Here is a 50,751-nt window from a genome sequence, read left to right on the forward strand (position 1 = left end):
TAAAAAGCTAAAAAAACTGTCCATTTAAGGAATCCTTACGTTATGCAACGGTCTTAACTTACAAATCTAACATATATTACACCCTGCGGTTATTACTGCCTAATAAGAGCCTATCTGTAAACTAAGGAGTTTGATTCAGAAAGTTCGAATTCAAGTCTTGTGAAGAACTGAATAGCAATAAGCCCCGAAAGAAATCGTCGGGATGTTTGTTTTCAGTGCAAGTCTGCCTAGTCGTCAGACAGGCGCAACGAAGAAGTCGGACTTTATGGACAAACACTAATTACTCTCAATCGCTCGTATTTCTTCCTTGAACAAATCCACTGGACCATCAAGCAAAACTGCTATTACAGTTACATCTTTATCTTGAACCTCCTCTGGTACGTCAATATACAATAGGCCCGGAACAGAACTCCAATATTGTTTCCCCACCACTTTATGTGAAAGCTTGGTTCCATTGCCCACAACCCAAATCCTATTGATTTTATTCTTCAGTCCTTTTATAAGTAATGGTCCATTGGGTTTGTTGTCTACATATAAATAAAGGATGGTTTTATCTTTTGATAAAGCGGTGTATCCATTAAAATGTTCTTTGGGAATTCCTTTTCTGGTTCCATAAATGGCTTTCTCATGCTTGTTGGTCCAACGGCCTAAATCTTCTAAAATAGCCACTTGTTCTTTGGGAATGCTGCCATCTGCTTTTGGTCCAATATCTAATAATAAGTTTCCGCCCATGCTGATGCAATCTACCAATATTCTAATGATTTGGTTACTGGTTTTATATTCTTTGTCATTATGCTGAAATCCCCAAGAATTATTCATGGTCATGCACAATTCCCAATATTCGTCGTGAGGAGGGTAAACAGGAACACCTTGCTCTGGAGTAGCATAATCTCCATAACCTTGTAATCGAGAGTTGATAATGGTCGTTGGAGTGGCTTTGAGTAAGGAAGCTCTTATATCTTTGGCTTTCCACATTTCGGCACTTTGTTCCCAATCGCCATCGAACCACCATAAATCGGGATGGTACTGATTAAGCTCATCCAACTGAGCAAAATTGAAGTCCACAAACTGATTCCATCTTTTAGCATCCTCCTCATATCGCTTTTGCTCACGTGTGGCATTTGGATAATTGGGATGAGACCAATCGAGTAATGAATAATAAAATCCAAGTTTTAAACCTTGCTCTCTAATGGCAGATACAAAAGGCTTGAGCAAATCCTTTTTGGCTTTGCTTTTATCCACCACATTTAAATCTCCAGCCTTGCTATCCCAAAGCGCCACTCCATCGTGATGCTTGGTGGTGAGTACCGCATACTTTGCTCCACTTTTTTTGATTAACTCAGCCCACTCCTTAGGCTCGTATTTTTTGGCATTAAAACCATTGAGCTGTTTCATATAATCTTCATGGGAGATATATCCATTAAAAAAAGACCAGGACTCATCAATGCCATCCACTGAATAAATCCCCCAGTGGATAAAGATTCCGAGTTTCGCATCTTTAAACCATGCTAGTCTTTCTTCTTTTGGAATTTCTTGGGCTTGTAGGCTTGAAAAGCCAAGTGTTAAGAGTAATAATAGAATTAGGTTATTTTTCATGTTTTTTCTTATTTAAAAATAGATTCCTCCCTCGCTTATGCAAGGTCGGAATGACATTCCTTTTATTCTTTTGGGGAGAGATGTTTGTGGCGGCTTTGCCGCCACAAACATCTCTCCATATATCGCTGACCTCGGGTCATTTCGAAAGACCGCAGGGATTGAGAAATCTTTTCTTCACGGATTTGCCATTATTAACCAAGGACGCTATCCCCTACGGGGTTATCATCCTTTACTTTGTCTTTTCCCCAACCAAAACTCCAGAAACACACCAAGAGCTAAAGCTAGAGCCTTCATTTTCTCCTTGTTCTATCACCACTTCTACTTTGTGTTTCCCTGGTTTAAGCTCATAAAGATTAATGAAATATGGAGGAGTTAATGTTGCTGGGCACCAATTGGAGCGACTCAAATCGGAGGAGGATAAACCATTCTCAAAATTCCCGGAAGCAGGATTCGACATGCGATAAGTTCCACAATCGGTACGCCAAGGAATATGACTAAACACTAATTCTCCATCGATGAAGACCTGATTGAGTTTAGGGTTAAACTCGTCTCCTCCACCCCAACCACCATGACCAGTTGTAGTAAAAAGCATTTCTAAATTCTCAATATTTTCAGGCAAATCAAATTCCATTTCTAGAGTGTCATTTCCGAAGAGCTTTCCATAATTCTGCCCCGACATTTCCATAATATTTACCGTATTGAACAATGGCTGAATATATTTCTCTGCTACCTCTCCTTCGCTCCAAGGCGGATAAAACTGCAGATTGAGGCTTACATAATGCCCTCCTCCATCATAATTACCAATAAAAACGCCTATCCAAACTTCATCTTCATCATTGGGAAAAACAGAAGTAATTTCTTGCTTATAGACCACAGAATCTTGCCACAGATAATTCTCAATTTCTCTGATATGATTAAAATGCGAAACGCCAAAAGAAGTAAAAAACCGCATCAGTTCAACAGGCGTATCGTATTGTTCATTACTAATAATTCCTTGGTAATGATTATCCATATTATCCATAAATACTGGCAATACTTCAAGGCTATCCTCTAAAGCATTTAGCATTGACATTTCTTTGTCTTGAGTAATGAGGAATAAAGAACCTGTTCTATCGTAGGCATCACCATTAGACCAATTGGTGATTGTGGCAAAAACACTGGCTCCTTGCTTGGCAATCTCTGGAACTTTTATCTTTTTCAGAATCACCGTTCCATTTGATAAGCGATAAACCACATCGGATTGTCCATGAGGAGGGTTTTCAATATCACCTTCAAAATTGATTTGTTGATGGTCGAAAACCGGAAAATTGGTATAGCGAGCCCTAATTTGAAGTTCACGAGCTTTGGCTTCGGAGATTTCTTTGGCCTCTTTAAATGGATAAGGGAGTTCCAAGGACTCGTCCAACTCAATAATCTCTGTTGCTCTTATTTCTCTACTTCCATTAATGACAATCTTTAAAGCCAATGCATTTGCTGGTAAATAGCTTTTATAGGGACTCCCTTTGGCTTGAGCATCCTCCGTAAACCAAACTTCTATGGTATTGGAAAAAGCTTTAAAAATAGCCTTCTTACATTTATAACCCAGTATTTTTTCGGCCTTCTCCATTTTCTCAGGAGCAGCAATTTCCGCAAAAGGAATCACCGTTTTATATAAGACTTCATCATAAGTCATGATGTCCACATTCACCTTTCTATTGAAATCGATATAGGCTTTATTTTCAGACCCCTCCGAAGACAAATAAGCCACTCCATCCATATATTTAAAAGAATAGGAATAGGTGGAATCGAGTTTATTATTATTAAGCCTTTGATATTTCACTTCATAGTTTTGAGCCCATAAAAGATTCGAAAAACCAAATACTATAATCGCTATTAATATTGACCTCATTTTTATCTTTCTAATGATTATTTACTGATGGTTTTAAATACCCAAACATATTTACAAGGCGCTTGCTTCTGTAATGATTTAGGAATTTCTATATCAAAGCCCTCCTCTGTCTTTTTCCATTTTAGTTTTTTAGGAGAACCCAATAATTGGATGTTTTTAATTTTGGAATCCTGTGGAACTGGAATATGAATTTTTGTAGGCAAACTGCCTTCGTCTTCTTCTGCCATATAAAAATAATATACTTGCCCTTCTTCACCTTGAGTTAAGCAAATATTATCAACTTTATAGGGGAAGATAGCTTTGCTTCTATAAATAGCTTCACTATTGACAGCCATCCAATCGCCATATTCTTTCAATAAATCGTAAGCCCCTTGCTGCCATTTTCCTTCTGGAGTTGGCGCTACATTTAAGAGTAAATTCCCTCCTTTGGCTACGATGTCAACCAAAAGTTGCACCCCTTCTCTACCACTCATATATTTGGCATTCTTGGTATGTGCCCAACCTCCACCACTGATGATACAAGATTCCCAAGGATAGTCTAAGGTAGATTCTGGAACTCGATTTTCTGGCGTCAAATAATTCTGATTAATGCCATGAACGGCTCTATCCACGACTAATAAATCAGGACGGATTTGTCTGGCTTTCGCCACCAACTCGTCCATCTTAATGTCTTGATTCACCATGCGATGTTTAATATAGCCATTTTCTGTGGCTGCTAGTTGTTTGTCGTACCAAGAGGTGATGGTTTCTTTACTGTCTTTGGCCACCCATCCTCCGTCGAGCCAAAGAATATCAACTTTACCATAATCTGTCAGTAATTCTAGAATCTGATTATGGGTGAAATCCATATATTTCTGCCATTTTTCAGGATTGGCTTCTGGCTCATAATTCACATTTCTATCACGTGGCGGATAATAAGGGTCCCAATATTGAGGATGGTGCCAATCGGGTTTAGAGAAATAAGCTCCAGCCCACATTCCTTTTTCTCTAAAAGCATCAAATATTTCTAAAGTCACATTCGATCTGGGATTAGGGGAGAAAGCGCATCCCTCATCGGTAATTTTATAATCGGTATATTTAGAATCGAACATACAAAATCCATCGTGATGCTTGGTGGTGAAAATCATGTATCTAACCCCTGCATAATCAGCCGCTTCTGCCCATTTCTCTGGGGCAAATTTCACAGGATTAAAAGTCGTTTTTAAAGCCTCATATTCTTTCACATAAGCATTATAGTTCTCTGGATTTTCTCCCATTTTTCTTTCGCACCAGCCATATTCTTCTGGTGATAATGACCAAGATTCTACTATTCCCCATTGGCTATAAGCTCCCCAGTGCATCAATAAGCCGAACTTCAAATCCTGCCATTGGGCAAGTTTTGCTAGAACCTCTGGATTGGTTTCTGGCACATATCTCTCCTCCTCGTAAATGGCTTGAGAATAAGACATGGAAATAAAAAATATTGAAATAAAAAATAAAAGAATAGATTTTCTCATGATTGTTTGTGTTTGCACAAATCTAAAGAGAATTTTGGGGATATGGAATTGGTGGTTTTCTGATTTTTAAACTATAGCTTATTCCAAAATAATCAATTTATATAGCATGTTAATGCACTTTTAATTATCATTTTTCTCACTTTTTAGCATCACATAAACGGTACTCCCCTGACCCTTTGTACTTTCTATATTGAATTCGCCTCCTAAAAGCTCAATAAACTCTTTACAAATAATGAGACCTAAACCTGTCCCCTTCTCTCTTTCAGTACCATAATTTATTTTTATTTCATTGCCCCCTAAAATCTCGTGTATTTGATTTTCATCCATTCCTATGCCCTTATCTGTAATGCTAACTTTCAGATAGTTTATATCATTTACAGTAAGCTCTTGGCTACTTATTATTATCTCACCACCAGAATAAGAGAATTTTATGGAATTAACGACAAGGTTCCTGATAATGGTATGAAACAGCTTTTTATCAACCATAGCATAGCTATCTTCATTCATCCCATTAACAATCTTAATATTTTTAGCTATGGCTAGGTAATTCAATTGAGTAATAATAACATCTACTTGAGGTTTTATATCTTCTGACCTTAATATAATATGGTTTGAGTTTTTACGAGTAAGCTGCCAATTAAGAATATTTTCAAGTAAGTCATAGGTGTTTTTACTGGATTCATTAATACCTATTAGATGGCTTAATATTTCCTCTCTCTCAAAAGAACTAAAATCTTCGACTAAAAAATTGGTCATTTGCATAAAGTGACCCAATGGATTTCTAAGATCATGGGCCAAAACCGAAATCAAATTGTCCTTCATTTGATTCGATTGTAGAATTGATTCCTCATTCTCTTTATTTTTGGTGATATCAATGGCATTAAAATTACAGAATTAGCATTCTTATAGGATACCCTTCCTTGGAACCACCGTTTTTTACCCTCAATAATCAATGGGTATTCAAAAACCACTAATTCTTTGTTTTTCAGACACTTTAAAAAAGCGTTTCTATATAGAACAGCTGTATCAACATCCACAATTTCTGTAATATTCATACCTATTAATTCATTCGCAGGTTTTGCCAAAAGACCAGGTTGAGTGGCGGCAACACTTAAGTATTTACCATTTTTATCGAATTCAATAATAAGACTATCTAAAGAATTAAAAATCGCTTTCAACCTTCGCTCATTCAATTGTATTTTTAAAATAGCATGGACTAAAAGACCCAATAGAAGGCTGATAACAAAAGAGCTGAAAATAAGAGATAAATACAAAAAGCGATCTTGATCATAAAAGGCTTCCCAACCGTCTACAGGCTTTGATGCCATAACCCAAATCCCATAGGGGAGATTAATGATTACCGTTTCCGGATCACTATTAAAAACCTCCTCCTTACCATAAAATACTTTCCCTTTAATCCCCGTACCGTTATATCCTCTTAAAGCAAATTCAAAATCATTTTCAACCGTTTTTAATTCCGCCTCATTAAATAAAGCATTCATATTTATAACGATATCGGCAACTCCCCAAAAAACACCAGTTTCGGTAATGGTTTTATCAAAAACCGGAGTGTAACTAATGAAGGCAACGCCTCCTTCAACCAAATCTACTGGACCAGCTACAAATGTCTTTCGAGTTTCAATGGTTTTATTCACTATTTCGGCTCGTTCAGGATGATTTAGTAAATCGAGTCCTATAGCAGCTTCATGACCTTCGAGTGGATAAATAGCTCCAATAATACAGTCTTTAGACAAGGCCAAAGAACCAATAATAGTATCATCTTTTGCAAAGTCCTGTGCAAGGATATTGAATTCTTCAGTGGTAATATTGGGATTTAATGAAACAAAGGAAGCTAATCCTTTAGTATAATAGATACGCGAATATAATGCTTTTTCAAGTTTTGATTTTTTTCCAATTAATACATCAAGTGCAGCCGTTCTAACATCTCTTTCCCACTGCCCACGTTGAAAACTGGTATATCTGTAAGCCATAAAAAACAGAAATAAAAAACTTAAAATGGTTACGAATATGGCTCGAATATAATTATTTTTGAATATCATAGATCCTGTTTGTTGTTTCACGCTCTACTACACGAGCTAAATTAACTTTACATAAGGAAGCATGGTAAAAATAAGTCAAATAATTATACAATCAAAAGGATATGGAGATATTTTTGAGTTCCCCTATGGTCAGGTGATATATAATGATATGAACCACTATAGAATAAGATTATATTGCTTATGATGAAATATTTTTCTTAATCCTTAAATATTTCATTAAGCCTCTAGCTCAGATCTTCATGTTATATGTTTTTCGCCAAAATCTCACCATCTGGACTTATTAAGACAGAACTAGGATTTCAGAGTTTTCTATAAATATTCTCACCTAGCCTGAAACACCTTCTATTTTTTTATTATGTTGAGAATCTATTCAGATTACTTTGGAGTCCTTAAATTCAAACAACTTTATTTCACGATTATTTAATCCGGCTTCATGATTATATTATTTGATTCATTTAGTAGGAAAGAATATTATTCACATAATAGGCTTCAGGTGTATTGGTATCCAAAACTATTTCTGCAATTTCACCTTTTGGGACTAATATTTGACAGGATTTAATTCCAGATTTCCAGATATCCATCCTCTTGTTCACAGAAAAAGATTCCCCATTTTTATAATTTACCAACATGTGCACAGGTATTGGAAAAGAACCAAGGTTTTCTACATTGATTGTTATTTCATCTGTCCCATAATCAATCCTTCCTATTCCGATATCAGCATATCCTAGATCAAAAAACCAAGGCTCCCAAAACCAGCCCAAATCCTCATTAGCTACTTTATTGAAGGCATAAAACATATCATATGGAATTGGGTGTTTGTCTTTCCATTGTTCGGTGAACTCTCTAATGGCCTGATAAAATTTATCTTTTCCCATATAATCAAATAACAAACTGAAAGCTGTTATTGGACGAACATAGGTCATGAATCCAGAAGTAAAATCTCCAGCACTATGGGTTCCTGTCATAAGTGGAATATCTATGGCTAGTTTGGCCGATTCTGCATGATACTTTTTATTGACTAATGGGAATATTGATGCTTCATCAGATTCCATGAATTCTACTAATGCTGAAATTCCAATGATAGAAACCAAGCCTTCATCCATCCAGCCATATTCCTGCTCATTGGTGCCAACATAAAAAGGGAAATAGGTATGGGCAATTTCATGTGTGGTGGTAAACAAGGTACTAAACTCATCTTCTTCTCGATCGTTAATCATAGCGGGGAATTCCATTCCTTTTGCTTCTCCGTTAAAGGCAGTGAATAGTGGGTATGGATAAAGAATGGCAGGCACAATATTTGAATAATATTCAATGGATTTTTTACTGATTTCAGTCACCTTTCGAAAATTTTCAGAATTCTTATTATAAACCGAATTTACCAATACTCTACTATCTCCAACTTTTGCACTTGTCGCATCCCATAAATACTTATTACTCACGATAAATGCAAAATCAGGCAAATTACTGGCCTTAAATCTCCAAATATGTTTTTTACCCGCTAATGTAATTTTATTTTCATCTCTATCATTTTCATCGATAATATGAATGACTTCATCTGATTTGGAAGCCTCCTCTATTCTCTGAATATATTTATCACGAAATATTTCTTTGGTGTTTTGCAATACACCCGATGACCACACATTATATTCTGCCGGAACAGTTATCTCCACATCAAAACCACCATAATCACTGTAAAACTCAGCATTTCCAGTATGTCCAAAAGTATTCCAACCCACAATGTCGTCATATACACTCATTTTTGGATACCAATACCCCACGCAAAAGCTGCTTTCATCATAAGTTCCAATTCTACGCATGGCAGAAAGCGGCATCAATTGTTGCCATTCAACTTCAATTTTAGTTTCCGAAGCAGGATGAACTTTATCTGGAACTGGAAAAACCAATATGGTGGAATAATAGGTCATAGATTCCAGTTCTATTTCCATCCCATTAACTTTTATGCTTTTAATTTGAACTCCATCGTGAATACTATTGGCATCCAAATAAGAATCTCTAGCTTCTCCTTTCTTATATAAATTTTGGAACAAATTCATATAAATCCATGATAAGGTATCTGGGCTATTATTATAATATCTAATGATTTCGCTACCAACTAATAATTTGGTGTCGGGAAAAAATTCTGCCTTAATTACATAATCGGTTTTGTTTTGGAAATAGTTTTTCCCAGCCCTTCCTTCATGTGTCCTTGTTTCATTCTCATAAGCTTGTTTATACTCCCTAGGCATATATAACTCATTGGTTTTTTGCGCCAAAACAGGCCCTATGCATAATGCAAGAACGACCATCATTAAAAATCTCACTTTCATCTTTTATCATTTACATCCACTTACAGGACTATTCCATAAAAAATAGTTACAGTTTTTAGATTAATTGTGTCTGAAAATTGATATTTGTGTGCTTGGCTTGATCTGTACCAGATTTGTTATATGCTATATTATTTCCTAAAATCCCCTCCATAGAAATAAGAATATCCCAAAGTATAGATCACGAAAACGCCTTAGGCAAAAGATGCTCCCCAGCCTTTTCAGCAACTTCTCTTACTCGTTTTTCTCTGGTTTCAGCTCGTTTAGCCATCACTATCCATGCCAATAATCCTTTGCGCACGGATTTACTCAAGCTCAGAAAGAAATCTTTGGAGGATGGATATATTTTAAAAGACTCCTCTAAATCATTGGGGATGATAAGTTTTTCCACATCATCTAAAAGGACCCAATTTCCGTTTTGTTTTGCCTTTTCAATAATTTCTAATCCGGCAGGGAATATCAAATCTTGTTGCGATAAGTGGGCTACTTTATCCTTATTGATTTTTGACCAGATGCTATTGGCTTTTCTTTTGCCATAATACTGCATATACCTCTCCGAATCGATGGACTTTTTTACACTATCAATCCAGCCAAAACACAAGGCTTCGTCAACGGCATCACTCCAAGAAATGGTTGGCGTTTTTGAGCTTTTCTTGAATACGATCAGCCACACAGCATCCTCAATTAAATGATTTCGTTCTAGCCATTTTCTCCATTCTTGTTTATTGGTAGGGCAGATGCTTTTTAATTCGGATTTGCTCATCAGGTTTAATGGCTTTATAATTTAGTTTATCAAGCTTTATAATTGACCAGCGTTTTAAAATACTGAGGAATCTCTGTATCAAAAGTCATTTCTTCGTTGGTCAGAGGGTGAAACAAAGTCAATGAAGCAGCATGAAGCGTCAATCTTTTAATGCCTTTATCTATCCTTCCGTATACTTTATCACCTAGCACAGGATGTTCCTTTTCTGCTAAGTGAACACGAATTTGATTTTTCCTCCCTGTAAATAGCTGTATTTCGAGCAAACTATATTTACCCGATTCCTTAAGCACTTTATAGCCAGTTTTGGCTAGTTTACCTTTAGCAGGGTCTTTTACAGAATACACTATATACACCTTGTTTTCTGCAAGATAAGAGATCATCTCGCCTTCTCTATCATCTAGCTGACCATGTACCACCGCAAAATAGGTTTTGCTAAAAGTAGCCCATTCGTCTTGTAAATAGCGTTTCACTTTTTCGCTTTTGGCAAAAACCAAAATTCCAGAGGTGTCTCTGTCCAATCGATGCACTATAAATACTCTGTTCTTGGATCTTGCATTTCCCTTTTTCACGTAATCATTCAGAATAAAATGGGCTGTTTTATCTTTTTCCTTATCAGTACTCACCGCTAACAAGCCACTTTCTTTATTCACCACGATAATATCCTGATCTTCGTAAAGAATGACCATTCCCTTAGGTGCATGTTTTTTAGAGGGCTTACTAAATATGATTCTTTTTTTCTGCAATATTATGATTATTAAGAGGTTATTAAATGGTTCATACCGATAAGATATTTCTCGATCGTGAAGCCAAAAGTATGGAAAGAAATTATAAAGGGAGCAATTATCTTAATTTATTTAGTGAAGGATTTCGAGAGGAATGAAAAATGACTTTCTGTATATCTCAAATAGCTGAATCAGGTATTTCCATTTGTTTTATCATAAATGACCTGCTACTTATAATATATCTTTTTCAATATTTGCTTCACCATATTTTCTATTTCATTTGGCAACCTAGGATCATATTGAGAGGAATCATTATGGTATTACTCTTTAATTGGGCATTTCTAAAATAATGAGGAGGATAAGCGGCAAGATGATGACCTTCTAAAAATATCATTATAGCATATTTGCTTTCCCAAATTATTTCCTGTTTCATAAAAATATTTTGTGCCGAAATATTATTCAAATATTTTGGGGAGGCTTCTAATTTTTCAAATAAATCAGACAAACCTAAAGCATCTGGTTTTAGAGTAATATTCTTAAATACATACTTCCTATCCAATATATCTTTGCTAACACTATCTATTAAGTTTTCATTTAATATGGATAGCTCAATATCCATAAATACCTCTTCATTGTCATGAGCAAAAACCTGCACATAAGGCATGTTCATGATTAAGGTATCCACCTTCTGTTTATCCTTCTTGAAAATCTTATCGTATTTAATGGGTGTGAAACTCATTAAAAATAAGGTGAGTATTCCTAGTAGGAGTATTTTTGAAATTCGGGAAATGGCTTTTTTTATCTGCATTTGTTTTTCTAAATATGAATAAGGAAGATAGTGTTTTAATGTTTTTCATTTGCTATGTGGGGAAATTACTAACGTGTTGGCATATATTTACGTGGCGGATTTGTCTGCTGTAATTTTTCTGTCCACGAATATACTATATTATCTGCCATAATCATAAAAAGTTGCGACTGAAATCGCCATGAAATATGATGCCTTGTTGGCAAACTGGGCGTTATTGATTCACATTATGCTGATAGCTTTGGAACAACCAAGCTCTACCCGAATTTTACTCGGGATGTGCTTGGTTGTGAAGGGTGGATAATTCGTTTGTATTATCTCATAATCGTCATCTTTTTAGAATCTGTTATTTGTCCGTTAATACTTATTGAATAAAGATATATTCCATTTTTCAAACCATTTGCATCAAAATCAATATAATGAATGCCTTTAGTTTTTGTTCCCTCTATGTATGTCTTTATTAATTGTCCAGTATAATTGTAAATACTTATCTGCACATTTGATTCCTCCTCCATTTTATAGTAAATCTGAGTAGTACCATTAAAAGGATTCGGATTATTTTGCAATAGCCCTCCTGCTTCTAAGACATCAATATTTCCTTTTAAGGTAGTGCTCATTTTCTCTTCAGGAATTAATGATAAAAGAAAGTCTCTATGTTCAAAAAAATGATTTTTTGATTCTGGTTTAAACTCTACTAACTTACCGGAATAGTTAGATTTATCACCTTCATTTTCCATCAAAAAGTAAACATAACCCAAATCGATTATTGCAAATATACTGTCTTCTATTGTTTCTGGATTAATGATAGTTGCCTCAAAAAAGTTAATTGCTTCTTGATAATTACCTAATTTTATTTCGCAAACATTTACAAGACGAGTTGCCAAATTTGCAAGAGTTGTATCAAGTACAATACTATCGGTTGTTAGAAAATATTCTTTCAATAACGAGTAATCGTTAGTAGAAAACTTTTCTATATTAATTAATTCTTTCATAGCAGACTCGGCATATTTTGTTTTGGGGTACTGCTCAATTAGCAATTGAAATGTAGCTTTTGAATTTGAGTATTGCTGATCGTCAAATTGTTCTTTTCCATCAAAATACATTTGCTCGGCTAATCCTATTGGAATTGGAGAACCATTAGGGCACCAAGTTGGACTATATGTAAAATACTCATATGGATATAAATCTTCACTAGCTACAAAATTATTATTTGCTGTCCAGCAGTTATATCGTATATCTTTTTGATTTATTTTACCTCCTGTAGGATAGGCGAAATATAATAACGGATCGCTTGGATTACCAATATTATAGTCGTCAATAATAGCGTTATACCGAAAATACCATGGGAAACTGTATTTTGAGATATACAGCTCATAGCTGGTATTATTTGTTATATAATTCATTTCGTTATACGAAGTAGCATTATAAGCACCATACATTGCTACGTTACATTTATTATTTAAACGAATGCCATATGCATTATTGTGAATATGATTCATTGAAATGGACACCTTTGAATCGTAAGCAGTAATACCAGTTAAATTAGAATTGAATATTTCATTGTTATGAATATGATGGTAGTTCGCCATATTTCCATCGCCCGACTGCCATAGCTGAATACCATTATAAAAACCATTCATGGTATTGTTTTCTATACGATAATTATCGTAGTTGCAAAGATCTATGGCGGCCATAGTAATATCTGTTGTGAAATTACAATTAGCTACTATTGCAGTTTTGTCATTTTCATCGGTATTTTCAATATAAAGCCAAGTACGGCTAAAATCAGAATTTGTATAAGTTACTGTACCTCTATGAGAACGTATAATATAGCAGTCATCAAAATTACAATCATTAACAATAAGATTATCGCCATAATTATGCATGCGAGCTTTTGTAAAAATAGTTTGATTAAGTGTAGTGCTTGCATTTTGATTGTTGATATGTAAACCGCCAAAATATCCTGAATTACCCGATCGGTTAAAATTGACATTATTTCCTATTTGAATATTGCCTTCTACGATGATTTTGTTAGATGAATTTCCACTTATGCTTACGTTGTCTTCTATAATTAAAGTTGCTCCAGCATCAACAATCAAATTAGCATTATTTAGTAGATAAACATCAGCATTGGAAAATAGTTGAAGTTGTTTACCGGGAAAGACATGTATATCTTTCGAAATTCCTATCAAACCCCGGTATGATTCATTATCTGTAATATCCACGTGGAGTAAGGTTGGGTATTCTAGTGAAGTATATTCTCCAATGTCACCCTCATCGGATAGTAAGGATTCTGCATCTGGATTATCTTCCTGATCATCTGCCCATTCCCATATTTCATATAAACTAAGATAATTATCGTTATTTTCATCGGCATCAGTATAAGGAGTATCGTCATATTCAAGGTTGCCGGTTGGGGATGAACCATTAGCAACGGAAAAAACATGAAAAAAAAACTCGCCATGGTGATATGGAATATTATTTATAATTTCATTTTCAATTTCCGGGGTATCATTTGCTCTCCAAGCACTTTCTTCTTCCTCACAAGCTGATTGGAAAAAGGTAGTAGGCCCTTCAAGTTCATCGGCAAAACCACCTGAATGACATTGCTCCATCCAAAATGCTTTCTTGTTAGCCTGTATTGGATTTACAAGTGAAGCAAAGTCGTCGTCAGTAATGACACCATCAATAAGATGAAGCGTAGCATTACCATTTACAAGACCTCCGTGGTCAAATGTCCAAACTAAAAGAAAATCATCGGGTGTTATCTGGGGAAAATCACCTGTTCCATTAGCCAGACCATTGAAAACAGTGTTTACATTGGCTATGCTTGCAGAATAATCGGTTACGGTTTCAGTAGGATCAACTGGTTTGTATCTGGCAGCAATATTTGGATTAGTAACTGAGTAATCTTCTCCTCCAGCAAACAGTACAATAATATTCTCCTGTGAAAAACCTTTTTCCTGCAGCATTTCCCACATTAAATAGGTGTCGTTCCAAAATTCGTCGTAATCTTCAGGTTCATCCTTGTTAATACCTCCATTCCATAAATCACTCTCAGGAATGGAATTTTGAGTGGCAGCATAATCACCGGTAATTAAGACAGCATACTTTTTCTGTGCATTTGCTAGATGGCTAATGCCGAAAGCCATAAATACTACAAATAAAATTTTTACTTTAATCATAATTTCTAAATTTGCGACTCAAACTGGTTGCTGGAGCAGTATGATTTTTTCTTTCGCGATGATTAGTCATACTTGCTCCTTTTAGCCGGTTTTGTCAGTTAACTTTTTATTTTATTATTTCCACTAAACGTGTTATAAATTGCCTGCCAGTTTGCAGACGGATTAGGTACAAGCCGCTTTTAACCTCCTTATTGTTTTTATCTGTACCCTTCCATATAATTTGATACTTGTTAGGCGTTTGTTTTTTTTCTAATAAAGTGTTTATTAATTTACCCTGTATATCATAGATTTTTATTGAAATGAGTTCTGTTTCTTTTATTGAATATGAAATTGTTGTATGAGCTTTTGTGGGATTGGGATAAATATTGTATAAATCAATGACTATGGGGCTATTTTCTACACTGGTTGTTATTTCGTGTTTTCTTATTACGATAGGTATGTCAGGGTTAGGGGAAGAGCTATACGCTTTGGCACTTACAAGATATAAATAATTAGCTTTACTAATTAATTTATTACCATAATTTCCAAAATCACCTTCATCAATTATTTCTCCCACCCATTCATTATTCAGTAATTGATAATGAACCAATCGATATCCATCTTCAAATTCTTCGTTATCAATAATGTGGGTTTTGTTGTTTAAATCAACAATAATGGCTTGCTCGCTTGCATCTTCAGCTAATATTATCGGATTTGACCAATTAGTACCGTCAAATTTTGTAAAGAGCGTTCCGTTATCTGGAGGAATATTGTCATTTATCATTTGTCTCCAAACAATTTGGGGGTTGTTATCATTATCAAGTGTGATATCATTTCCCGCCCAGGCATCATAATCATAACTTACTTGCAATAAATCCGACCATGCATTATTCCAATATGTGCAATAAACTATCCTTTGATCATAAGCAGACTGACCCTCAAAATACCTATAACCGGAACAGTGTATCTTATTTGTATTGTCAACTACTGCTCTTTCCAAATAATAACTATCATTATTATTATATGGGATTTGTATTTCACCCCAAACACCATTTTCCAACACTCGGTAAAATGTAGTTCCATTTTGGAAATCATGAAACCAGAAGCAGTATAGTTTATCGTTGTGGTCAATTACCAGTCGATTGTGCCTGGCTCCGGTCCAAGCAATTGAAACAGTATCATAAGAACTCCACATATTGTCTTCATATTTCCTGTATACAATAAGTGTACCTCCTGGGTTGATTACATCATAATCGTAAGTTAAATGCAAATTGTTTTCTGAGTCGGCCACAATATGTGGGTTTTCCATCCAAAGACTAGTGTTTTGTGATACATTTTCTGGTGTGCTCCAAGTCTGTCCATCATCAGTAGATTTACTGTAATATATATGCTTATAGTTTGATTCAACTTTATAACTCCATACGCAATGTATAATTCCTAAATTGTCAATACAAAAGTCGGAATTATTATTTACACCTTGCAAAGTGCTTATTTGTATTGGTTCTGTCCAGTTTTGTGCAATAGTATTTATTGTTAATGTACTTAATAATAATATGTATAGTATTTTTTTCATTTTAATAAGTTTTAAAAAATATATCTATTATTGACATTTTAATATTCACTTTAGCCATTTCATTATTTATTTGGTGTCAGCCCTAATTTAAGCTCTTTTGGCTTTCTCTTTGTTTGTTTTGTGGTTTGAGAAAACCAAATGTGCTTAAATGTGCTGTGGGCTTTCGCCTTGTTGCCAACTTGTTTATATAAGTAAGTTTCTTCAGTATACTTGCCGCCATATGAGTAGGTATACTGAAGTTTGGTAAAATTAACCCAAATACCTATACCACCAAAAGGATGTACTTAAAAACTTTCAATTTATTCAAATTATGATTGACATGTAATCTCTTAGAAATTAAAATTTTCACATTTCTAAAAAAAACCATCTCTCATTCCAAAAAAAAGTTCTTTATTTGCAATCAGAAACAAACAACATGATTTTAAACATTGCTACATATTTTTATTTCTTCTTTTATTGGACACAATAAGAGCGGGGAATTTATATGTAGTCATACAAAATATAGAGCCCCTTTTTGAAAGGGGCTTTTTTTATGCAAAATATTATGAATTTATATAGCAGCATTTTTTCTTATTTCTTTTTCTGGTATTTCTATTATGGAAACACCCGAGACTGTATTGTATAGAAAAAATGAATTATACAAATCAAAGCGTCTCGGGAAAATATCCTGAGGCGCTTTTTTTATTTAAGAATACTTAATCAAAAAAAATGGTAGTAAGCATACAAGGAATTAAAGGGGCATTTCATCAAGAAGCTGCTGAAGAATACTTCGGACAGAAAACAGAGATATTACCGCAAGTCACCTTTCAGGGTTTAGTGGATTCGGTGAGCCATGAGGAGGCTGAATTTGGGATTATGGCTATAGAAAATACCATTTCGGGTACCATTCATAATAACTTCAACTTGATTCGTCAAGCCAACTTGCAGATTATAGGTGAGGTATATTTGCGTATTGAACAAAACTTGGTAGCACTCCCCGGAACTCGTCTCGACCAACTCACACAAGTAGAATCACACTATATGGCCATCAATCAATGCCGTGAGTTTTTCCGAAGCCATCCTCATATTAAACTAGTGGATGCAGAAGATACCGCTATGAGCATGAGAAATATTGCGGAAAACAATCTTCAAAATGCGGGAGCCATAGGTAGTAGATTGGGTGCAGAGCAATATGGTCTGGAAATCATAGCTCCAAGTATTGAAACCAATAAGCAAAACTATACTCGTTTTCTCACCCTAAGAAAGCGAGGAGGGCAAAGTCCAGAAGATTTCAATAAAGCTTCATTAGCACTTTTACTACCACATCAACAAGGTAGTTTGGCAAAAATCTTAAGCATTATTGATATTTACGGAGTCAATCTGAGCAAAATAGAATCCATGCCTGTTATAGGAGAACCTTGGCACTACCTCTTTTACATCGATGTGCTTTTTGATAAAGTGAAAATATATCAAGATATGTTACAAGCCATCCGCCCACTCATAGATGAGCTGCATATTCTAGGTGAATACCCTTTTGGACAAAAATCATTTAATAATATTAATAATACCGATTATGACACCAGCAAATAGACTACAAACTGTAGAAGAATACTATTTCTCTAAAAAAAGAGAAGAGATTCTAGCTCTGGAAGAAAAAGGCATGAATATCATCAATATGGGAATTGGAAATCCTGACCTTCCTACTCATCCACAGGTGATTGCAGAATTGGAGCAAGCGGCTTCTGAAATGGGCGCCAACTATTACCAATCCTATAAAGGATTGCCTGAGTTGAGAAATGCTTTTCAAAATTGGTATCTGAAAACCTATCAAGTTCAGCTGAATCCTGAAACAGAGATTTTGCCTTTAATGGGTTCCAAAGAGGCCATCATGCACATCCACATGGCCTTTTGTAATCCAGGTGATGAAATACTGATTCCCAACCCGGGTTATCCTACCTATGCCTCAACGGCCAAACTTTTGGCAGTGAATGTAAAAGAATATGGTATAAAAGAAGAGCATAATTGGCAACCCGATTTTGAGGAGTTAGAAGGCCTTGTTAATGAAAAAACCAAAATTCTTTGGATGAATTATCCTCATATGCCAACTGGTGCAAAAGCTCAAAAAGAAAGCCTAAAATCTTTGGTGGCCTTTGCCAAAAAATATCAAATACTATTGGTGAATGACAATCCATATAGCTCCATTTTAAATGATGAAGCCATAAGTATTCATTCTTTTTGCGATAGAAACGACCCTGTTATTGAGCTCAACTCATTAAGCAAATCCCATAATATGGCGGGCTGGAGAGTAGGAATGGTTTCCGGAAAAGCAGAAATCATTAACCATATTTTAAAGGTAAAAAGCAATTTTGATTCTGGGATGTTTAAACCCATTCAGAAAGCAGCTATAAAAGCCATGGATTTAGGACAAGTTTGGTTTGATAGCATCAATGCGGAATACGGCAATAGAAGAGAAAAAATTTGGAGGATGCTAGATATTTTAGAATGTGAGTATAAAAAAGATGGAGCTGGGCTTTTTGTTTGGGCTAAGATTCCCAAGTCTTTTGAGTCGGGTGAGAAATTTAGTGATCACCTACTTTATGAAAAGGGCATTTTCGCTAGTCCGGGGAGCATATTTGGCAGCAATGGGAAACAATACATCCGTTTTTCTTTATGTGCACCTCAAGCAGACATAGACCAATCCATGGAGCGTATCACACAAAAAACTACCGCCTAATGAAAGTTTGTATTATAGGATTAGGACTCATGGGTGGCTCTATGGCCATCGACCTAAAAAAGCGAGGATTTACCAAGCATATCATAGGAGTGGATAATAATAAGCTTCATGCCCATACCGCAGAGAAACTAGGCTTAGCTGATGAAATATGTGATTTAGAGGAGGGTGTAAAAAAAGCTGATTTAATCGTATTAGCCACTCCTGCCAATGTGAGTTTACATCTGCTTCCGAAAATCTTAGATATGGTGGAAGAACAAGTCATTACCGATGTGGGGTCCATTAAAAAGAACATCTGTGAACGAGTAAAGAGTCACAGCAAAAGAAGTCAGTATGTAGCAGCCCATCCAATGGCCGGTACCGAACATTCCGGACCATGGGCTGCTATTCCTAATCTCTTCGATGCCAAGGCTGTTATTTTTACAGAAGCCGAAAACAGCAGTAAAGAAGCTATAGAAATGGTGAGTCAACTCTACGAAACTCTAAATATGCCTATAGTTTATATGAGCGCCAGCAATCATGATATTCATGCAGCTTATGTGTCTCATATTTCTCATATCAGCTCCTTTGCTTTGGCTTTAACAGTTTTAGAAAAGGAAAAGAATGAAAAGAATATTTTCAATTTAGCCAGTGGTGGCTTTGATTCCACGGTAAGATTGGCCAAAAGTTCAGCTGAAATGTGGACGCCCATTTTTGAGCAAAATTCAGAGAATATAACGGCTGTTTTGGATAATTACATTCAGCAACTCCAATTATTTAAAGAAAATATCCTCCAAAGAAAAACGGAGGATTTAAACCAAATGATAAATAAAGCAAATAGTATTAAACGCGTTTTAAAAGCCTAAATAGTGTTCGGCTATAAAGTCAGACTTCATTGTTGTTGCTCAAAATCCAAATCCTCAAATACTCCAGTATTCTGCGGTTTGAATTTCTCACACGCCTCGAACCTTAACTTTATAGCTCAAACACTCAACTTTATAGAAAAGCTCTAAATAAAAGATATTATGGAACAACATATAGAAATTAAAAAATTAGAAGATTGGGGAATCAGCTCCATAGAAAAGCCACTATTCATTTCAGGCCCTTGTAGCGCTGAAACAGAAGAACAAGTGGTCAATACCGCCAAAGAATTAAAGAACACTGGAGTTCAAGTGTACCGAGCCGGAATCTGGAAACCTAGAACCCGCGCCAATACCTTTGAAGGAGTAGGTAGCCAAGGATTAGAATGGCTAAAAACGGCAAAGCAAGAAACTGGTCTACTCACTTCCACCGAAGTGGCTCAGGTAAAACACGTTTATGAAGCCTTAAAAGCTGGCGTTGATATCATTTGGATTGGGGCTCGAACCTCTGCAAATCCGTTTGCTATGCAAGAAATAGCCGACTCTTTAAGAGGCGTTAATATTCCTGTTTTTGTAAAAAACCCCATTAATCCTGATGTGGAGCTGTGGATTGGAGCCATTGAGAGACTCAATCAAGCAGGAATTGATAAAATTGGAGCCATTCACCGAGGATTCTCCACTTATGAGCAAAGTCTATTTAGAAATATACCTAAATGGCAAATCCCCATTGAATTGAAACGCCGACTTCCAAACTTACCTTTGATTTGTGATCCAAGTCATATTGGTGGTAGAAGGAGTCTTATTCAAAGTTTATCACAAAAGGCATTAGATTTAAATTTCGATGGATTGATGGTAGAAGTACACCCCGACCCAGATTGTGCTTGGAGCGATGCCAAACAACAAATTACTCCAGCAGCTTTTGATGAAATGCTTGAGAAATTAGTTTTCCGCCAAGTAAAACCAGAGAATGTGAGTTTGGATGAATTGGAGGATTTACGTTATAAAATAGACATATACGATCAAGAAATCATCAAGATAATTGGTAAGAGAATGGAGGAAGTGGAAGCCATTGGTAGGTATAAAAAAGAGAATAATATGACTGTCTTACAATCGAAGCGATGGGATCATCTTTTAGATAAAAACATTAAAAAAGGAGAAGAAGCTCAGTTGAGTCCAGAAATCATTGCGGCTGTATTTAAGGCTATACATCAGGAGTCTATTAACAAACAAACACAGATTCTAAATGGTTAATTAGAAATTCAGACTTCTTCGTTACGCTTGCACATAAAATGGTCATTTACAACAGTAAACTCACATTTTAATGACTGCACAAGCCTCGAATTTGAGATTATAATTAAGCTATTTAATATCGAGCCGACCAGGTAAAAGAAAAACGCACCCATTTTTAGTCTCTTCATAATAGATAAGGCTTAGAAAGATGACAACCCCCAAAAAAAACTAGAATAATGAACAAAACAATTTATCCTTCAAAATATCAGCGTGTTGTTAAAGCACCCTCCTCAAAAAGTTATATGCAAAGAGCTATCGCTATAGCTTTATTAGCTGATGGGGAAACTCAGATTAGTAATGCCGATTTTAGTAATGATAGCATGTCCATTTTAAAAGTAGCAGAGCAATTGGGTGCTGAGGTTCATATTTCTGGTGATCAGGTATGTATTTTAGGAAAGCGAGACTTCAAAGGAAAAACCTTATCGGCTGGGGAGTCTGGCTTGGGTATTCGGACCTTCACTCCTATTGCTGCATTATTCCCTCAAACCATAAAGCTTACTGGGGAGGGCTCGCTATTAAAACGCCCTATCAACATGGTAGAAACTCCTTTGAGAGATTTAGGAGTAACAGTGGAAAGTCATAATGGATATCTTCCTCTTACTGTTTCTGGGCCCTTAAAAGGTGGAGTAGCAGAAGTTGACGGGAGTATTAGTTCACAAGTCCTCACAGGCCTACTGATTGCCCTACCCATGGCAGAAAACGATAGCCTTTTAAAAGTCAATAAACTCCAAAGTATTCCCTATATCGACATGACTTTAGACATCCTCAAAGCATTTGGAGCCCAAGTGGAGCAAGAGAATTACGAAACTTTCAAAATAAAAGGAAGCCAAAAATACAAAGCCAGAAACTATAAGATAGAAGGCGATTGGAGTGGCGCGGCTTTTCACTTGGTGGCTGGAGCCATTGCTGGTGAAGTAGATGTAAAAGGCTTAAACCCTCAATCACTTCAAGCAGACAGAGCCCTACTCGATGCATTAGAGAAATCAGGTGCAAAAGTTGAAATCTCTGAGGAGTCTATAAAAATCAGCAAAGCTCCCTTGCAGGCTTTCGATTTTGATGCCACCCATTGTCCTGATCTATTCCCTCCTCTGGTTGTTTTAGCAGCAGCTTGCAAAGGTGAAACAAGAATAACAGGCGTCACAAGATTGTATCATAAAGAAAGCAATAGAGCTTTGGTTCTTCAGCAAGAGATGGGGAAATTAGGCATAAAAATAAAACTAGATGGAGATGTGATGATTATAAAAGGAGGAGAAATCAGTGGAGGAAAAATCCATTCCAATAATGACCATAGAATTGCCATGGCAGGTGCAATTGCTGCATTAATTGCTTCAGGGCCCATTGAAATTGAACATGCAGAGGCTATTAATAAGAGTTATCCTGGTTTTTTTGAGGATTTAGGGTCGTCGACCCCTTTAGCGGGTCGACGAACCTAGTCTTCTAGAAGATACCTCCGTATTTTGAAATCTTCATGACGGAAATTGTGGTACTCAACAAATTCTTCCTTGTTGTTGAATATCTGAAACACCTTTTCTCTAGCAACAATAGTATCTTCATCAGATAACATGGCTGGATAGGAACTGAATTTATAATCTCTGAAGTTTTTCACTAAGTCATGCTTTGCAGCATTGTGATTTACATAAAATATAAGCCTTTTTAAATAGTCCTCTCTTCTGACCAGAATCCTTCTAAATGGTTTCATGAATAATCCTCCGATTCTATCCTTTCGCAAATTAACTTTGTTGGTATAACTCACGATGAGGCTTCCTATTTGTCTACTAAATTGATCTCCATTTTCATCATTCACTCGTAATACAAAATGGTAATGGTTGGGTATAAGACAATAGGCATATAAATCGCAGTAATCATAAAGGTATTCAATAAATTTATCCAGAAACATATAATAATCCTTCTCTCGAAAGAATACTTTCTGATGATTCAATCCTCTATTATAGATGTGATATACATTCCCAGGTTCGATGCGCGTTAAAATCTTTTCTGAGGGCATGATATTTTTTTGCCATAAAGATAAGGAAAAAAAGAAAGCTTTAGGGTCGTCGACCCTCTTAAGAGGGTCGACGACCCTAGTAAATCGTATACCCAACAGCCCATTCAAAATAATCAGCAGCACCGGCATGAGCTTTTATAGTAACTCCCGCAAAGAAATGATCAGTGATGCGATAGCGCATACCTACTCTTTCGTAATACACTGTTTTTTCATCGTTTTCTTCATTGCGATGTAAATAGAAACCGATAGCGATTGGCACATATAATTTCTTTGTTAAGGCCCACTCCCAAGAACCAGTAAGTGCATATGTATAGGATTTGGAAAAAGTAGATTGATCTGATTTATTTCTATAATTGGATTTATCAGAATAAAAAATATCCAAACCAGCTCCAATTCTATATTTATAATTAATCTGTCTTAAGAAATCGATAGTTAAAGTAGTTTTCAAGTAGTTATCTCCTCCAACTTGATAGTTCTTACTTCCCACTCCAAGAGCTACATTCACCAGGTTATGTCTTTCGAATTTCGGGATAGGGCGACCTTCTTTAACAACCTCCACTTTGTCCATCTTATAACTTACACCAACTGTTATAGGAATTAGGTTTAAACCGTAGTTTGGTTGCTTGAAAGAGCCATTGGAAAAATGTTTGAATCCGAAAGAACCATTAGCTGACCATCGGTCATTAAATTTATAATTAGCTACAAAAGCTAAATGTACATAACAGTTTTTATAGGAACCTACGAATACATTGGTTGGGTTTTTAATAGGGTCGTAAGGATTGAATTTATAAGATAAACCAAATGCTCCAGAATAAGAGAAAGACCATTTTTTGAGGCCCTCAAATTTGAGGGGGATGGTTAAGAAGAAATATACCGCTCCCGGATTTCCGATGTCGGTATTATGGAAAGTAGAGGTATAAAGTCCAACTCCAAAATAAGGACGACGATATACATTACTATAAATATCATCTGCATTAGCATTACGAAACCCCAAACGTATATCTGCACCATTATAATAGGATGCATCCACCACTTGCTGAGAAAATTCAGTATTATTACCCAACATGGCACCATTCTCAAATCTTAGATCAAAGGTTTTTGAGAACTTCTTAGTTTTAACTTTAGCCTCCTCCGTTTGCGCATATACCGAAAAGGATAAACACAAGAATAGGATAGCAAGTATAAATTTGGATGATTTCATTATTTAATATTTGATTTTGTTAGAACAAAGATATTAGAATACTGGAATTAAAAAAATCAAACTCCCTATTCTGATAGTTAAGGTAGAACTTCAATTAAACCAATAAAGTCATTCCTAAGGCTATTAAGAAAAGCATATTTCTAATCAATAAGCCCTTTCCTAAAACATGATTTTCTTGCCATGATTTACTGGCAATAAGAAAACCGGTGCTAGTGACTAGAGTGATAATTGAAATTGATACCATTTTCTCAGAACCAGCTATACTTGCGATGGCAAATAACAAACCAACACTTCCAATGGAAAAGGCCAAATAATTAAGCTTCGAGAGAAACAAAATCATTCCTTGTGATTGTAGTATAGACTCTGACTCTTGAGAGTCCTCAAATTTATAGGTTCTGAATGCCAATAAGAAATAGCTCATTGATAATAATATTCCTCCAAATGCCATTACATAAACTATAGCATTTGTATAAAATATCAAAATGCCTAAACCAAATATACCCAGCGCTATTTTCTCCAATAGCTCTATTTTCTCAATCTGTTTATCAACGATTTTTGATAGGACCAACATTGGTGTTTCTTGATTACTCATAAATATTAATATTTGTTGTTAAATAATTCTGGCATCGATATTTCTTTCAAAAGGCAAAAAAAAGGTCAAGGGTTACCGACCTTCCAAAAAGGTCAAGGGTTGCCGACCTTCCAAAAAGGTCAAGGGTTGCCGACCTTCCAAAAAGGTCGACAACCCTTGATCGGCTAATCAAGATATAATTTTGAATATTTTGGATAGCGAACAGTATAAGTCACCTGTAATTCAACAGAGGCTTTAGGTTCAAGCTCCAAATCCCATGTGAGTTTTCCTGTTTTCGGTTCAGATTTAGCACCAGAAACTTCAATCAATTCAATTTCAATATTCTGATTGATGGCAAGTGGAAACTGGTCTTCTAAAATCACTTTTACAGCAGTGTTTTTATTATTCTTCACTTCAATATCCCAACTTAGGGTTTCTAGAATGCTCTTGCCTAATACTTTTCTTTCTAGTCTTTCTTTATTTCCTTTTCTGGTGACCATAATATCTCTATCTCTTCCTAGAGAAACATCCAAAGTATCACCTGCATAGGAGTCACTAATATAACTTTCTCCAACATAGGTGCCGCTATAATAGATATTCGATTTTCCGGAGAGCAAATTTAAATCTGTCCAATTGGGAATTTGTGCGGTTAGAAAAACATCATCATCCAATTTAGGAATAGCATAGTAAACGTAGTCTACTGGGACTTTTACTTCTTTAATCTTTAGGCTATAATCTTTCCCATCGGAAAGAACGGTGAATGGCGTTTTAACCTCATATTCTAGATTGCTCAACTTTTGCTTTACATTTTCTGTAAGATAGTTTTCTGTTATAATGGAACTATTGGAACCTTTACTCCGATCTGAAAGATTTACACCTCCAACTGTTGTTACAACAGATGAAGCATTTCTATTTGGCCTACGAGCATCATCATTAAATGAAAATGTGCCGCCTGTTGTAGTCTCATCTTTAGATATTAATGGTACTTCATAGGCTATAATTTCTACCGCGTCCAAATTTATTTCTCGAGAATTCATTTCAACATCCAAAAAATTAATTTTTCCTTCTTCTACAATCACATACTCAACTATAACTGGCTGATAACCAATCGTACTTGCCTTAAGCGTAAACACACCATTAGGAATAGGTTTCATAGTATAATTCCCATCAAAATCTGTTGATGTACCAGCAATTTGAGTACCATTATATTCAAGAATAACATTTGTAAAGGGAACCGGTTCATAAGTCTCAGCATCAACTAATTGTCCTTTTAACGATGCGTTTTTTTCAGTTCCAAGAACAGTAGAATTATATTTATTTTCTTTTGCCTTTCTCTTATCAATAAACCAGTCCTCCAACTCGGGCTTGGCACTCCCCAAACTTGGATCGCTTGTGGACAAAGTCAAAGCTACCTCTTTCCAATCTTCGCCAGAGTTTTGATAAATAATCGCATTATAATCAATGGCTAAAGGCTCGCCTAATTCTTTCACCCTAAAATCGTAAACAGGTTCCCAAGCTGCGGCGGTTAAATAATAGCTTAGCTTGAAAGTTTGCTTTAAAACCTCTTTCTCATTTTCTAAAAGAATATAAACTTGACTATACTCTTTGCTCCCTTCCATTTTGATTTTAGACCTCTTATTATCTAAGTCCACTATCTCTTCTTTTATATTATCCAGTTCCAAATCAAGTGCTGAAACCTTTTTACTGATCTCGGTCAGCTTGGTTCTATAAAATTCTGCGCCAGCTTTAATTTCGGCTATGGTAGCTCCTTTATCACCACCTAACACACCATTATTTAAAATAAAATCCTTTTCCATTTGAAAGACCTGCTTTTCAATTCTATTGTCTTTTATCTTTTGCTTCAGATTTTTAATTTCTAATTCAATAGCTTTGATTTGAGCTCTATCATCTACTTTTTTTGAACGCCCATTCTCTAACTTCACCGACAATATTTTGGCATTCTTCACATTACTCACTAGCAAACTCTGATGATTAAATTGAACCGGTAATTCATCAACTAATAATAATTGCTTGCCTTTCTTGGCATTAAAAGTGACTTCACGACTCACTTCTGCACCACTAAAAAACAGATTGACTTCTTTAATTTTTGACTCTGCAATTAAGGTATCAGAACCTTGAGCAAAAGCTCCAAAGGTAAATAAGGATAGAAATAAAAAGAGAATATTCTTCATGAGATATGGTTTTACAATGTGTATACTACAGCAGTCAAATATAATATAAAGATTAATAGGATAAAACGAAGAAGAAAAATTATACATAACGATTATTTTTATCTTTGACATCCTCAAAAACACATCAACTATCTATGAAAAAACACATCCTAACTTTTTTAGTCATCCTCATCAGTGGAATTAATGTTATTGCACAAGTTGAAGTTTCAGCCGATTCATTAAAAAAACATGTTTATGTGTTGGCTAGTGATTCCTTAGAAGGTAGAGGCCTCTCCACTCACTCAGGATTAAAAGCCGCTCACTATATTGCTGGCTATTTTAAAGAATTTGGTCTAGAAACCATTGGAGACTCTTATCTGCATCCTTTTAATACCTATTTCAGCACCACCAATCTTGTTGGTCACAACGTAATTGCTCTGATTGAAGGAAGTGATTCCAAATTAAAAGATGAATATATCGTTTTGGGTGCACATTATGATCATGTATCCTTTTATTATAATTCTAAAGGCGAAAAAATTATCTATAATGGGGCCGATGATAATGCATCGGGTACTTCAGGTGTGATAGAACTGGGGAGGGCATTAAAAGAAAATAGTCATTTATTGAAACGTAGTGTTATTCTCATTGCATTTGATGGAGAAGAAAGTGGGTTGATTGGCTCTACTAAGGTATTAAAACAGGAATTCTTTCCTGCTGATGATATAAAGCTAATGATGAGTATCGATATGATAGGTCGATATTCGGAGAGCCAACAATGCGTGATTGGCGCTATGGCTAGTGTTAATGGAGGACATGACATCTTGGAAGAAGTGGCCAAAAACCATCAAATCAAGATTAAGAATTCCGGTAAGAAAGTATCACAAAGAACCGATTCGGGGCCATTTGGAGATTTTGGAATTCCTGCACTTTATATTTCTTCGGGAATTGTTGGCCCATACCACAAACCTCAAGATGATGCAGAAACCATCGACTATAATGGCATGAAGGAAATAACAGAGCTTCTTTTCGACTTGACGATAAAGTTAGCGGAACAAGAAAAACTAGAGCCAAGTAAATATCTAATCGCACAAACAAAAAATGGAGGAGTCCCAAGACTCAGATATGGTTTAAAAGCCAGTTTTGGAAGTAGCCATCATCATTATTCAGATGACTTTTATAATGGTAAAAACAAATTTAGCTATGAAATAGGTCTGATGACCCAACTAAAAATTACCAAAAACATTTCTTTACTACCCGAAGTACTTTACTCTTCAATGGGAAGCGGATTCCCTGATGGAAACTTCAGAACACAAAGCATCAGTACGCCTGTCAGTTTAGTATTGGCTTCTGGAATGGGACAAATGAATAGTCGTTTCTATGTTTCAGCAGGAGCTTACTATTCCTATCATTTTTCTGGAAAAGCAGGGGGAGAATCCTTAGATTTTGAAAATCGATTCCACCAATCAGAAACAGGCTTAGTATTTGGAATAGGACTGGAAGTGAGCTCCATATTTGTGAGTCTAAACTTCAAGAATGGCTTCTCCGAAATTATGAAAGAACAAGATGCGCCAAAGATGAGTTCCCGAGCTAGTTATTTTACGATTGGGTATATGTTTTAAAACAAGAAATCATATCCCTTTAATGACATCTTAGCATACTTATCTTCATCAAATTTATAAAGCTTAGATTCTTTTCCATTTATTGATTCTACTGTCTTCTCTAAGTCAACGAGTAAATTGGAGTTAAAAATCTTTTTCCTGAAATTTCTTTTATCGAATGACTTGGACAGTGCTTCTTCGTAAAGCGCCTGTAGTTGCGTAATGGTGAACTCTTTTGGCAAAAGGTTAAAACCAACCGGACGACGTTTTACCCTTCTCTTCAATCTCTCTTTGGCAAAATCGATGATATCATTGTGATCGAAAGCCAAATCGGGAATTTCATCGTAAGGAAACCATTTCAATCCTGTTTTCGACCATTTCATGGACTCATCACTATCATATCTGATTAGCCCATAATGACCAATATTGACAACCCTTCCCAGAGGGTTACGAAACACCTTACCACTGGCATTGAGCTGTTCAATATAGGCTTCTTCGTTCCCTATAGATTCCTCCAAGAGGTGTTTGACACAAATATCGATACTTTCATCTGGTTTTATATATTTCGAGGGTAAAATATAGGCTCCTTTATAAGGGTTTTCATCTTTTAGTTTCAATAGTACGTGGAGTTTTTCCAAGTCGAAACCAAAAATAACTAGAGAGGTAGCTAGAGCTACATTAAAATACTCTTCAATGTCTTTTCGTTCCATGATATTAGTTTTTTGGTGCTACAAATTTAGTAAATCACAGAAATTGAAGAAATTAAATAGTGCTAAAATATTCTAATAAGTACGAAACTTAGATATTTGCCGACTGTCTTCTGTTAAATAATAGGCATTTAAATCCGCTGTCATGCAGCTATGAATGGGGATAATATCTAAAATATCTCCAATTTTTACTCTTTTGAGAAAGGCTTCAGAAACCCTGATAATTCCATGCTCTTGACTTAGGCTTATAACAGGAAATCCATTTGCTATACTTTCATTTTCATAATGGGCCCAGCCATAAATGGTTTCTTTTTGGTATTGTATGGAATCTTTTGAGAGATGAACTCCACCACCATAAATGGCAATTTCTGTTCTTTTGAGGTAAATACCAATGACCGGACATTTTACTCGTACTGCGATTTCCTCTTCTGCACAAGCCCCTATAGCATATTGCATAAAATCGTAGAAGATGAAATTTCCGGGGCGCCACTCGTCAATCCCATCAAACTTGTCGGCGAAATTACTCGAAGGGGTATCTCCCATGCTGAGGATCATTTGAGGATATTGCTCCATATATTCCTTCTTAAGCTCCTCCATGTTTTTTCTGGCTTCCTCAAAAATACTTCTTCCTTTTTTAGCATTTAATGAATGATAGCTATTGCCGGTATGACTTAAAAATCCAGAGAATTCCAGATGTTCAGTAACATCAATCTTTTTGAGGAGGCTATTGATTAAAGTTCTGTCTTCATAATAAACCCCGCTCCTTCCATATCCCGTATCAATCTCTATAAAAACAAAAATGGGAGAATAGGTTTCTTGAGCCAAACGAGTGAGGGTTTCCAAATGGTCAACACATAAGGATAATTTCACTTGACTAGCTATTAGATTCGCTTTTTGCATTTCTCTCACATTTAGAGGAATAGCCACACAAATATCTTTCCATCCATGGTTTACAAATTCATAAGCCATATCTAATGATGAGCAAGTACACTTGTCAATGCCTTCTTGTCTGAACCATTCCGCTATTTGAGGAGATTGATGCGTTTTAAAATGAGGTCGAAAATCCATTTCATGCTGCTCACAAATAGCCTTCATCTTCTGAATATTCTTTTTAGCCTGAAGGGTGTTTAAAGTTAAAGTTGGGCGAGTCATTTTTCTATTTTTTTTCGGTGAAACAAAATATACTACCATCTTGAGCTGCCACGATGATCATCTTCTTATTGATTGCAGGAGTTCCAATAATAGGGCTACCTATTTCGTAAGACCAGAGCCTCTCCCCTGTTTCAATATCAAGAACATATACTCTCCCATCAGTGGAGCTTACCAAGACTTTATCATGGGCAATAATCGGTGAACTGTCTACCTTTCTCAGGGTTTTAAATTTCCACAAAACATCTCCACTTTCTGTATCATAACAATAGACATATCTGTTTTGAGAACCAATGATGGCTTTACTTTCATTAACAGCAGGAGAACCCACAAAAGAGCCTGTTTGCTCGTTCTTCCAAATGATCTTCATTTCCTTTAAATCCGTTTTAAAAAAAGTTCCATCGTAATTTCCAAAATAGGCATAATGTTCATGAATGGCAGAAGACGAAGCAATATAAGTCCCCATCATAATGGTGTCTTTTACTTTCCCTGTATAAACATCCACCAAATGAAGGTAGCCATCACAGCCTCCAAAAATGGCTAGATTTTCATAAATGGCAGCAGCTCCATTTATATAATTATCGGTTTCATACTTCCAGAGGAGCTTTCCGGATTGAGCATCCACAGAATGAAGAAAGAAATCGTAGCTGCCGAAGAGAATTTGTTTGGTTTTTTGGTCGGACGAGTATGCCCAATTCACCGAGCCTGAAATCTGACCTTCGGTTTCATAGCTCCACTTTTCTTCTCCAGTTTTGGCATCAATAGCATAAAGACCCCCCTCCAATGAACCAATATAAACCAATCCATCTAAATACATGGGTGGTGCTTCAAAACTGGTCTCCACTTGAAACTTCCATTCCTGCTCACCCTTCTTATTGAGGGCATATAAACTTCCATCATCACAGCCCACAAATATCAAATCCCCTCCAAAAACTGGCGAACTCTTGATCACATCATTTGCCTTAAAAGTCCATTTCACTTCAAGCTGATCGGCTATCTCAACATTTGTGACTCCACTTAAGTTTTGGTCTCCTCGGTTAATATTCCAACCAAAGGATTGACTAAAATTCAATAATGGAAGGAATAACAAAAGAAAAAGTATTGGTTTCATAAACATATCTTTTGCCTCAAAATTACTCAATTTTTATGCATGACAATAGAATAGGCATTGTCATTTTTTTACTATACTTGTAAAATATCTAAAAACCCAAAACAAAATTAATGTTTATGCCCACCAAACAGTCCCCTACCAAAGGAAAAAACAGAGTAGAAGCCATTGATGCACTCAGAGGATTCGCCGTTTTAGGAATTTTACTGGCCAATATCATGAGTTTTAGTGGCGTTCGGTTTCTCCCTTTTACAGAGATTAAACTATGGCCCAGCTTCGAAACCGATTTGATGATTTATAAGCTTATCGGAATTTTTGTCGACACCAAGTTCTATACCATTTTCTCGCTTCTTTTTGGAATTGGTTTCTATTTTCAGTTCCATAAAAACAGAAATAACCAAGCTGAGTTTATGCCCATTTATTATCGAAGACTCGGGTTTTTAATCCTTTTTGGAGCTATTCATAGCTTCTTCTGGTCTGGCGATATTTTAATGATTTATGCTTTCGTTGGATTTCTTTTCACCTTGTTCAGAAACCTAAAACCCAAACAACTATTCACCGTTTCTGCTCTTGCATTTATGATGCCCTTACTTATTGACATCTTTATGCTGATGTGGAAACCTGGATTTATGAATCCTGAAAAGAGTTTGGCCTTAAAAACCTATTTAGATATCGAACCCACACAACTCGTAGAACCCTTTATGAATGGCAGCTTCTGGGAAGTCACAAAAATGAATTGGCATAACTTGCTTTGGCGCTGGTTCGATTTATTGCCTTCTGGGCGTCCATTTAAATTACTATCACTGTTCATTTTAGGTTATTACTTAATGTACACAGGCTATTTTCAAGAGAAAGCACATTCTGTGAAACGCCTTGTCATCTATTCTATTTTAGGTTTGGGGCTCACCCTCTTATCGAAACAAGTAGGTGGCAGCATGGGCCAATTTCCTAGCACTTGGAACGATATCCTTTATAAATTCCTATTCAGTTTTGGGCAGATAAATATGGCTTTTGCCTATATCTCCATTATTACCATCCTCTATAAAACCAAGATAGGAGAAAATATGATGTCGGGATTAAAGTTTGCTGGAAGAATGTCGTTTACCAGTTACCTCAGTCATACTTTCTTTGGCATTTTAATTTTCTATCCTTATGCCTTAGGATATTTTGGGAAGATTACGCTATGGCAAGCGGAAATCATTGCTGTTATTATTTTCATTTTACAAGTGTATTTGGCTAAACTTTGGTTAAAGTATTACACTTTTGGTCCATTAGAATGGCTATGGAGGAGTCTAACTTATGGAAAATTTCTATCGATGAAAAAAGAGGACAAAAGCTAGAATCATGAAACTAAAAGTTATATTCCTGATCTTAATTAGTTGGAATTGTATTCACGAGTTTTGCACAAGTAGAACAAGATGATACTACAAGCACCAGCAGTATCATCACTATTGAGAAACAAAAATTGTTTAAGAACATAGATGTATTGATGCATTTTCGTTCTGGTTTTACCAGTCGGTTTCAAGACGGAACACACCTTTCATCAAATTTAGTATGGAGCAATTCAGATTGGAAATTAAGGCTTATGTTCATGAAAAATTTTCCATTTCAAACAATAGATATACCTTCACCTTTGAACCTCAATCTATTGATAATATTTTTAAAGGCCTTAACTTTGCCTTTCTACGCTTCAATATTGCTCCAAAATGGCAACTTACTGTTGGTAAAACCTGGGCCGGCTGGGGAGGAATAGAATTCGGTTTAAACCCGATTTATGTATATGGATTTTCGGATATTATTCAACAAGCCGACAACTTCTTTGCTGGAAAAGAAGGAAAAGAGTTTGCCAAGTTAGCCAGTGCCACCATTCGCGGAGTAGTTCAAAGGTGTTGGGAACGACCGTATTGCAGACCATATTCTTAAGTATTGCTTTATTTGCCATTGGTTTTCCAGCTGCAGGAGTAGTATCCCTCATCATTCTATTCATAGCTATCATTCAACTGCCGCTAGCCTTTATTATTTTGCCAGTCATCATCGTGTATTCAGCTATGCCAACACCACCCCCGCTGTGATTTTTGCCATTTGGAGTTTGGCTTGGGCCATCAGCGATTCTTTCATTAAACCTATCTTAAAGTGTAGAGGAGTTAATATTCTTATGTTGGCTATTTTATTGGGAGCTACTGGCGGGATGGTACTTGGTGGAATTATTGGATTATTTATTGGTGCGGTAGTTCTGGCTTTTACCTTCAAAACCTTTCAGGCTATATTCATGAGGAATGAAGAACTTGCTGAGCAATCAGAAAGCTAGAACAACACCATTTTTAAGGGATTTTCACTTTTCAGAATCGAGAAAATGAATCACCTTTGTAGCTAAATATTGTTTATGAAACCTCAGACTAAATATATACTTGCCGCTCCTTTGGTGCTTCCCATTTTACCTATCATCTATATCCAAGGAGAAATCATTAAAAGAACCGTTCCTAGATTGCCCGAAGCCACAGGAATAGAAGGAAATGTAAAAGTTAATTCTGATAAAAGCCTCCGTTTACTATGTATTGGTGAGAGTAGTATGGCTGGTGTAGGAGCAGAAACCCATGAGGAGGCCATTGGAGGAACTATTGCCAAGGAAATATCGAGCCGATTAAATACTAATGTCTATTGGAGAGTTTATGCTAGGAATGGCTATACAGCAAAACGAGTTCGATTTAAGATCCTTCCTAAAATCACAGAACGGAATTTCGATATCATAGTGATTGCTTTGGGCGCAAACGATTCCTTTGCTATGAATAGCCCTAAGACTTGGCGAGAAAATATCATTGCGCTTTTAAAAGACACACAAGCACTATTTCCCAATACACCCATCGTATTTATGAATATGCCTCCCATCAAAGAATTCCCAGCTTTTAGCAGGCTTATTCGTTTTTCAGTGGGGAATTTAGTGGATATGTTAGGAAAAGAACTCGACGAAACCATCAAATCATTTGATGATGTATATTTCTCACAAGAACTGATCACCGTAGAATCTTGGAAAAAGAAATATCAAGTAGAAGGTAAAGCTTCTGAATTTTTCAGTGATGGGGTTCATCCATCAAAATTTACTTATCAGGTTTGGGCTAAGGATGTTGTGGATTTTATAATTGAAAAAAAGATATTAAAATAATGCTCTGTTTATTCTTAGAACAGTTATTACAAAAGCGATTACACGAAGAAGCACAAAGGATTCACTAAGTTCCACAAAGAAAATAAATCAACTTGATTCTATTCCCCACAAACTATCTCATAAGACTCTCTATCCGCCATCAAACCAATATATAATTCTATCACTTGAATCTCTGCATCTTGTGGAGTTTCGAATCTAGAGTCATTATTAGCAATCAATTGATAGAGTTCATTACAACGTTCTGTATTTCCTCTATCTTTTTCGGTGATGGCTTTCATCCAAAGGCTGGCCACTTTATAATCTTTATTATTAGAGAATTCTTGTTCTATAAAGTGAGTGATGGCTTCATCATGTTTGCATTCCATTAAATCTACATAGCCTAGCATATTGCTTTCTCCATATTTGTCAATCAAGAAGTCTACTTCACTTTGCAGTTGAGGATTATCTGAGCTTCCATTCACAGCTCCTGCCACTGCTCCTATTCCTGCGCCTATCATAGCTCCACCCACTACTCCACCAAAACCTCTCCCAAATACTAAACCCGATAGTCCTCCAATTAGGGCCCCATGGCCTATTGATTTACTGATTTGTGCATCCCTTTGACTTTTTGCACTAGATTGAGCATTGGTTTGCAAAGTAAAAACAGCCAATAAGCTGATTAGAAAAAATGATTTGAGGATGCTTGATATTTTCATCATTGTGGGCTTGATTAGTTTTGAGTGTAAAAGTAGATGAAATTGTTTTATGATTAAAAATAAGATTCCACGCAAAGGGGGCAGAGGAAAAACATGCAAAGGTCGCAAAGTGGTAATTCATAATGATTTCCAGTCATTGATTATCTGAATTAGTCTAATTGGCTCCATCCACAAAAATTAGTAGACCATCATCAAATCAAACTATTAGCTCCCCTGGGACAATAAAAAAGTTTTAAAATTAGCTCTTACTAAAATCAATATGGCTTGCTTTTTGTAAGAATAAAAGCATGAAAAGACTCCTACTCCTAATAATATTACTACCTCTTTTATCTTGTGAAAAAGATATTGAAACAGAGAATGAAAAAGCTATTGTTGCAACAATTCATTATTTAGAGGAATCAAATTTCTTAAATGGAACAGTATTCCCTAGGTTGGGACCACCTCCTCCATATCCATTTCCCGGAACAGAACTAGACTCCACAGTATTGAATCAACTTATAAGAAATGATCGTGTATATAGAGAAAACATAAAATGGTATTATTTAAGGAGAATAAATACACCTATTCAAGATAGTTCCTATATTTTCTTATCAATGTCAGATAGTTTATTTTCAAATTATAGTTGGGCAACTATAAAAAACAATGATAATAAGATTTATCATTTTCTCATTGATAGTTTAAAATCAAACAGTAAAGAAAGGACAAAAGCTAGAGTTAAAAAATTAAATACAAGCCTATATATGAAGTATCGTTTAAAATCATTTTCTGAATTTGACAATGAATTTAAAGATCTATTCTATAACATGTATCCTTTTTTATATGGTGGTCATATTCGTTTTTCAAGGTTCTTCCATGATGATCAACTTGGAATTATTATGTTTGAATATTGGGGATGCGAAATGGATTGTGGCGTTGGGTTTATTGCTCTATAAGAGAAACAAGAAAATTGGAAAGTAGTAAAATTAGAAAGACAATGGATTAATTAGTTAATTCAATTAGTGAAAATTAGTTTTATTCGCGAAAATTAGCGGACCTCTTTTACTTCAAACTAATAGCTCCAGTAGGACAAGCCTCTGCACATTCCAAAGCGGTTTTATCAAAAATATCTTTCATGTTTTTATTGAAGGGAATATTGATTTCAACAGTATATCCTCTACCAATACTCGTAAAGCCTAAACTGTCTTTTTGTAAGGCTGAAATATCCACACAAAGATTACAACGGATGCATTTTTCTGGTTCGTAAACGATAAGTTCGTGCTGCATATGTTTCTTGAGGGTTTTGCGCTCTCCAAACATAAACTTTCTGCGGTCGGCTTTATATTCGTCAGAGTAGATTCTTAGTTTACAAGTATGGGGTTTCCGGCATTCACAATGCATACAGCGCTCGGCTTCTTCCACAGCTTGGTCCATTGAGAAAACTCTTGAACCCTTGTCTAACTCTAATCTTTCTTTTCTAGTATCAAATGTCCCTTCGACAGGCCTGTCTATCGACGAGGTAGACTCAGAAACCTTAGATGCACACTCTTTTAAATACTCACCCACCTCTTCCTGCTTTAACTTACCAAATCTAGAATTGAACATTCTATAGATTTTTTCTGGATTTTTTTTAGCTAAATGATCATGGATAGAGTGTGCCACTTGTTTTCCTTGTGCCACTGAAGTCACTGCCATTTTTCTAGAGCGAATCACATTTCCACAAGCAAAAATGCCTTCTCCATTGACTTGAAAAGTGGCTTTATCAGCTAGTAAACCAAACTTATTATTCTCGAAGCCGAAGTCTTTCATTATACCATCCTCAAAATTGCCTAAGGCAAAAACGACAGCATCAAAATCCTTCTTTAATTCATCTTCAAAAATGGTTTTATCGATAGTGGTATTCAATCGGAATTCTGCTCCATAATTCTCTACCATTTTTACTTCTGCACCTACAGCAGAATTTGGTAATTTCTCCTCAGGGATATCATATCGGAGGCTTCCTCCAGCTTCTTCATTCTGATCAAAAATCACTACCGAATGACCCAATTTAAGTAAATGAAAAGCAGCAGACAATCCTGCGGGGCCACTACCGATTACCGCAACATTTTTTTCTGAGGAGGCCAATTTTTCGGGTAAGTAGTAATCATCGGACTTTAAGTCTTCATCGGCAACCATTTTCTTCAATTCACAAATGCTAACAGGTGCTTCAGCCTGACTTCTTCTACAAGCACCTTCGCAAGGAGCTGGGCAGATATAGCCAAGGATGAGTGGCAATGCAATCTCTTCTTTTACCAATTTCAATGCTTCATCAAACTTTCGCTCAGCAATCAATCGGTTCATTTTTGGAATGTCCATATAGGCCGGACAAGCAGTGCGACAAGGAGCTTCGCAATCTCCTACATGGTCGCTCAAGAGCAATTCTAAAGATTCTTTTCTGGCTTCAAAAATCTCCTCATCATCGGTAATGATTTCCATTCCTTCTTCAGCCGGCAAGGCACAAGAAGGATGTAATTGCCCATTTTTGGCATCTTTCACCAAACATAACATACAGCTGGGGTGATTGCCAAAACCATCTTTGAAACACATGGTAGGGATTTCAATGCCTAAGCTCTCTGCTACTTTAAGTACTGATATACCTTCAGCAACCTCCACAAATCGATTATTTATTTTGAGTTTAATCATCTTTTTAAACTGAATTTTACTACCGTTCTACTAACACGGATTTGTAATCCGTGCACCAAACATTATTCTTTCATTATTACACGGATTGCAAATCCGCGCTAGCTTTTCATTAAAAATAATCATTATATGATTACTGCATTCTGCTTGCACGGATTTGCAATCCGTGTGCCTGACTTTAATCTTCATTTATTATGCAGATTACAAATCCGCATTAGCTTTTTATAGAAAATAATCATCGTATGATTACAGCATTTACAGGACAAACCTGGCGACAGATATCGCATTTAATACATTTCTCATTCTCCACCACATGTACTTCATAAGGTTTTAGGGCAATGGCTTGGGTGGGACAATCTTGTGCACATTTGGTACATCCAATACATTCTTCCTCTATGAAATACTCTATCATTTCATGGCATTTTCCAGTACTACAAGTGCCATTGATATGCTCTAAATATTCTTCTCTGAAATATTTCAAGGTAGATAGAATAGGATTTGGTGCGGATTTCCCAAGACCGCATAAGCTCCCTTTTTTGGTACTATAAGCTAATTTTTCCAACACCTCTAAATCTTCCATATCCCCTTTCCCACTGGTGATTTTCTCTAGAACATCTAACATTCTAGTGGTTCCAATACGGCAGAAAGTACATTTTCCACAACTCTGATCTTGGGTAAAGCTTAAGAAATACTTGGCAATATCTACCATACAATCGTCTTCATCTAAAACTACCAATCCACCAGAACCCATCATGGCTCCCGCTTCTTTTAGAGATTCAAAATCTATAGGTGTATCCATCATAGAAGCAGGAATACATCCTCCAGATGGGCCGCCTATTTGCACCGCTTTAAAAGCCTTTCCATTGGGGATACCTCCACCAATACGCTCTACAATCTCCCGAATACTAATTCCAATGGGGACTTCTATTAATCCTCCCCTATTTATCTTTCCAGCCAAAGCAAACACCTTGGTTCCTTTGCTATTTTCTGTTCCTATTTCTTGGAATTTCTCGGCGCCTTTGCGTATAATCCAAGGTACCATAGCGAAAGTCTCTGTATTATTAATTAAAGTTGGCTTTTGGTTTAACCCTTTTACCGCAGGATAAGGCGGACGCATGCTAGGCAATCCTCTATTTCCTTCAACCGAAGCAATTAAAGCCGTTTCCTCTCCACAGATAAATGCACCGGCTCCTTCAAATACTTCTACAGGGAAGTCGAATCCACTACCTAAAATATTCTTGCCAATCAAACCGGCTTTCTCACAATAATAAAGGGCTTCTTTAATTCGCTTTACTGCCAAAGGATATTCTGCTCTAATATAGAATATTCCTGAGGAAGCCTTCACAGCAATAGCCGCTATCATTAAACCTTCAATCACTCTAAAAGGATAAGATTCCAATAGCATTCTATCCATAAAAGCCCCAGGATCACCTTCATCACCATTAACGATAACATACTTCTCTTTATCGGTGGCATTCTTTACCATTTCCCACTTTCTATAGGTTGGGAAACCTCCTCCGCCTCTTCCTCTCAATCCACTCTTCTCAATGGATTTAATAATAGCATCCTGATCTAATTCCTTAAGACATTTTTTGAAAGCCTGGAATCCTCCTAGTTTTAAATATTCTTCTAAATCAGTGGGTTGTAAAAATCCTCTATGCTCTGTGGCAATATTAATCTGACCATCTAAAAACTCAGCAACAGGTGTATCCACCTGCTCAGAATCATATCTTTTAACCGACTTTGGGATGTCTTTCAATACATATTGGTCTATGATTCCAGAAATATCATTCTTCCATCGGGTCCAAATACTCTTGGACCTAAAATGTTTCCTGATGATTTCACTAACCTCTTCGGCTTTTATTTTTGTATAATAAGTTGGGCTTTCGTTGGGTTTATGAATTTCGAGCAAAGGCACCTGATTACAAATACCCACACAGCCCACTTCTTTCACATCCACATTGGCTTGGTTTTTCTGTAAAGATTCCTCTAGTTCTCTCTTCACATCGGAACTTCCACTAGCCACACAGCAAGAACCTAATCCGATTCTCACCTCTCCGTCTTTATTAGCATCACTTAAACTTGCTGCGAGTTTTGAGGTTGCTGGATTTACATCCGAGGAGAGAAAATCTTCGAGAATCTCTTTTACTTTGGAAGGCTCTACATGTCCGAAAGTAGTTTGGTCGATTTGCACAACGGGCGCAATGGTACAACACCCAAGACAAGCTACTTTATCTACTGTAAAAAGTCCATCTGAATCCGTTTCTTTTTGTTCTGGGATGTTTAATTCTCGTTTAAAAGCATCATAAACCTGCATGGCTCCTTTCACGTGGCAAGCGGTACCCACACACACTTTTATCATGTGTTTCCCTACAGGTTCGTGACGAAACTGAGAGTAAAAAGTAGAAATCCCATAAATACGCTCCAATGTAATCTCGGTGTTATCGGCCACATGCTGCAAAGCCTCTTCAGGCAAGTAATTATACTCGTCCTGAATGGCCTGTAGAATGGGTATGACCGCTTCTACCTTCCTGCCTTTTTCGGCTATTATTTGATCTACTTTTTGTTTCATATTTTGTCCGCGAATTACGCTGATTTTCACGAATATTGATATCCATAAAATGAGAGGATGAAGATAGTAAAAACCAGCCTATTTGGCTCCAATTTTGTAAAGTTTAGAATACTTCTAAAAGACTATGTATACTTTGAGATTCGCTTACCTATCCGCTTATTATATGGATTTCTCCTACAATCCCAAATTAGAATCACCAAAATAAGTTGGTCGTAGATTTCATAGATAATTTGATAATCTCCAGTATTATAAATTTTAACTGATTCAAATCTGGTTTTCAGTCCTATATTGGGGTTTTTAGAGAGTGTGAGAAGTGTTTTAGAAATCTTATTATTTAGTTTTATGCTATACTTGTTCGATTCAATTCGATTTCTATAAAACTTGAGGATTCGGAATAAATCATTTCTTGCTTCTATAGACCATTCTATTCTTCTTTCAGCCATTCCCCTATTTCATTTTGGAGATCATCATTTGAAATGGTTTTCTGATTCTTGAAATCCTCTCTTGCTTCATTTACTCTTCCTATTTCATAATCACTAAGTTCATAATAATCTGAAGAAACTTTAGATTCTATAATCGTTTTAATGGCATTTAAAAATGATACATCCTCGATTTTTGAAAGATGTTGCATGATATGATTTCGAATTTCTATTGTACTCATAATGAAGAATTATCTTACAAAGATAAGGAAATTGATGAATGGATATTTCGAACTTCTAATATCTTATTTTCGCCTAATACCAAGGATACGTTTCATCCTTTCAAATTAGCTAAGGGATCAAAGCCTTGAGCATTGCGAAAGGATTGAGGCCCTGGTCTGAAAACCAAGGACGCTATCCCTTTTTACATTTCACCTCCGCTCCATGTATACTTCAGGGCTATCATCCTTTACTTTTTCCCTATGCATACCAAACGTTTATTACCGCGAAGATAAATTCTTCCATCCATAAAAGCTGGGCTGGTCATGCCATCTTCTCCTAAAGGATTGGAGGCAATAGATACAAATTCTTTTCCTGCTTTAAACACATGAACAATTCCGCCCATATCCATTAAGTAAATATTTCCATCGGAATAAATGGGTGAACCATAAAAACCATTATCAAATTCGTTTTCCCAGTATTTTTCTCCGCTATTTGCATCGTAGCAAGCTACTACTCCATAGCTGGTGGCTAAATACATCAACCCATCTTTTACAATTGGGCTTGGTACATCGGAGAGCAATTCATCATCTTCCCAAAGGATTTCTGCTGTTTCACCCAATTTGATGGCTACTAATTTGGCATATTCATTCACTCCAAAAACTAGTCCATCGCCATAGGCAACTGAAGGACCAACCTCTCCAAAAATGCAATCCACTTGCCAATTCTCTACTCCTGTTTTTGGATGATAGGAGGCGATGATTGGGTCGGCAGCTAGGATAACTTCCATCTCATTTCCGGTATTGACAAGAACCGGAGAAGCCCATGATACTTTTACTTTTCTAGGTGTTAAATAGATTTGTTCTCCTGTGAATATGTTCAAACCCATCAGTTTGGGATTTTTCTTAATGTCATATTGGACTATTAGAACCTCCTCATGAACTACTAAAGATGAGGAATGACCATAGTGGTTATTGGTAGCGCCGAGGTTCTTATCCCATAGTTTATTTCCTGATAAATCTAAGGCTACTAAATCTCCATTTCCAAAGAGGGCAAAAACCTGAATTCCATTGGTAGTAAGACTAGGAGCTGCCAATCCTGTATCATCAGTTACTTTGGGTGATTTTTCTGGTGAGCCTGGGACAGCACTTACATCGTAAGTCCAAATGATTTCCCCAGTATTTCTATCGATGCAATAAACTTCTCGTTTATTAGCATCCGCTCCACTTAAAAATAGTTTATCACCCCAAATTATTGGAGAATTATAACCATGAATGGGGATTTCTATTTTCCAGAGGATGTTATCTCCTGTGCTGGCATCCCAAGTGGTAGGAATGTTTTTATGGAAATCGATTCCATTGCTTCCAAATCCTCTGAATGCATTATAATTGGCTTTGAGTTCTGCTTCTGTTGGAAAACTTGGCGTGTTTGAGTTTTCCTCTTTCACTACTTTATCTTCTTCTACAATGGGCTCTGCTTTTACTTGTTCTTCTTGCTGTACTGATTCTTCTTTTTCAAGTTCTTTCTTCGGTGTTTTTTCTATTATCTTTTCTTCTATTTGTTCAGGTTTAGGCTCCTCTTGTTTTTCTTCAACTATTGCAGGAATTTCCTCTGGAGGAGTCTGGATAGGTTCATTCGGATTTTCAATAATGGTTTCTTGAGAAGCTGGAGTGATTTGAGCTTCCGGAGTGGACTCAACTTCCGTTTTCTGAGCAATAGCATAGTTTAAATTCTCACCCAAATCTTTATGGTTTAAAAAAGCGAATGCTAAGGCTATTACCACAATAGTTCCTCCAGCAATACTCACCCACAGTCTGGTTTTCTTTTGGCTCGCAAATCCCTCTTCTCTTTCTGTAAAATCGACTTCTTTTCCTTTATTGGTCAGCTGCATTTGCTTGGAAATCACCAAAAGGATGATACTCATCAACAATAAATATCCACCAGTTCGAACCTGCCACTGCTTGGTAAAATAGGCCTTGCGAGATAGCAGGTCTAAAGCTCGAATCTGATCGCGTAATTGTGCATCATCGGGGTTTTCATTGAGTCGCTGTACCAAACCTAAAATGAGCTCCGACTCCACCGGATCCATGGTTTTGTATTGCGCATAGTTAGCGATTAACAACACGGATATGAGCAGGGCGAATGCTATGCTTATTCTTGCTATGGTTTCCCAGGTTTTTATGTTATTATTTCTTGTCTTCATTTTTTATTTGAAAGAGTTTTTAGTTAACAGTTAATAACTAATAGTTAACAGTTTAGTATTCACTGGATTCATACAACTATTTCTTGTTCTTGTTTTTCTTTTTCATTTTATAAAAGTGAAAAACTAATAGTGAATAGGTAACAGTGTTTACCCTCCTGAAGTTCTTCCCTCTATTTCTTATTTTTCTTTTTCATTGTATTTATTGTTGATATCAACATTCTCAATAATTCTTTTGCGTTATGAACTTGCTTTTTATATTCTTCTTTACCTAAATAATCTGTATCCTTCAGTAAATCTAACCAATAAATAGTTTCGTTAGCTTCTTTCAAAGATATGCTCATTTTATGAACAAAATCAGCATCACTTTGTGCAAACTCTGCCTCTCGAATATTAGCTCCAATACTAGTTCCACTTCTTATAATTTGCTTCGTTAATATGTATTCTTTCTTTTCTTGCTGAAGCTTCTTCACTAATAAAACAATCTCTACAGCAAACAAATAACTCTTTTTTCTTAAAATCGATTCAGTCATGACATTATATTTAAGGCGTTTATAATTTTATCATTTCTAATATTTCAATTAAGCACAAACTAATATTCCTCAATTCCAAACAACTATTAACTTATAAATAAACTTCCTTACCAACCAGAAAGGAACATTCAAAACATGTATAAAACCTCCCAAGCTATCCCAACTGTTAGTTTTTCACTATTAACTGTTCCCTAATTTTCCACAGGACAATAATCCATACACCTAGCACAACTTAAACATTCTCCTTTATTAGGCTCGTAATCTTCTCTATATCTAAATAAACTCAAACCTGCCAAGGTAAAACCGAATACCAATCCTAGGAATCCTCCTAACCATATCCCACCTATATAAAACTGTTTTAATATAATATCTGCTTCAGCATATAGTTCTTCAGCAGCTTGCCCCGACCTTCTATATGCATCTATTTCTAATGTTTCTTTTTTACTGCTGTTCTCATCAAATCCTCCATTTTCATTGATGATAAAAATCTCCTCCGCTAATTTCATTTTGGGATGAACCATAGCTAAATTCTCATGAAATTGTGCTCCTGTCCATGCTCCCAAAATGGCTAAAGCTGGAATAATCATAGCTAGAGACACAAACCTTCTCACACTTTTCTTTTTGGGTTCTTTTGGCACTGAGACTTCTGGAATTTCTATGGCTCCAAAAGGACAGGAATTTTCACAAAGCTTACATTGAATACACTCACTTGGTGTGATGGTCATGTGATATTTTGAGAAACGACTCATCCAATTTAGTAAGACTCCATAAGGACAGAAAAACCGACAATAGGGCCTGGCAATAAAGATACTGGTGAGTAAAAACAATCCTCCAAGAACAATCATGGTGAATTCTGCATTGATTCTATAAATACCCACAAATGGATCGTAGCGACAAATCACAAAATCGGTGGCTGTAGCGGCATACAAAACGGCCAATCCTAAATAGATAAAAGGAATTAAACCCAACAATTTTTGTAGCCAAGGTTTGAGCTGCAAAGGCTTCCAAGCAAATATATCTTGAATGGCACCCAATGGGCAAACTCCTGCACAGAAAGTCCGGCCAAAGAAAAGAGCATAAATAAGTGGTATCAGAAAAAAGGCCAATACAGTAAGTGGGATTTTATAGCCAGGATTAAATAAGGCAAGTGCAATATTTTGTAAGGAGCCCACTGAGCAGACACAGCCTTCTCGATAAAAACCAAAATAGAGGATGCTAAATAGGGACATCCAGAACACGCCTTTTCGAGATCTCTTTTTCAAAACCAACCAGGTGATTAAACTCATTGCCACCAGCAATACAAATACATCGAAGTATTCCATAAAGTCGGAACGAGGTAAGGTGAGTTGATGAGCTTCTTGCTCGAAGCCTGACTCGAACTCTGGTTTTGGGAACCTTTGGGCTGAAGCATTGAAGGAAAAGATGGATAAGAATAAGACTAGGAGAAGTGGTATTAATCTTGGTTTTAAATTTTTAGAAAAGCTAAAAACACGAGAGAATAGCCTTGTGATATACAAGAGGCTCGCGCGGAAATGTTTTCCGTGCAAACTTAAGGAAGTATTGAGAGTATTTTTATCGCACGGATTACAAATCCGCGCTAGCTTGGGTGCTAGCTTATTTTCTCTAATATATTTTTCAAAGAATCTTTGCCCCGACCCTAAAGGGAGGATTCTTTGAAAAAACTGTCTAAAGTCTAAGGAAGTTGTGTATTCTTTTTTGCTCCCTTTAGGGAAGGGGCAATCAAAAAAGTTAATATCCCAGTTAACCTTAAACATCTTCACCTCCGCTAAAACCTTTGGAAATATTCTTTTTACTGCTGGGCACTCGCTCAAAAGCGTCGGCAGGGCAATTGGTGGCAATGGCACATTGATTGCAATTCACACAAATATCGTGGCTTACTTGTAATTGTAAGGAGCCATTTCCGAAGGCATCGCAGCCTGCTACACATTTTCCACAGCCAATACAGAGTTCGTCAATGATTTCGTATTGAAAAAATGGATCTTCTACAAAGTTTCGCTTGATGGCTCCTGTTGGACATAATTGATTTTCGGCGCCGGTATGTAATTGTTTAGCTTCGGGACGGAAATAGCCACCGCATAAATCGCAGTAGCCACACATATCGAAAACATGAAGACATTTTACTGCTGATGGAGTAACCACACAATGGGTAGCACAACGGCCACATTGTACACATTTGGCCGGATCGAGCTGCCAAAGCATATCCTCAGAGGAAGCATCTTTGGCTAAAAAGATTCCCAAACCTCCTAGCGACAATGCAGCTGTGAGCCGAAATCCCTTTTGTAGGAAATCTCGCCTACTCAAATCCTTATTTTTCTCGTCCTTACTCATTTACTCTCTTTTCTTGAAATTCTCGTGCTTCTGGCAAACTACAATTGTCTTGCTTTTTGCAATTTCTACACACAAAACTAAAATCGCAGACCTCCTCCGTTTTCCTTCCGAATAGTAAATAACCACTCAATACTGCCAATGATAAAAGGCTAGTGGTTCTAAATATTTTTCTGATAAAATCTCTTCTGTTATACATGGCTACTCCTCCAATTTTGTAAAGATTCTTATCTGTTTTCTTTTAGGATCGATGGCCAATATTCTATCCTTTGAATCCACCGCCAAATCAATTCCTTTAGTTCCTAAATCAAACGACTTAGGAGGAGCTACCACAGAAAGAAACTCTCCGGTTGGGCTTGTGATTTTTATTCTTTCTATGCCCTTTTCACTAGTCACGAAAGAACCATTTGAGAGGATAGCAATATGAGAAGGGTTACAACATCCGCTAAATCCATCTACTCCCATGGAAGACTTTTTCCAAGAAGATATCAAACGACCATCTTCCTGATAAGACTCCAATTGATGTCGGCCTGAATTTACCGCCCAAAGCTCTCCATCCCTACCTAAGGCCACATCAAAATAAGGACTTGGAATCACAAAACCATCAATACCTTGACTGGGGTCTTTTCTTCCTATTTCATTTTGAAACTCCCCATTCAAATCATATCGGAAAATTATTTTGTTTCCAGCATCCGCCAGATAAATATTTTGTTCATTCACTGCCAAACTGGTGAGGATGGCATTTTCAGCATGTATTTTCCAAGTATCAATCAATTCTAGGCTTAAAGTGTATATCTGAATCTCTTTTCTGCTTCCCAAATATAATTTCCCTTGTTCAGAAATGGCCATACAAAAAGCATCAAAACCAGTTTCTATTTCATGGAGAAACTGACCAGATTTATCATATTTGATTAATTTATCAGCTCCACTTACATAGATATAATCGTCTTTATCTATAGCAATAGCGCGTAATGCTTCTATTTGGGTGAAGATTTGCTGAATTTCCTTATGGGAAATATCTTGGGGTTTGACATCTTTAAAAGTATCTAAATTATACTCATAAGGATTTTCGTTTGGCTTCTCGAAAACGCCAAAGAAATCCATAGCCATAAAACCAGTAATGGCTAATAATAGCACAATTGCAATGGGTATGATGATTTTATTTCCTTTCATAATATCCTTATCTTTTTTCAATATCAATGCATACTAATGTTTTAGAGTCGCGCATCAGCAATCGACCATCGGCAATAGCAATAGGTCCCCAAGCATCGTGACCATCTAGTATTTTATGCTTATCTAAAAGTACGAATTTTTTGGTAGAAGCTTTAGCTATGGATAAGGTTCCTTCATCTTTAAGAATGAAGAATTTTCCATCAGCAATCACATAAGGCCCGAGCCCGTAGCGCTCCTCTTTCCCACTTGTCCACAGAATATTCATGGCATCATCAGCCTGGCAACAGACAAATTGATTTCTTTTGCTTCCGGCATCTTTGGGTAAAATGGTGAAGATATGGTCTTGAAAATATATGGCTGTTTGCTGTTCCGAAGCCATCCCCTGTTTGGGTTTGAATTCTTGTAATAGCTCTACTTTATAATTTCCTGCTGATTCTTTCACTTGAAACAATACAGAACCTGCACCATAACCTGCGGTCATAAATATTTTTCCATCTTTCAAAATCAGAGGAGAAGGTGCTACTACATTAGGTGCAAAATCTTTCATTTCCCAGAGCAGCTCTCCAGCATTATCGCCTTTGGCAGCCACTCCACAAATACCACCCACCGCAGCATAAACCAACATTTCTTGGCCATTGAGTGCCATGGGCATCACCGAGGAGTGAGACATTTTCCAATGATTTGGATTTGGAGTTTTCCAGAGGATGTCTCCGGTTTTACAATCCACGCCCATAAGCAAACTATTTCCTCCGGGAGCTATTATCGCCACATTATCTATAATCAAAGGACATTGACCGGTGTACCAAAATGGAATTTCTGCTTGGTAATCTTTCACCAAATCTAAACCCCAAATCAATTCACCGGTTTTTCTATCGCAGCACATCACTTGGGCTTTTGGACCTAAACTGACAATATAATCTTCATTTACAGCTGGAATGGTTCTTGAAATCCCATGATTCCTTTTAATATGGACTTTATAGCTTCTTCGCCAAAGCTCTTCTCCAGTTTCGAGAGAAAAGCAGCGCAGGGCATCGGCTTTTTCATCCTCCATATAATCGAGGATATAGGCTTCACCATTGTAGATGGCAGGAGCAGCATGGCCTTCTCCCAATTCCTTAGTCCATAAAATATTAGGACCAGATTCAGGAAATTTATCGATAAGAGGAATAGTTCCAGAGTAAATATTATCTCTTTGCCCTCCTCTAAATTCTGTCCATTTTCCTTGCAGTTGACTAGAGGATTCAGCAAAACGAATAAAATCGGCTCCAATCTTCACTTTCTCTCCACTTCCAGAAATGCTATCAGGACGATTATCCATACCTGGCACACTCATTTCAAAATCCTTTACTGGATTATAAAATAGCCAAAATGCCAATAGCATCAGCGCTATCAGCACAGAGCTTAGGATTAGATATGTTTGTTGGTTCTTGATATGTATTAGTTTTTGTGAGTAGGAATAGTTTTGCAGGGTAAAAATACAAAACTATATGAAGTTGGGCCTTAATGATAAATGGTTTGGGGCTTATTTTTACTTTGTATAAAGAAAAGGGGATTTAAGAAAACAGATGAAAATTATGCTGTTATCATGTCTAGTATTATGATTTTTTTTAGCTTTGAGTTTTATAAGATTTACTTCATGAAGTACCAAGCTATTTTATATCCATTATTCCAAATTAACATGAAAAACAAAACATCAGCCTTGCTAATATTTATATTATTGATTAGTTTCAATTCAACTGTTAAATCTCAAAACTATTCAGATTGGGTTTTGATTGAAAAAGATGATACAATCGCATGTAAGATTACCCTAATTAATGAATACAATGTCTTCTATGAATTCAAGGATGGCAAAAAGGTAAAAAACAAAATCTCCTCCAAATTAGATCTTATTGATTATCTATCTAACACACAAGAAAAAATTGAAATACATCAAAATATAGATTCAATACTATTTTATGGTTATGATTTTTCTAATTTCAAAATAATCGATGAAAAAAGAACAAAACAAGACATCGTTAGCTTTATAATGATTTGGACAGAACAGATGGAACTTTCGCTAAAACCTGAAGATGTGCAAAGCTGGATGAATATTGGTAGTTTTAATTACAATCTTGATTATATCAACAATTCAAACCTTAATTTGAACTCTAGACGTTTAGTAACAAAAAAGGTATATTCAATACATCCTGACTCCATCCAATCAATAATAAACAAATACCCAACAAATAACAGTAACTCTCTTGGATTCACTATTATATATGAATATTTTTCAAATTATCACAAAACAATTTCCGCATATTATGTGTTTTTTGATACACGATCAAAAAAGATACTCCAAATTGATCAATACAAATCAAAATCAAATTACAGCTATAATAGAGTGAAAGAATGGGGGTTTGCCATGTTTGAGGGATTTAAAAGCTATTCTAGACAATTAAAGTTCAACGAGGAAATCAAAAGATATCAAGACAATAAATAAAGGAAACAAGGACGCTATCCCTTCATTCTTCAGGGCTATCATCCTTTAGTTAGGACTAAATAGATTACTGCAAAATCTTTCACCTATTCTTGTATACGAAGTTGATATTAACTAAGAACCAGACAAGCATCCACAAAATTCAAAAAAGATTAATCATCACTCTCAAAAACCAAATCTTCGGAATAAATCATAGCCCTCTTAGTAACTTTTACTGAATACTATGGTTAATTTTATTTCAAGGATGATAAAGGAAAATAATTATTTAATTTTAAATTATAAATACAGTTATGGAAAAAATTGAACAAATAGACATAAAAAGTATCCTTACAAGAAAATGTTACAGTGTGTTTTCTAACATAATGTCTAAGTATGATGTGAATATTTTATCACATCCATGGAACGAACATTGGTGTATTTTTGCTAATCAATTAAAATTTGACTTCAATGATATTATAATAGGAAATATTACTGAATTATCAGGACTGTTTAGATCATTGGTTGACAGAGTGGATATACCGGCGTTATTGTGCCAGTCATACCGACGTTATTGTGCCAGTGTG

General features: G+C 36.1%; 43 protein-coding genes. 13 read left to right on the forward strand and 30 right to left on the reverse strand.

Translation table 11 applies throughout. The annotated features are described in order from the left end of the window. Positions 1 to 276 precede the first annotated feature (276 nt). The 11 genes from HNS38_RS10750 to HNS38_RS10800 all read right to left on the reverse strand — a co-directional run bounded on the left by HNS38_RS10750 (position 277) and on the right by HNS38_RS10800 (position 16,391). Complete coding sequence (locus HNS38_RS10750; protein ID WP_172346440.1) at positions 277 to 1,596, reverse strand: alpha-L-fucosidase; 1,320 nt, start codon at positions 1,594 to 1,596, stop codon at positions 277 to 279. A gap of 229 nt (positions 1,597 to 1,825) precedes the next feature. Beyond that, entirely contained in the window at positions 1,826 to 3,484 is a 1,659-nt protein-coding gene (locus HNS38_RS10755; protein ID WP_172279249.1) for a PNGase F N-terminal domain-containing protein, read from the reverse strand. A 17-nt stretch (positions 3,485 to 3,501) separates the two neighbouring features. Next, positions 3,502 to 4,980, reverse strand: coding sequence for an alpha-L-fucosidase (locus HNS38_RS10760; RefSeq protein WP_172279247.1), 1,479 nt, complete (start codon positions 4,978 to 4,980; stop codon positions 3,502 to 3,504). A gap of 120 nt (positions 4,981 to 5,100) precedes the next feature. Further along, the gene (locus tag HNS38_RS10765; RefSeq protein WP_172346441.1) at positions 5,101 to 5,802 is read right to left on the reverse strand and encodes a sensor histidine kinase KdpD; all 702 of its coding nucleotides are present in this window, start codon (positions 5,800 to 5,802) and stop codon (positions 5,101 to 5,103) included. Further along, complete coding sequence (locus tag HNS38_RS10770) at positions 5,799 to 7,040, reverse strand: CHASE domain-containing protein (protein WP_172346442.1); 1,242 nt, start codon at positions 7,038 to 7,040, stop codon at positions 5,799 to 5,801. Before HNS38_RS10770 ends, HNS38_RS10765 begins: the two co-directional genes overlap by 4 nt. A 455-nt stretch (positions 7,041 to 7,495) precedes the next feature. After that, positions 7,496 to 9,367, reverse strand: a complete 1,872-nt coding sequence (locus tag HNS38_RS10775) for a M1 family metallopeptidase (protein ID WP_172279243.1) — start codon at positions 9,365 to 9,367, stop codon at positions 7,496 to 7,498. A 178-nt stretch (positions 9,368 to 9,545) separates the two neighbouring features. After that, complete coding sequence (locus HNS38_RS10780) at positions 9,546 to 10,127, reverse strand: YdeI family protein (protein ID WP_172346443.1); 582 nt, start codon at positions 10,125 to 10,127, stop codon at positions 9,546 to 9,548. Positions 10,128 to 10,156: 29 nt separating this feature from the next. After that, entirely contained in the window at positions 10,157 to 10,870 is a 714-nt protein-coding gene (locus tag HNS38_RS10785; protein ID WP_216663694.1) for an RluA family pseudouridine synthase, read from the reverse strand. Positions 10,871 to 11,120: 250 nt separating this feature from the next. Further along, complete coding sequence (locus HNS38_RS10790; RefSeq protein ID WP_172346444.1) at positions 11,121 to 11,657, reverse strand: hypothetical protein; 537 nt, start codon at positions 11,655 to 11,657, stop codon at positions 11,121 to 11,123. A gap of 311 nt (positions 11,658 to 11,968) precedes the next feature. Beyond that, entirely contained in the window at positions 11,969 to 14,839 is a 2,871-nt protein-coding gene (locus HNS38_RS10795) for a T9SS type A sorting domain-containing protein (protein WP_172346445.1), read from the reverse strand. A 106-nt stretch (positions 14,840 to 14,945) separates the two neighbouring features. Continuing rightward, a complete protein-coding gene (locus tag HNS38_RS10800; protein WP_172284849.1) occupies positions 14,946 to 16,391 on the reverse strand; it encodes a T9SS type A sorting domain-containing protein in 1,446 nt (481 codons plus the stop codon). A gap of 708 nt (positions 16,392 to 17,099) precedes the next feature. Here HNS38_RS10800 and HNS38_RS10805 point away from each other — a divergent pair. The 5 genes from HNS38_RS10805 to aroA all read left to right on the forward strand — a co-directional run bounded on the left by HNS38_RS10805 (position 17,100) and on the right by aroA (position 22,663). Further along, on the forward strand, positions 17,100 to 17,960 hold the full coding sequence (locus HNS38_RS10805) for a prephenate dehydratase (protein WP_172279231.1): 861 nt from the start codon (positions 17,100 to 17,102) through the stop codon (positions 17,958 to 17,960). Next, the gene (locus tag HNS38_RS10810) at positions 17,944 to 19,104 is read left to right on the forward strand and encodes a pyridoxal phosphate-dependent aminotransferase (protein WP_172346446.1); all 1,161 of its coding nucleotides are present in this window, start codon (positions 17,944 to 17,946) and stop codon (positions 19,102 to 19,104) included. The genes HNS38_RS10805 and HNS38_RS10810 overlap by 17 nt, the downstream gene beginning before the upstream one ends. Beyond that, entirely contained in the window at positions 19,104 to 19,946 is an 843-nt protein-coding gene (locus tag HNS38_RS10815) for a prephenate dehydrogenase (protein WP_253939374.1), read from the forward strand. The genes HNS38_RS10810 and HNS38_RS10815 overlap by 1 nt, the downstream gene beginning before the upstream one ends. A 159-nt stretch (positions 19,947 to 20,105) precedes the next feature. Next, a complete protein-coding gene (locus HNS38_RS10820) occupies positions 20,106 to 21,191 on the forward strand; it encodes a bifunctional 3-deoxy-7-phosphoheptulonate synthase/chorismate mutase type II (RefSeq protein ID WP_216663695.1) in 1,086 nt (361 codons plus the stop codon). Positions 21,192 to 21,406: 215 nt separating this feature from the next. Further along, on the forward strand, positions 21,407 to 22,663 hold the full coding sequence (gene aroA, locus HNS38_RS10825; protein WP_172279225.1) for a 3-phosphoshikimate 1-carboxyvinyltransferase: 1,257 nt from the start codon (positions 21,407 to 21,409) through the stop codon (positions 22,661 to 22,663). Here the strand turns inward: aroA and HNS38_RS10830 are convergent. From HNS38_RS10830 to HNS38_RS10845, 4 genes are all read right to left on the reverse strand, one after another. Beyond that, complete coding sequence (locus tag HNS38_RS10830; RefSeq protein ID WP_172279223.1) at positions 22,660 to 23,235, reverse strand: hypothetical protein; 576 nt, start codon at positions 23,233 to 23,235, stop codon at positions 22,660 to 22,662. The genes aroA and HNS38_RS10830 overlap by 4 nt on opposite strands. A gap of 76 nt (positions 23,236 to 23,311) precedes the next feature. Next, positions 23,312 to 24,436 (reverse strand): acyloxyacyl hydrolase, encoded by a 1,125-nt coding sequence (locus HNS38_RS10835; protein WP_172279221.1) that lies wholly within the window; start codon positions 24,434 to 24,436, stop codon positions 23,312 to 23,314. A 94-nt stretch (positions 24,437 to 24,530) separates the two neighbouring features. Beyond that, the gene (locus HNS38_RS10840; protein WP_172279219.1) at positions 24,531 to 25,028 is read right to left on the reverse strand and encodes a hypothetical protein; all 498 of its coding nucleotides are present in this window, start codon (positions 25,026 to 25,028) and stop codon (positions 24,531 to 24,533) included. Between the two features lie 164 nt (positions 25,029 to 25,192). Then, positions 25,193 to 27,199, reverse strand: a complete 2,007-nt coding sequence (locus HNS38_RS10845) for a DUF4139 domain-containing protein (protein WP_172279217.1) — start codon at positions 27,197 to 27,199, stop codon at positions 25,193 to 25,195. Positions 27,200 to 27,333: 134 nt separating this feature from the next. On the opposite strand from HNS38_RS10845, the gene HNS38_RS10850 reads away from it, so the two are divergent. After that, complete coding sequence (locus tag HNS38_RS10850) at positions 27,334 to 28,797, forward strand: M28 family peptidase (RefSeq protein ID WP_172346448.1); 1,464 nt, start codon at positions 27,334 to 27,336, stop codon at positions 28,795 to 28,797. On the opposite strand, the gene HNS38_RS10855 is transcribed toward HNS38_RS10850, so the two are convergent. The 3 genes from HNS38_RS10855 to HNS38_RS10865 all read right to left on the reverse strand — a co-directional run bounded on the left by HNS38_RS10855 (position 28,794) and on the right by HNS38_RS10865 (position 31,743). Then, positions 28,794 to 29,486 (reverse strand): NUDIX hydrolase, encoded by a 693-nt coding sequence (locus tag HNS38_RS10855; RefSeq protein ID WP_172346449.1) that lies wholly within the window; start codon positions 29,484 to 29,486, stop codon positions 28,794 to 28,796. The two genes, HNS38_RS10850 and HNS38_RS10855, sit on opposite strands and share 4 nt — an antisense overlap. Before the next feature lie 72 nt (positions 29,487 to 29,558). Continuing rightward, positions 29,559 to 30,635, reverse strand: a complete 1,077-nt coding sequence (locus HNS38_RS10860; protein WP_172279211.1) for an alanine racemase — start codon at positions 30,633 to 30,635, stop codon at positions 29,559 to 29,561. Between the two features lie 4 nt (positions 30,636 to 30,639). Beyond that, positions 30,640 to 31,743 (reverse strand): PQQ-binding-like beta-propeller repeat protein, encoded by a 1,104-nt coding sequence (locus tag HNS38_RS10865; RefSeq protein WP_172279209.1) that lies wholly within the window; start codon positions 31,741 to 31,743, stop codon positions 30,640 to 30,642. Between the two features lie 116 nt (positions 31,744 to 31,859). Between HNS38_RS10865 and HNS38_RS10870 the strand changes: the two genes are divergently transcribed. From HNS38_RS10870 to HNS38_RS10885, 4 genes are all read left to right on the forward strand, one after another. Further along, the gene (locus HNS38_RS10870; RefSeq protein WP_172346450.1) at positions 31,860 to 33,080 is read left to right on the forward strand and encodes a DUF418 domain-containing protein; all 1,221 of its coding nucleotides are present in this window, start codon (positions 31,860 to 31,862) and stop codon (positions 33,078 to 33,080) included. A gap of 214 nt (positions 33,081 to 33,294) precedes the next feature. Beyond that, positions 33,295 to 33,663 (forward strand): porin, encoded by a 369-nt coding sequence (locus tag HNS38_RS10875; RefSeq protein ID WP_172279204.1) that lies wholly within the window; start codon positions 33,295 to 33,297, stop codon positions 33,661 to 33,663. Between the two features lie 145 nt (positions 33,664 to 33,808). After that, positions 33,809 to 34,048, forward strand: a complete 240-nt coding sequence (locus HNS38_RS10880) for a hypothetical protein (protein WP_172279202.1) — start codon at positions 33,809 to 33,811, stop codon at positions 34,046 to 34,048. 75 nt (positions 34,049 to 34,123) lie between these two features. Next, on the forward strand, positions 34,124 to 34,900 hold the full coding sequence (locus HNS38_RS10885) for an SGNH/GDSL hydrolase family protein (protein WP_172279200.1): 777 nt from the start codon (positions 34,124 to 34,126) through the stop codon (positions 34,898 to 34,900). 98 nt (positions 34,901 to 34,998) lie between these two features. On the opposite strand, the gene HNS38_RS10890 is transcribed toward HNS38_RS10885, so the two are convergent. Continuing rightward, positions 34,999 to 35,598 carry a hypothetical protein gene (locus HNS38_RS10890; RefSeq protein ID WP_172346451.1) on the reverse strand — a complete coding sequence of 200 codons (600 nt, stop codon included), beginning with the start codon at positions 35,596 to 35,598 and terminating at the stop codon, positions 34,999 to 35,001. Between the two features lie 284 nt (positions 35,599 to 35,882). Here HNS38_RS10890 and HNS38_RS10895 point away from each other — a divergent pair, with 284 nt between their 5' ends. Next, a complete protein-coding gene (locus HNS38_RS10895; RefSeq protein ID WP_172346452.1) occupies positions 35,883 to 36,527 on the forward strand; it encodes a hypothetical protein in 645 nt (214 codons plus the stop codon). Positions 36,528 to 36,633: 106 nt separating this feature from the next. Here HNS38_RS10895 and HNS38_RS10900 read toward each other — a convergent pair whose 3' ends face one another. The 11 genes from HNS38_RS10900 to HNS38_RS10950 all read right to left on the reverse strand — a co-directional run bounded on the left by HNS38_RS10900 (position 36,634) and on the right by HNS38_RS10950 (position 49,108). Further along, the gene (locus HNS38_RS10900; RefSeq protein WP_172346453.1) at positions 36,634 to 38,253 is read right to left on the reverse strand and encodes an FAD-dependent oxidoreductase; all 1,620 of its coding nucleotides are present in this window, start codon (positions 38,251 to 38,253) and stop codon (positions 36,634 to 36,636) included. A 232-nt stretch (positions 38,254 to 38,485) separates the two neighbouring features. After that, entirely contained in the window at positions 38,486 to 40,822 is a 2,337-nt protein-coding gene (locus HNS38_RS10905; RefSeq protein ID WP_172346454.1) for an NAD(P)H-dependent oxidoreductase subunit E, read from the reverse strand. 122 nt (positions 40,823 to 40,944) lie between these two features. Then, positions 40,945 to 41,265 (reverse strand): type II toxin-antitoxin system RelE/ParE family toxin, encoded by a 321-nt coding sequence (locus tag HNS38_RS10910; RefSeq protein WP_172279190.1) that lies wholly within the window; start codon positions 41,263 to 41,265, stop codon positions 40,945 to 40,947. Further along, positions 41,247 to 41,483, reverse strand: a complete 237-nt coding sequence (locus tag HNS38_RS10915; protein WP_172279188.1) for a hypothetical protein — start codon at positions 41,481 to 41,483, stop codon at positions 41,247 to 41,249. Before HNS38_RS10915 ends, HNS38_RS10910 begins: the two co-directional genes overlap by 19 nt. A gap of 227 nt (positions 41,484 to 41,710) precedes the next feature. Beyond that, complete coding sequence (locus HNS38_RS10920) at positions 41,711 to 43,663, reverse strand: PQQ-binding-like beta-propeller repeat protein (protein WP_172279186.1); 1,953 nt, start codon at positions 43,661 to 43,663, stop codon at positions 41,711 to 41,713. 170 nt (positions 43,664 to 43,833) lie between these two features. Continuing rightward, positions 43,834 to 44,193 (reverse strand): four helix bundle protein, encoded by a 360-nt coding sequence (locus HNS38_RS10925; protein ID WP_172279184.1) that lies wholly within the window; start codon positions 44,191 to 44,193, stop codon positions 43,834 to 43,836. 191 nt (positions 44,194 to 44,384) lie between these two features. Continuing rightward, positions 44,385 to 45,740: a 4Fe-4S binding protein gene (locus tag HNS38_RS10930; protein WP_172346455.1), complete on the reverse strand. Its 1,356-nt coding sequence runs from the start codon at positions 45,738 to 45,740 to the stop codon at positions 44,385 to 44,387. Between the two features lie 220 nt (positions 45,741 to 45,960). Further along, positions 45,961 to 46,542 (reverse strand): ferredoxin, encoded by a 582-nt coding sequence (locus HNS38_RS10935; RefSeq protein WP_172279180.1) that lies wholly within the window; start codon positions 46,540 to 46,542, stop codon positions 45,961 to 45,963. Beyond that, the gene (locus tag HNS38_RS10940) at positions 46,535 to 46,738 is read right to left on the reverse strand and encodes a hypothetical protein (RefSeq protein WP_172279178.1); all 204 of its coding nucleotides are present in this window, start codon (positions 46,736 to 46,738) and stop codon (positions 46,535 to 46,537) included. Before HNS38_RS10940 ends, HNS38_RS10935 begins: the two co-directional genes overlap by 8 nt. Positions 46,739 to 46,740: 2 nt before the next feature. Further along, on the reverse strand, positions 46,741 to 47,712 hold the full coding sequence (locus tag HNS38_RS10945; protein ID WP_172279176.1) for an NHL repeat-containing protein: 972 nt from the start codon (positions 47,710 to 47,712) through the stop codon (positions 46,741 to 46,743). Positions 47,713 to 47,719: 7 nt separating this feature from the next. Further along, positions 47,720 to 49,108 carry a PQQ-binding-like beta-propeller repeat protein gene (locus tag HNS38_RS10950; protein WP_172346456.1) on the reverse strand — a complete coding sequence of 463 codons (1,389 nt, stop codon included), beginning with the start codon at positions 49,106 to 49,108 and terminating at the stop codon, positions 47,720 to 47,722. A gap of 282 nt (positions 49,109 to 49,390) precedes the next feature. On the opposite strand from HNS38_RS10950, the gene HNS38_RS10955 reads away from it, so the two are divergent. Both HNS38_RS10955 and HNS38_RS20220 read left to right on the forward strand, forming a co-directional pair. After that, complete coding sequence (locus HNS38_RS10955) at positions 49,391 to 50,191, forward strand: hypothetical protein (RefSeq protein ID WP_172346457.1); 801 nt, start codon at positions 49,391 to 49,393, stop codon at positions 50,189 to 50,191. Positions 50,192 to 50,478: 287 nt separating this feature from the next. Then, positions 50,479 to 50,751 (forward strand): hypothetical protein (locus HNS38_RS20220; protein ID WP_216663696.1); only part of this gene is annotated, 273 nt, incomplete at its 3' end.

The organism is Lentimicrobium sp. L6 (genome assembly GCF_013166655.1).
Lineage (GTDB): Bacteria > Bacteroidota > Bacteroidia > Bacteroidales > UBA12170 > UBA12170.

Bases quoted from the DNA above. Each gene is read 5' to 3' on its own strand.
- HNS38_RS10750 (WP_172346440.1), bottom strand. From the start codon at position 1,596: ATGAAAAATAACCTAATTCTATTATTACTCTTAACACTTGGCTTTTCA.
- HNS38_RS10755 (WP_172279249.1), bottom strand. From the start codon at position 3,484: ATGAGGTCAATATTAATAGCGATTATAGTATTTGGTTTTTCGAATCTT.
- HNS38_RS10760 (WP_172279247.1), bottom strand. From the start codon at position 4,980: ATGAGAAAATCTATTCTTTTATTTTTTATTTCAATATTTTTTATTTCC.
- HNS38_RS10765 (WP_172346441.1), bottom strand. From the start codon at position 5,802: ATGAAGGACAATTTGATTTCGGTTTTGGCCCATGATCTTAGAAATCCA.
- HNS38_RS10770 (WP_172346442.1), bottom strand. From the start codon at position 7,040: ATGATATTCAAAAATAATTATATTCGAGCCATATTCGTAACCATTTTA.
- HNS38_RS10775 (WP_172279243.1), bottom strand. From the start codon at position 9,367: ATGAAAGTGAGATTTTTAATGATGGTCGTTCTTGCATTATGCATAGGG.
- HNS38_RS10780 (WP_172346443.1), bottom strand. From the start codon at position 10,127: ATGAGCAAATCCGAATTAAAAAGCATCTGCCCTACCAATAAACAAGAA.
- HNS38_RS10790 (WP_172346444.1), bottom strand. From the start codon at position 11,657: ATGCAGATAAAAAAAGCCATTTCCCGAATTTCAAAAATACTCCTACTA.
- HNS38_RS10795 (WP_172346445.1), bottom strand. From the start codon at position 14,839: ATGATTAAAGTAAAAATTTTATTTGTAGTATTTATGGCTTTCGGCATT.
- HNS38_RS10800 (WP_172284849.1), bottom strand. From the start codon at position 16,391: ATGAAAAAAATACTATACATATTATTATTAAGTACATTAACAATAAAT.
- HNS38_RS10805 (WP_172279231.1), top strand. From the start codon at position 17,100: ATGGTAGTAAGCATACAAGGAATTAAAGGGGCATTTCATCAAGAAGCT.
- HNS38_RS10810 (WP_172346446.1), top strand. From the start codon at position 17,944: ATGACACCAGCAAATAGACTACAAACTGTAGAAGAATACTATTTCTCT.
- HNS38_RS10815 (WP_253939374.1), top strand. From the start codon at position 19,104: ATGAAAGTTTGTATTATAGGATTAGGACTCATGGGTGGCTCTATGGCC.
- HNS38_RS10820 (WP_216663695.1), top strand. From the start codon at position 20,106: ATGGAACAACATATAGAAATTAAAAAATTAGAAGATTGGGGAATCAGC.
- aroA (WP_172279225.1), top strand. From the start codon at position 21,407: ATGAACAAAACAATTTATCCTTCAAAATATCAGCGTGTTGTTAAAGCA.
- HNS38_RS10830 (WP_172279223.1), bottom strand. From the start codon at position 23,235: ATGCCCTCAGAAAAGATTTTAACGCGCATCGAACCTGGGAATGTATAT.
- HNS38_RS10835 (WP_172279221.1), bottom strand. From the start codon at position 24,436: ATGAAATCATCCAAATTTATACTTGCTATCCTATTCTTGTGTTTATCC.
- HNS38_RS10840 (WP_172279219.1), bottom strand. From the start codon at position 25,028: ATGAGTAATCAAGAAACACCAATGTTGGTCCTATCAAAAATCGTTGAT.
- HNS38_RS10845 (WP_172279217.1), bottom strand. From the start codon at position 27,199: ATGAAGAATATTCTCTTTTTATTTCTATCCTTATTTACCTTTGGAGCT.
- HNS38_RS10850 (WP_172346448.1), top strand. From the start codon at position 27,334: ATGAAAAAACACATCCTAACTTTTTTAGTCATCCTCATCAGTGGAATT.
- HNS38_RS10855 (WP_172346449.1), bottom strand. From the start codon at position 29,486: ATGGAACGAAAAGACATTGAAGAGTATTTTAATGTAGCTCTAGCTACC.
- HNS38_RS10860 (WP_172279211.1), bottom strand. From the start codon at position 30,635: ATGACTCGCCCAACTTTAACTTTAAACACCCTTCAGGCTAAAAAGAAT.
- HNS38_RS10865 (WP_172279209.1), bottom strand. From the start codon at position 31,743: ATGAAACCAATACTTTTTCTTTTGTTATTCCTTCCATTATTGAATTTT.
- HNS38_RS10870 (WP_172346450.1), top strand. From the start codon at position 31,860: ATGCCCACCAAACAGTCCCCTACCAAAGGAAAAAACAGAGTAGAAGCC.
- HNS38_RS10875 (WP_172279204.1), top strand. From the start codon at position 33,295: ATGGAGCAATTCAGATTGGAAATTAAGGCTTATGTTCATGAAAAATTT.
- HNS38_RS10885 (WP_172279200.1), top strand. From the start codon at position 34,124: ATGAAACCTCAGACTAAATATATACTTGCCGCTCCTTTGGTGCTTCCC.
- HNS38_RS10890 (WP_172346451.1), bottom strand. From the start codon at position 35,598: ATGATGAAAATATCAAGCATCCTCAAATCATTTTTTCTAATCAGCTTA.
- HNS38_RS10895 (WP_172346452.1), top strand. From the start codon at position 35,883: ATGAAAAGACTCCTACTCCTAATAATATTACTACCTCTTTTATCTTGT.
- HNS38_RS10900 (WP_172346453.1), bottom strand. From the start codon at position 38,253: ATGATTAAACTCAAAATAAATAATCGATTTGTGGAGGTTGCTGAAGGT.
- HNS38_RS10905 (WP_172346454.1), bottom strand. From the start codon at position 40,822: ATGAAACAAAAAGTAGATCAAATAATAGCCGAAAAAGGCAGGAAGGTA.
- HNS38_RS10910 (WP_172279190.1), bottom strand. From the start codon at position 41,265: ATGGCTGAAAGAAGAATAGAATGGTCTATAGAAGCAAGAAATGATTTA.
- HNS38_RS10915 (WP_172279188.1), bottom strand. From the start codon at position 41,483: ATGAGTACAATAGAAATTCGAAATCATATCATGCAACATCTTTCAAAA.
- HNS38_RS10920 (WP_172279186.1), bottom strand. From the start codon at position 43,663: ATGAAGACAAGAAATAATAACATAAAAACCTGGGAAACCATAGCAAGA.
- HNS38_RS10925 (WP_172279184.1), bottom strand. From the start codon at position 44,193: ATGACTGAATCGATTTTAAGAAAAAAGAGTTATTTGTTTGCTGTAGAG.
- HNS38_RS10935 (WP_172279180.1), bottom strand. From the start codon at position 46,542: ATGAGTAAGGACGAGAAAAATAAGGATTTGAGTAGGCGAGATTTCCTA.
- HNS38_RS10940 (WP_172279178.1), bottom strand. From the start codon at position 46,738: ATGTATAACAGAAGAGATTTTATCAGAAAAATATTTAGAACCACTAGC.
- HNS38_RS10945 (WP_172279176.1), bottom strand. From the start codon at position 47,712: ATGAAAGGAAATAAAATCATCATACCCATTGCAATTGTGCTATTATTA.
- HNS38_RS10955 (WP_172346457.1), top strand. From the start codon at position 49,391: ATGAAAAACAAAACATCAGCCTTGCTAATATTTATATTATTGATTAGT.